This is a genomic window from Polaromonas sp. P4_H1 (genome assembly GCF_056400945.1).
The window spans coordinates 1-56,183 of record NZ_JBFUKG010000015.1 but is presented as its reverse complement, the minus strand read 5'-3'; the positions used below and the strand labels follow the sequence as shown (position 1 = coordinate 56,183).

The 56,183-nt window shown below is 64.3% G+C and carries 53 protein-coding genes and 2 pseudogenes; 37 read left to right on the top strand and 18 right to left on the bottom strand.

Annotation, left to right across the window (positions count from 1 at the left end; translation table 11 throughout):
- Positions 1-144 precede the first annotated feature (144 nt).
- From fdhA to AC1DS5_RS18600, 6 genes are all read left to right on the top strand, one after another.
- Entirely contained in the window at positions 145-1,347 is a 1,203-nt protein-coding gene (fdhA, locus tag AC1DS5_RS18625) for a formaldehyde dehydrogenase, glutathione-independent (RefSeq protein WP_477719740.1), read from the top strand.
- Between the two features lie 91 nt (positions 1,348-1,438).
- Positions 1,439-2,299 carry a formyltetrahydrofolate deformylase gene (purU, locus tag AC1DS5_RS18620; RefSeq protein ID WP_477719739.1) on the top strand — a complete coding sequence of 287 codons (861 nt, stop codon included), beginning with the start codon at positions 1,439-1,441 and terminating at the stop codon, positions 2,297-2,299.
- Between the two features lie 23 nt (positions 2,300-2,322).
- Positions 2,323-3,783 carry a betaine-aldehyde dehydrogenase gene (gene betB, locus AC1DS5_RS18615; RefSeq protein ID WP_477719738.1) on the top strand — a complete coding sequence of 487 codons (1,461 nt, stop codon included), beginning with the start codon at positions 2,323-2,325 and terminating at the stop codon, positions 3,781-3,783.
- A gap of 9 nt (positions 3,784-3,792) precedes the next feature.
- Positions 3,793-5,463: a choline dehydrogenase gene (betA, locus tag AC1DS5_RS18610; protein ID WP_477719737.1), complete on the top strand. Its 1,671-nt coding sequence runs from the start codon at positions 3,793-3,795 to the stop codon at positions 5,461-5,463.
- Positions 5,464-5,477: 14 nt separating this feature from the next.
- Positions 5,478-6,869 (top strand): L-serine ammonia-lyase, encoded by a 1,392-nt coding sequence (locus tag AC1DS5_RS18605; protein WP_477719736.1) that lies wholly within the window; start codon positions 5,478-5,480, stop codon positions 6,867-6,869.
- Positions 6,870-6,936: 67 nt separating this feature from the next.
- Positions 6,937-7,386: a dihydroneopterin aldolase gene (locus AC1DS5_RS18600; RefSeq protein WP_477719735.1), complete on the top strand. Its 450-nt coding sequence runs from the start codon at positions 6,937-6,939 to the stop codon at positions 7,384-7,386.
- Between the two features lie 136 nt (positions 7,387-7,522).
- Here the strand turns inward: AC1DS5_RS18600 and AC1DS5_RS18595 are convergent, their stop codons facing one another.
- A complete protein-coding gene (locus AC1DS5_RS18595) occupies positions 7,523-8,857 on the bottom strand; it encodes an aminotransferase-like domain-containing protein (RefSeq protein ID WP_477719734.1) in 1,335 nt (444 codons plus the stop codon).
- 93 nt (positions 8,858-8,950) lie between these two features.
- Here AC1DS5_RS18595 and AC1DS5_RS18590 point away from each other — a divergent pair, with 93 nt between their 5' ends.
- Both AC1DS5_RS18590 and AC1DS5_RS18585 read left to right on the top strand, forming a co-directional pair.
- Positions 8,951-9,568, top strand: coding sequence for a DJ-1/PfpI family protein (locus AC1DS5_RS18590; RefSeq protein ID WP_477719733.1), 618 nt, complete (start codon positions 8,951-8,953; stop codon positions 9,566-9,568).
- 27 nt (positions 9,569-9,595) lie between these two features.
- Positions 9,596-10,231: an FMN-binding negative transcriptional regulator gene (locus AC1DS5_RS18585; protein ID WP_477719732.1), complete on the top strand. Its 636-nt coding sequence runs from the start codon at positions 9,596-9,598 to the stop codon at positions 10,229-10,231.
- Between the two features lie 219 nt (positions 10,232-10,450).
- Here the strand turns inward: AC1DS5_RS18585 and AC1DS5_RS18580 are convergent, their stop codons facing one another.
- A complete protein-coding gene (locus tag AC1DS5_RS18580; protein WP_477719731.1) occupies positions 10,451-11,308 on the bottom strand; it encodes a LysR family transcriptional regulator in 858 nt (285 codons plus the stop codon).
- Between the two features lie 83 nt (positions 11,309-11,391).
- Between AC1DS5_RS18580 and AC1DS5_RS18575 the strand changes: the two genes are divergently transcribed.
- Positions 11,392-11,772, top strand: coding sequence for a tautomerase family protein (locus AC1DS5_RS18575; RefSeq protein ID WP_477719730.1), 381 nt, complete (start codon positions 11,392-11,394; stop codon positions 11,770-11,772).
- 56 nt (positions 11,773-11,828) lie between these two features.
- Here the strand turns inward: AC1DS5_RS18575 and AC1DS5_RS18570 are convergent, their stop codons facing one another.
- Positions 11,829-12,293, bottom strand: coding sequence for a ferritin-like domain-containing protein (locus tag AC1DS5_RS18570; RefSeq protein ID WP_477717994.1), 465 nt, complete (start codon positions 12,291-12,293; stop codon positions 11,829-11,831).
- Positions 12,294-12,425: 132 nt separating this feature from the next.
- On the bottom strand, positions 12,426-12,827 hold the full coding sequence (locus AC1DS5_RS18565; protein ID WP_477719729.1) for a cupin domain-containing protein: 402 nt from the start codon (positions 12,825-12,827) through the stop codon (positions 12,426-12,428).
- 353 nt (positions 12,828-13,180) lie between these two features.
- Here AC1DS5_RS18565 and AC1DS5_RS18560 point away from each other — a divergent pair, with 353 nt between their 5' ends.
- Positions 13,181-13,627 (top strand): SRPBCC family protein, encoded by a 447-nt coding sequence (locus AC1DS5_RS18560; RefSeq protein ID WP_477719728.1) that lies wholly within the window; start codon positions 13,181-13,183, stop codon positions 13,625-13,627.
- A gap of 380 nt (positions 13,628-14,007) precedes the next feature.
- Here AC1DS5_RS18560 and AC1DS5_RS18555 read toward each other — a convergent pair whose 3' ends face one another.
- Positions 14,008-14,820 carry a class I SAM-dependent methyltransferase gene (locus AC1DS5_RS18555; RefSeq protein ID WP_477719727.1) on the bottom strand — a complete coding sequence of 271 codons (813 nt, stop codon included), beginning with the start codon at positions 14,818-14,820 and terminating at the stop codon, positions 14,008-14,010.
- A 380-nt stretch (positions 14,821-15,200) separates the two neighbouring features.
- Entirely contained in the window at positions 15,201-16,235 is a 1,035-nt protein-coding gene (locus AC1DS5_RS18550) for a saccharopine dehydrogenase family protein (protein ID WP_477719726.1), read from the bottom strand.
- Positions 16,236-16,348: 113 nt separating this feature from the next.
- On the opposite strand from AC1DS5_RS18550, the gene AC1DS5_RS18545 reads away from it, so the two are divergent.
- Positions 16,349-16,960, top strand: a complete 612-nt coding sequence (locus AC1DS5_RS18545) for a TetR/AcrR family transcriptional regulator (RefSeq protein ID WP_477719725.1) — start codon at positions 16,349-16,351, stop codon at positions 16,958-16,960.
- Between the two features lie 88 nt (positions 16,961-17,048).
- Here the strand turns inward: AC1DS5_RS18545 and AC1DS5_RS18540 are convergent, their stop codons facing one another.
- On the bottom strand, positions 17,049-17,234 hold the full coding sequence (locus AC1DS5_RS18540) for a hypothetical protein (RefSeq protein ID WP_477719724.1): 186 nt from the start codon (positions 17,232-17,234) through the stop codon (positions 17,049-17,051).
- Positions 17,235-17,450: 216 nt separating this feature from the next.
- Here AC1DS5_RS18540 and AC1DS5_RS18535 point away from each other — a divergent pair, with 216 nt between their 5' ends.
- The 7 genes from AC1DS5_RS18535 to AC1DS5_RS18505 all read left to right on the top strand — a co-directional run bounded on the left by AC1DS5_RS18535 (position 17,451) and on the right by AC1DS5_RS18505 (position 24,538).
- On the top strand, positions 17,451-18,650 hold the full coding sequence (locus AC1DS5_RS18535; RefSeq protein WP_477719723.1) for a chromate transporter: 1,200 nt from the start codon (positions 17,451-17,453) through the stop codon (positions 18,648-18,650).
- 8 nt (positions 18,651-18,658) lie between these two features.
- The gene (locus AC1DS5_RS18530) at positions 18,659-19,579 is read left to right on the top strand and encodes a Fe-Mn family superoxide dismutase (RefSeq protein WP_477719722.1); all 921 of its coding nucleotides are present in this window, start codon (positions 18,659-18,661) and stop codon (positions 19,577-19,579) included.
- Between the two features lie 47 nt (positions 19,580-19,626).
- Entirely contained in the window at positions 19,627-20,862 is a 1,236-nt protein-coding gene (locus AC1DS5_RS18525) for an MFS transporter (RefSeq protein WP_477719721.1), read from the top strand.
- A gap of 123 nt (positions 20,863-20,985) precedes the next feature.
- Positions 20,986-22,206 carry a helix-turn-helix domain-containing protein gene (locus AC1DS5_RS18520; RefSeq protein WP_477719720.1) on the top strand — a complete coding sequence of 407 codons (1,221 nt, stop codon included), beginning with the start codon at positions 20,986-20,988 and terminating at the stop codon, positions 22,204-22,206.
- A 96-nt stretch (positions 22,207-22,302) separates the two neighbouring features.
- Positions 22,303-22,974 (top strand): Vgb family protein, encoded by a 672-nt coding sequence (locus AC1DS5_RS18515; RefSeq protein ID WP_477719719.1) that lies wholly within the window; start codon positions 22,303-22,305, stop codon positions 22,972-22,974.
- A gap of 151 nt (positions 22,975-23,125) precedes the next feature.
- Positions 23,126-23,923 (top strand): DUF899 domain-containing protein, encoded by a 798-nt coding sequence (locus tag AC1DS5_RS18510; protein ID WP_477719718.1) that lies wholly within the window; start codon positions 23,126-23,128, stop codon positions 23,921-23,923.
- 24 nt (positions 23,924-23,947) lie between these two features.
- Positions 23,948-24,538 carry a hypothetical protein gene (locus AC1DS5_RS18505; RefSeq protein ID WP_477719717.1) on the top strand — a complete coding sequence of 197 codons (591 nt, stop codon included), beginning with the start codon at positions 23,948-23,950 and terminating at the stop codon, positions 24,536-24,538.
- Positions 24,539-24,663: 125 nt separating this feature from the next.
- On the opposite strand, the gene AC1DS5_RS18500 is transcribed toward AC1DS5_RS18505, so the two are convergent.
- From AC1DS5_RS18500 to AC1DS5_RS18490, 3 genes are all read right to left on the bottom strand, one after another.
- The gene (locus AC1DS5_RS18500) at positions 24,664-25,188 is read right to left on the bottom strand and encodes a GlcG/HbpS family heme-binding protein (RefSeq protein ID WP_477719716.1); all 525 of its coding nucleotides are present in this window, start codon (positions 25,186-25,188) and stop codon (positions 24,664-24,666) included.
- 635 nt (positions 25,189-25,823) lie between these two features.
- Positions 25,824-27,068 (bottom strand): PrpF domain-containing protein, encoded by a 1,245-nt coding sequence (locus AC1DS5_RS18495; RefSeq protein ID WP_477719715.1) that lies wholly within the window; start codon positions 27,066-27,068, stop codon positions 25,824-25,826.
- A 39-nt stretch (positions 27,069-27,107) separates the two neighbouring features.
- Positions 27,108-27,857, bottom strand: coding sequence for a GntR family transcriptional regulator (locus tag AC1DS5_RS18490; protein ID WP_477719714.1), 750 nt, complete (start codon positions 27,855-27,857; stop codon positions 27,108-27,110).
- A 220-nt stretch (positions 27,858-28,077) separates the two neighbouring features.
- On the opposite strand from AC1DS5_RS18490, the gene AC1DS5_RS18485 reads away from it, so the two are divergent.
- The 6 genes and pseudogenes from AC1DS5_RS18485 to AC1DS5_RS18460 all read left to right on the top strand — a co-directional run bounded on the left by AC1DS5_RS18485 (position 28,078) and on the right by AC1DS5_RS18460 (position 33,812).
- On the top strand, positions 28,078-29,031 hold the full coding sequence (locus AC1DS5_RS18485) for a Bug family tripartite tricarboxylate transporter substrate binding protein (RefSeq protein WP_477719713.1): 954 nt from the start codon (positions 28,078-28,080) through the stop codon (positions 29,029-29,031).
- A complete protein-coding gene (locus AC1DS5_RS18480) occupies positions 29,028-29,912 on the top strand; it encodes an alpha/beta fold hydrolase (RefSeq protein WP_477719712.1) in 885 nt (294 codons plus the stop codon). Before AC1DS5_RS18485 ends, AC1DS5_RS18480 begins: the two co-directional genes overlap by 4 nt.
- Entirely contained in the window at positions 29,909-30,796 is an 888-nt protein-coding gene (locus AC1DS5_RS18475; protein ID WP_477719711.1) for an amidohydrolase family protein, read from the top strand. The genes AC1DS5_RS18480 and AC1DS5_RS18475 overlap by 4 nt, the downstream gene beginning before the upstream one ends.
- Before the next feature lie 85 nt (positions 30,797-30,881).
- A complete protein-coding gene (locus tag AC1DS5_RS18470) occupies positions 30,882-31,616 on the top strand; it encodes an ABC transporter substrate-binding protein (protein ID WP_477719710.1) in 735 nt (244 codons plus the stop codon).
- A 65-nt stretch (positions 31,617-31,681) separates the two neighbouring features.
- Positions 31,682-32,047: pseudogene (locus AC1DS5_RS18465) on the top strand (AAA family ATPase); the annotation flags it as partial.
- A 403-nt stretch (positions 32,048-32,450) separates the two neighbouring features.
- The gene (locus tag AC1DS5_RS18460) at positions 32,451-33,812 is read left to right on the top strand and encodes an MBL fold metallo-hydrolase RNA specificity domain-containing protein (RefSeq protein ID WP_477719709.1); all 1,362 of its coding nucleotides are present in this window, start codon (positions 32,451-32,453) and stop codon (positions 33,810-33,812) included.
- A gap of 232 nt (positions 33,813-34,044) precedes the next feature.
- Here AC1DS5_RS18460 and AC1DS5_RS18455 read toward each other — a convergent pair whose 3' ends face one another.
- The 4 genes from AC1DS5_RS18455 to AC1DS5_RS18440 all read right to left on the bottom strand — a co-directional run bounded on the left by AC1DS5_RS18455 (position 34,045) and on the right by AC1DS5_RS18440 (position 39,593).
- Positions 34,045-34,755 (bottom strand): sulfite exporter TauE/SafE family protein, encoded by a 711-nt coding sequence (locus tag AC1DS5_RS18455; RefSeq protein ID WP_477719708.1) that lies wholly within the window; start codon positions 34,753-34,755, stop codon positions 34,045-34,047.
- Between the two features lie 15 nt (positions 34,756-34,770).
- Positions 34,771-36,159, bottom strand: coding sequence for an oxygen-independent coproporphyrinogen III oxidase (gene hemN, locus AC1DS5_RS18450; protein WP_477719707.1), 1,389 nt, complete (start codon positions 36,157-36,159; stop codon positions 34,771-34,773).
- A 257-nt stretch (positions 36,160-36,416) separates the two neighbouring features.
- Complete coding sequence (locus AC1DS5_RS18445; protein ID WP_477719706.1) at positions 36,417-36,881, bottom strand: universal stress protein; 465 nt, start codon at positions 36,879-36,881, stop codon at positions 36,417-36,419.
- Between the two features lie 24 nt (positions 36,882-36,905).
- Complete coding sequence (locus AC1DS5_RS18440) at positions 36,906-39,593, bottom strand: bifunctional acetate--CoA ligase family protein/GNAT family N-acetyltransferase (protein WP_477719705.1); 2,688 nt, start codon at positions 39,591-39,593, stop codon at positions 36,906-36,908.
- A gap of 371 nt (positions 39,594-39,964) precedes the next feature.
- Between AC1DS5_RS18440 and AC1DS5_RS18435 the strand changes: the two genes are divergently transcribed.
- Together AC1DS5_RS18435 and AC1DS5_RS18430 are read left to right on the top strand one after the other, a co-directional pair.
- Positions 39,965-40,369 (top strand): TraR/DksA family transcriptional regulator, encoded by a 405-nt coding sequence (locus AC1DS5_RS18435; RefSeq protein WP_477719704.1) that lies wholly within the window; start codon positions 39,965-39,967, stop codon positions 40,367-40,369.
- Between the two features lie 40 nt (positions 40,370-40,409).
- Positions 40,410-40,877, top strand: a complete 468-nt coding sequence (locus AC1DS5_RS18430) for a phasin family protein (RefSeq protein WP_477719703.1) — start codon at positions 40,410-40,412, stop codon at positions 40,875-40,877.
- Positions 40,878-40,924: 47 nt separating this feature from the next.
- Here AC1DS5_RS18430 and AC1DS5_RS18425 read toward each other — a convergent pair whose 3' ends face one another.
- Positions 40,925-42,631 (bottom strand): PHA/PHB synthase family protein, encoded by a 1,707-nt coding sequence (locus AC1DS5_RS18425; protein ID WP_477719702.1) that lies wholly within the window; start codon positions 42,629-42,631, stop codon positions 40,925-40,927.
- 211 nt (positions 42,632-42,842) lie between these two features.
- On the opposite strand from AC1DS5_RS18425, the gene AC1DS5_RS18420 reads away from it, so the two are divergent.
- From AC1DS5_RS18420 to AC1DS5_RS18370, 11 genes are all read left to right on the top strand, one after another.
- Positions 42,843-43,832 carry a zinc-dependent alcohol dehydrogenase family protein gene (locus AC1DS5_RS18420; RefSeq protein WP_477719701.1) on the top strand — a complete coding sequence of 330 codons (990 nt, stop codon included), beginning with the start codon at positions 42,843-42,845 and terminating at the stop codon, positions 43,830-43,832.
- Positions 43,833-44,120: 288 nt separating this feature from the next.
- Positions 44,121-44,774 carry a BON domain-containing protein gene (locus AC1DS5_RS18415; RefSeq protein WP_477719700.1) on the top strand — a complete coding sequence of 218 codons (654 nt, stop codon included), beginning with the start codon at positions 44,121-44,123 and terminating at the stop codon, positions 44,772-44,774.
- 40 nt (positions 44,775-44,814) lie between these two features.
- A complete protein-coding gene (locus AC1DS5_RS18410) occupies positions 44,815-45,246 on the top strand; it encodes an Hsp20/alpha crystallin family protein (protein WP_477719699.1) in 432 nt (143 codons plus the stop codon).
- 206 nt (positions 45,247-45,452) lie between these two features.
- On the top strand, positions 45,453-45,632 hold the full coding sequence (locus AC1DS5_RS18405) for a hypothetical protein (RefSeq protein ID WP_477719698.1): 180 nt from the start codon (positions 45,453-45,455) through the stop codon (positions 45,630-45,632).
- Entirely contained in the window at positions 45,633-46,286 is a 654-nt protein-coding gene (locus AC1DS5_RS18400) for a DUF6629 family protein (RefSeq protein ID WP_477719697.1), read from the top strand.
- 110 nt (positions 46,287-46,396) lie between these two features.
- The gene (locus AC1DS5_RS18395) at positions 46,397-47,788 is read left to right on the top strand and encodes a bifunctional aminoglycoside phosphotransferase/ATP-binding protein (RefSeq protein ID WP_477719696.1); all 1,392 of its coding nucleotides are present in this window, start codon (positions 46,397-46,399) and stop codon (positions 47,786-47,788) included.
- Between the two features lie 71 nt (positions 47,789-47,859).
- Positions 47,860-49,386, top strand: a complete 1,527-nt coding sequence (locus tag AC1DS5_RS18390; protein ID WP_477719695.1) for a thymidine phosphorylase family protein — start codon at positions 47,860-47,862, stop codon at positions 49,384-49,386.
- A complete protein-coding gene (locus AC1DS5_RS18385) occupies positions 49,386-50,288 on the top strand; it encodes a ribose-phosphate pyrophosphokinase (protein ID WP_477719694.1) in 903 nt (300 codons plus the stop codon). The genes AC1DS5_RS18390 and AC1DS5_RS18385 overlap by 1 nt, the downstream gene beginning before the upstream one ends.
- Positions 50,285-50,878 carry an NAD(P)H-dependent oxidoreductase gene (locus AC1DS5_RS18380; RefSeq protein WP_477719693.1) on the top strand — a complete coding sequence of 198 codons (594 nt, stop codon included), beginning with the start codon at positions 50,285-50,287 and terminating at the stop codon, positions 50,876-50,878. Before AC1DS5_RS18385 ends, AC1DS5_RS18380 begins: the two co-directional genes overlap by 4 nt.
- A gap of 73 nt (positions 50,879-50,951) precedes the next feature.
- A complete protein-coding gene (locus AC1DS5_RS18375; protein WP_477719692.1) occupies positions 50,952-53,804 on the top strand; it encodes a cation-translocating P-type ATPase in 2,853 nt (950 codons plus the stop codon).
- Positions 53,805-53,923: 119 nt separating this feature from the next.
- Positions 53,924-55,180 carry an MgtC/SapB family protein gene (locus AC1DS5_RS18370; protein WP_477719810.1) on the top strand — a complete coding sequence of 419 codons (1,257 nt, stop codon included), beginning with the start codon at positions 53,924-53,926 and terminating at the stop codon, positions 55,178-55,180.
- Positions 55,181-55,192: 12 nt separating this feature from the next.
- On the opposite strand, the gene AC1DS5_RS18365 is transcribed toward AC1DS5_RS18370, so the two are convergent.
- The 3 genes and pseudogenes from AC1DS5_RS18365 to AC1DS5_RS18355 form a co-directional block, all read right to left on the bottom strand.
- Positions 55,193-55,636, bottom strand: a complete 444-nt coding sequence (locus tag AC1DS5_RS18365) for a hypothetical protein (protein WP_477719691.1) — start codon at positions 55,634-55,636, stop codon at positions 55,193-55,195.
- A 14-nt stretch (positions 55,637-55,650) separates the two neighbouring features.
- Positions 55,651-55,944 carry a hypothetical protein gene (locus AC1DS5_RS18360; protein WP_477719690.1) on the bottom strand — a complete coding sequence of 98 codons (294 nt, stop codon included), beginning with the start codon at positions 55,942-55,944 and terminating at the stop codon, positions 55,651-55,653.
- Positions 55,945-56,183, bottom strand: a pseudogene (locus AC1DS5_RS18355) (IS4 family transposase); the annotation flags it as partial.

The window sequence follows — 56,183 nt, the reverse complement described above, 5'->3', positions numbered from 1 at the left end:
CCTGCCTCTGTGTACCTTTACCGCTCACCGTCCTTACCGTTCATGTATCCGCTGTAACACCACTCATGACAAAAGTGTCGTGCAAATTTCAATCTAAAACCACAGCCATACAAGCCATTTCACGCCAAACCAAGGAGATTCAAAATGTCAGCTAATCGCGGTGTCGTTTACCTGCGCCAGGGCCAGGTCGAAGTTCAGTCCATCCCGTTTCCCACACTGGTCAATCCAACGGGTAAAACAGCCGAACATGGCGTGATCCTGAAGGTGCTCACCACCAACATTTGCGGCTCCGACCAGCATATGGTGCGCGGCCGCACGACAGCGTCGGCCGGGCTGGTGCTGGGCCATGAAATCACCGGCGAGGTACTCGAAGTGGGCCGCGACGTCGAAACGCTCAAACGGGGCGACGTCGTTTCAGTTCCGTTCAATGTGGCATGCGGGCGCTGCCGCACCTGCAAAGAGCAGCACACCGGTGTCTGCCTGAGCGTCAACCCGTCGCGTGCGGGCGGGGCCTATGGATACGTCGATATGGGCGGCTGGATCGGCGGGCAAGCCGAGTATGTGATGGTGCCGTACGCTGACTTCAATTTGTTGAAATTTCCGGATCGCGCGCAGGCGATTGAAAAAATCCGCGACCTGACCTGCCTGTCCGACATCCTGCCCACCGGCTACCACGGTGCCGTGACGGCCGGGGTTGGCCCAGGCAGCACGGTGTATGTGGCGGGTGCCGGTCCGGTTGGCCTGGCCGCCGCCGCATCAGCAAGACTACTGGGGGCTGCTGTTGTCATCGTCGGTGACATCAATCCGGTGCGCCTCGAACATGCACGCAAGGTTGGTTTCGAGACGGTCGATTTGTCGAAGGATGCAACGCTGGCCGAACAGATTGCGCACATTCTGGGTACGCCGGAAGTCGACTGTGCCGTTGACGCGGTGGGCTTCGAGGCGCGTGGCCATGGCCACGCAGGCTCGCAGGTGGAAGCCCCGGCCACGGTGCTCAATTCATTGATGGAGGTCACGCGGGCAGCGGGCAAGATAGGCATTCCGGGCCTGTACGTCACGGAGGACCCTGGTGGCGTCGACAAGGCGGCAAAACACGGCTCACTCAGCATTCGCCTGGGTCTGGGCTGGGCCAAATCGCACAGTTTCTTTACCGGCCAGACGCCCGTCATGAAATACAACCGCGCGCTGATGCAAGCCATTCTGTGGGACCGTATCAAGATCGCCGATGTGGTGGGCGTGCAGGTGATATCGCTCGACGACGCGCCCTCTGGCTATGCCGAGTTCGACGCTGGCGCGCCGAAGAAATTCGTCATTGACCCGCATGGGCAACTGAAGAAGGCCGCCTAGCTTTCATGAATCAGAGGCGATGCCCCCGCATTGTGAAAACGTTATGCAGAATTCAAGCAAAAACCACAGCCCTTCAAACTCTTTCGCGCTCATGACGTCGGACCAAAACAACCATTACTGTTTGAATCTGGCCTGCGGCAGCGCCCGAGGGCAGGTCGCCGCCGTATCTGCATTGCTCGACCAGCATGGGGCATACATCGAACAGTTTTCGGTGTTTGACGACCATACGACCGAGCGATTTTTTGTACGTGGCGTTTTCAGCTTGCACAGCCCGGTGGAAGTCTTACGCAGCGCTTTTGCCGAATTGGCGCAAGGCTTCCCACAGGCGCAATGGCAGGTGCATGACCTGGCGCAGCCCACCCGCGTGCTGGTCATGGTGTCCAAGTTTGACCATTGCCTGCGCGAACTGATTGCACAGTGGCGACGTGGTGAATTGAAGATGGACATTGTTGCCATCGTCTCCAACCATGCCGATCTGGCGCCCTTGGCCGAGGCCGAGGGCCTGCCTTTTTACCACCTGCCCATCAGCGCCGAAACCAAGCCCGCGCAAGAAGAAAAACTACACCAGTTGATCGTGGATACCGGGGCCGAGTTCGTGGTGCTGGCCCGCTACATGCAGGTTTTGTCAGAGGCGCTGTGCCTGCAACTGCATGGCCGGGTTATCAATATCCACCATTCGTTTTTACCCGGCTTCAAAGGCGGCAAACCGTACCAGCAGGCCCACGACCGTGGCGTCAAGCTGATTGGTGCCACCGCCCACTTTGCCACCACCGACCTGGACGAAGGCCCGATCATCGAGCAGTCGCTCGAACGCGTAGACCACGCCGATACGCCGCAAAATCTGTCGCAGGCGGGCCGCCTGGTGGAAAGCCTGGTGTTATCGCGGGCCCTGCGCTTCGTACTGGAGCGGCGGGTATTTATCAACGGCATGAAAACCGTGGTGCTGCGTTGACCACCACCAAAAAATGAATCCCTATGCATGACACGCTGATCCCCGGCTTTGTCGATGGCCTGCCTGTGCAGGGCAGCGGCGAACGCTTCGACACCTTCAATCCCGCCACCGGCGCCGTGATCGCCGGGGTGCACGACTTCGCCGAGGCCGATGTGAACGCGGCCGTCGAGGCAGCGCAAACTGGTTTCAAAATCTGGTCCGCCATGACCGGTACCGAGCGTGGCCGCATCCTGCACCGTGCCGCGCAATTGCTGCGCGAGCGCAACGACGCGCTCGCCGCCATCGAAGTCCAAGACACCGGAAAACCCTGGCAAGAAGCCCAGGTGGTCGACGTCGCCAGCGGGGCCGATTGCATCGAATACTTTGCCGGCGCCGCTGCCACGCTGACGGGCACGCAGTACCCGCTGAAAAATGCCTTCGCCTATACCCGGCGCGAACCGCTGGGCGTGTGCGTGGGCATCGGTGCCTGGAACTATCCGATCCAGATCGCCTGCTGGAAATCAGCCCCGGCACTCGCCGCAGGCAACGCGATGATTTTCAAACCGTCGGAGCTCACGCCCATGACGGCGGTGAAGCTGGCCGAGATTTACCTGGAGGCAGGCGTGCCCCCCGGCGTGTTCAACGTGCTGCAAGGCCGCGGCACCACCGGCGCCCTGCTGGCAGCCCATCCGGGCGTCGCCAAGGTGTCGGTTACCGGCTCCATCCCCACCGGCAAACGCGTCATGGCCAGCGCCGCCAGCACGCTGAAACGGGTGACCATGGAACTGGGCGGCAAGTCGCCCTTGATCGTATTCGACGACGCCGACTTCGAGCAAGCCGTGACGGCGGCCATGATGGCCAACTTCTACACCCAGGGCGAGATCTGCACCAACGGCACGCGCGTGTTCGTGCAGCGCGGCATCGCCGACAAGTTTCTCGCCCGGCTCACAGAGCGCACCCTGCTGCTGCGGGTCGGCGACCCGACCGACCCGGCTACCGAAGTCGGGGCCCTGATTTCCGCCGCCCACCGCGACAAGGTGCTGGACTATGTGGCCAGCGGCATTGCAGACGGTGCCACGCTGGTCTGCGGCGGTACGGCGGTCGCGGTGGCAGGATGCGAAGGCGGTAACTTCGTGGCCCCCACCATCTTTGCCGACTGCAGCGACGGCATGCGCATCGTGCAAGAAGAGATTTTTGGCCCGGTGATGGCGCTGCTGGTATTTGACGAGGAGGCTGAGGTGATCCAACGCGCCAATGACACCCGCTTCGGCCTGGCTGCAGGCGTGTTCACCCGCGACGGTGCGCGCGGGCACCGCGTGGCGGCCAGCCTCAAGGCCGGTATATGCTGGATTAACAACTACAACATCACGCCCATTGAGATCCCGTTTGGCGGCGCAGGCGAATCCGGCATCGGCCATGAAAACAGCATGGTCGCGCTCGAACATTACACCCAACTCAAGACCGTTTACGTCGAGCTAGGCCAGGTGGCCTGCGGCTACCGGTAAGCCCGCACCATGACCACTGACTCTTTCGACTACATCATTGTGGGCGCCGGCTCCGCAGGTTGCGTGCTGGCCAACCGCCTGACCGAAGACCCCGAGGTCAAAGTGCTGCTGCTCGAAGCCGGCCCCGGCGACCGCAGTATCTTCATCCACATGCCCTCGGCGTTTGCCTATCCGCTGGCCAACGACAAATACAACTGGTACTACCACTCCGAGCCTGAGCCCTTCATGGACAACCGCTCCATGTACTGCCCGCGCGGCCGGGTGCTGGGCGGCTCGTCGTCCATCAACGGCATGGTCTACATCCGCGGCCACGCGCTCGACTACGACGGCTGGGCCTCGTACCAAGGCCTGGAAAACTGGTCGTACGCCGACTGCCTGCCCTACTTTCGCAAGGCCGAAACCCGGGCCAAGGGCGGCGACGCCTACCGGGGCGACAACGGCCCGCTGAAGGTATCCACCGGGGCTTGCCGCAACCCGCTCTACACTGCCTTCATCGAAGCCGGGCGACAGGCCGGCTACGCCTACACCGACGACATGAACGGCTACCGCCAGGAAGGCCTGGGGCCCATGGACATGACGGTGCACAAGGGCCGGCGCTGGAGCACCGCCATGGCCTACCTGCGCCCCGCCCTGAAACGGCCCAACCTGAGCGTGCGCACCCGCGCACTGGTGGCCCGGGTGGCGTTCGCGCCCGAAAGCAGCCCGCCGCGCGCCATCGGTGTGGAGGTCGTGAATGGCCACTGCACCGACCTGATCCGGGCCAACCATGAAGTCATTCTGTGCGGCGGCGCCATCAACTCGCCGCAATTGCTGCAGCTCTCCGGCGTGGGCAACCCCGATGAGCTGCGCCGCCTGGGCATTCGGGTGGTGGCGCCGCTGCGCGGCGTGGGTGAAAACCTGCAGGACCACCTGGAGACGTATGTGCAGTACGCCTGCAAGGAGCCCATCACCCTGTATGCGGCCATGAACCCGCTGGCCAAGGCCAGGATCGGATTGGAGTGGATGCTGTTGGGAACCGGCCTGGGTGCCACCAACCACTTTGAGTCCGGCGGCTTCATCCGCAGCGAAGCGGGCGTCAAACACCCCGATTTGCAATACCACTTCCTGCCGATGGCGATCAGCTACGACGGCAGCGCGCCGTCCAGCTTCCACGGCTTCCAGGCCCATGTGGGCCCGATGCGCCCGACCAGCCGGGGCTCTGTCAAGCTACGCACGGTCAGCCCCAAAGAGGCACCCCGCATCCTGTTCAACTACATGGCCACCGAGCAGGACCGCAAGGAAATGCGTGCCGGCATCCGCCTGACCCGCGAGATCTTTGAGCAACAAGCCTTTGACCGCTTCCGTGGCGACGCCGTCTCGCCCACCCAAGCAGTGCAGACCGATGCCGAGATCGACGCCCATATCCGCGAGCATGGGGAAAGTGCTTTGCATCCGTCGTGCACCTGCCGCATGGGCAACGACGAAATGGCGGTGACCGATGGCAACGGCCACGTGCATGGCGTAAGCGGCCTGCGCGTGGTGGACGCATCCATCATGCCCAACGTGGTCAGTGGCAACCTGAATGCGCCCACCATCATGTTGGCCGAAAAACTGGCCGACGCCATCCGCGGCAAGGCACCCTTGCCACACTCGGACGCCCCTTTCTTCGTGCACCCCCAGTACCAAAGCGCACAGCGCTAAACGAGACCCCCACCATGGCAGTCAGTGTTTTTGATATTTTCAAGATTGGTATCGGCCCGAGCAGCTCGCATACCGTGGGTCCCATGCGGGCGGCGCGCCTGTTCACCGACCGCCTGGTCCACCAGGGGCTGCTGGCGTCCTGCGCACGTATCGAAGTCAAGTTGTACGGCTCCCTGGGCTCGACGGGCAAAGGCCATGGCACCGACAAAGCCGTGCTGCTGGGGCTGGAAGGACATGACCCCGAAAACGTCGATGTAGAAGCCATTCCAGCACTGCTGGAGGCGATTCGCGCCACCGGCCAGCTACGGGTAGCAGGCCAGCACGCGGTGCAATTCAAGGAAAAAGACCACCTGGCGTTTTACCGTCGCGAGACTCTGCCCTTTCACCCCAACGGCATGCGCTGCATCGCGTATGACGCAGCGGGCGCAGAGCTGCTGAACCGCTGCTACTACTCGGTGGGTGGTGGCTTTGTGGTCAGCGACGAAGTGGCGGCCGATGGGAGCAAGCAAAAAGTACTGGCGCCAGACGTCACCGTGCTGCCTTACCCCTTCCACAGCGGCGATGAGCTGATGCAGCAATGCAAAACCGCGGGCATCTCGATTGCCGAACTCATGCGCCGCAATGAACGGCATTGGCGCAGCGATGCCGACATCGACGCGGGCCTGCACAAAATCTGGGCCGTGATGCAAGCCTGCGTGGAGCGCGGCTGCCGCACCCAGGGCGTATTGCCCGGTGGTTTCAAAATCAAGCGTCGCGCGGCCGACCTGCACCACAAACTCCGCTCCAATCCGGAGGCCGCCCTGCGTGATCCGCTGCAGGTTTTGGACTGGGTCAACCTCTACGCCTTGGCGGTGAACGAAGAAAATGCCGCAGGGGGACGTGTCGTCACGGCGCCAACCAATGGTGCAGCGGGTATCGTGCCGGCCGTGCTGCACTATTACGTACGCTTTGTCGCCACGTCCACGCCCAGCGGCGTGATCGACTTCCTGCTGACCGCCGCCGCCATTGGCATGCTGTACAAGGAAAATGCCTCGATCTCGGGGGCCGAAGTCGGCTGCCAGGGCGAGGTCGGCGTGGCTTGCTCCATGGCGGCAGCGGCATTGTGTGCCGTCATGGGGGGTACCCCGGAGCAAGTGGAAAACGCGGCCGAAATTGGCATGGAGCACCACCTGGGGCTGACCTGCGACCCGGTCGGCGGGCTGGTTCAGATACCTTGCATTGAACGCAACGCGATTGCCTCGGTCAAGGCCATCAATGCCGCCCGTATGGCCTTGCATGGCGACGGCACGCATCATGTGAGCCTGGACAAAGTCATCAAGACCATGCGCGAAACCGGTGCCGACATGATGACCAAGTACAAGGAGACCGCGCGCGGTGGCCTGGCGGTCAACATCGTTGAATGTTAGTGTTTAAACGACATCGGTCGCAACGTTTTGCGCACCGCCTCGATCAAATGCGTGAGTTGAACGGCTGATGACGCTTCACTCCAAATGGACGATCCGCGTCCAGTCGCTCCGGACACGGTTGCGCGTCGGCATTTACGAGCATGAACGTGAATCGCAGCCGGTTCTGGTGAGCTTGTGCATCAGCGGACTGGCCGAGACATTCCCCTCTACGTTGGCTCAATGTTTCGACTACGAGCCGATCTGCCGATGGGTACTCGACGAGTGGCCGCTGAGCGCACATACGCCTTTGCTGGAAACGCGCCTGAACGAATTGGTGAATCACGTGTTTTCCGACAAACGGATCACGGATGTATGGGTCGGTTTGTACAAAACGCAACCCGTCCCTCAGGCCCAGTTTGTGGGACTGGAACGTGATATCACGCGCCTTCAATTCGAGGAACAGCAGCGCATGTATCGAGCTGCTGGCTCTTTCGACCCGGCCGTAACTTTGCAAACCGACCTGCAGCACGGGCACTAATCCAAGGCAAGCTCAGTAAACATAGGACTTCCAAGCTGCTCGCTCCATGCCCGACGTTGCCATCGGCAGGTTGGGTATCGGCCATGTGGTGCCGATTTTTCGAGGATTGCTGCACCCGCAACCAGATGCCTGGGCCTCAATAGGTTTGGTCATCGATCACGCGCCTGACCTTCTCCAGCGCCTCTCGGAGCGTGTCCAGCTCGACGGATCCCAATGCCAATCGGATTGCATGCGGCACTTGGGCGGACGTTGCGAAAGGTTCAGCCGTTGACACCGAGATCCGTTCGCGCATGAGCGCCATCACCACCTGGTCGGCACGGACCTCTTCCGCCAGGGGGAGCCAGACGAAATAGGACGCGGGATGGCTAACGCGAGGCATTCTGACGAGGATGTCGTTGGCGATCGCTTGCCGGATCGTTGCATCCCGGCGCTTCTCCGATTCGAGGCGGGTGACGGTGCCGTCGTCGAGCCAAGCGCATGCGATCGCCGTCATCACGCCGGGCGTATTCCAAATGGTGGCCCTGATCGCTCGCTCGATCCTGGGCACCCATTCAGCCGGTGCGGCGATGAATCCAACGCGCAGCCCTGTTGCTACGCTCTTGGAAAATCCCGAGACGTAGACAGTCGTCTCGGGGGCAAGCGCAGCCAAAGGGGCGGGGGGATCTTCAGCAAGAAAGGCATAAGCCGCATCTTCGATGATGAGCAGGCCGTGCCGACGGGCGATCGAAACCAATTGCCGCCGCCGGCTTGCACTCATCACCCACCCCAGCGGGTTATTCAGCGTCGGCATCACATAGATGGCCCGCACCCGTCGCCTCGTGCACAACCGCTCCAGCGCGTCCAGATCAGGGCCGTGTCCGGCCGCCGGGATGGGCGCCAGCTCCAGGCGATGCGCTTCAGCCAGCAGCTTGAACCCCGGATAGGTCAGTGCGTCGGTCGCAACCACGTCACCTGGCTGCAGCAGCGCCATGACGGTCGTTGCCAAGCCATGCTGGGCCCCATTGACGATCATCACCTGGTCCGCAGTCACCGTTAGACCCCGGCATGCGAGATGGCGAGCCACTGTCGCCCGCTCGTGCTGGCGCCCTCCATGGGGTTGGTAACGCAACAGGGCTTCCAGGTCCCCAGAAGCGGCGAGCTGGCGCAAGGCCACTCGCAGCAACTCGGCCTGGCCCGGCAGCGACGGATAGTTGAAGTTCAGATCCACCATGTCCGCTGCAACGACATGCTGGTCAATGCCCAGGCCGCGAGGAAGCAAGGCCTCTCTGACAAAGGTGCCGCGGCCAGTCTCACCGCTGACCAGTCCCATGGCCTCGAGTTCCGCATAGACGCGGGTCGCGGTAACCAGGGCAAGGCCCTCTTGGGCAGCGAGCTGCCGGTGGGTTGGCAAGCGCGTACCCGGCGGCAGGCGACCTGCGCGAATTTCAGCGGCGAGCGCGTCGACCAACTGCTTGTAGCGGGCGTGGGCCATGCATCAATGTATCCATGACAATAATTTGATTGTATTGCGAGTTGGTCCTACGATGCCATATCGCAACCCACCTTGCCAGGAGCAGACGACACCATGCACATCGCCATCCTCACCTTTGAAGGCTTCAACGAACTCGACTCACTCATCGCACTCGGCATCCTCAACCGTGTAAAGAAGCCGAGCTGGCGCGTCTCGATCGCCAGCCCTGCTGTGAGGGTCCGTTCGATGAACGGCGTGGTGCTCGAAGCGCAGGCATCCCTTCGAGACGCCGCTGAGGCCGATGCAGTGATCGTCGGAAGTGGCATGCAGACAAGGGAGGTCGTCGCCGACGCGGCGTTGATGGCGCAATTGAAGCTCGACCCATCACGACAGCTGCTGGGCGCGCAGTGCTCCGGCACACTCGTGTTGGCCAAACTGGGGCTGCTTGACGGCGTCCCGGCGTGTACGGATCTGACGACAAAACCCTGGGTCGAAGAAGCCGGCATCGCCGTGCTGAACCAGCCTTTCGTTGCCAGGGGTAACGTCGCCACTGCAGGTGGGTGCCTGGCGTCGCAGTATCTGGCCATTTGGGTCATTGCCCGTTTGGTGGGCCTCGAAGCGGCCCAGAGCGCGATGCACTACGTCGCACCCGTGGGAGAAAAGGAAGACTACGTCTCGCGCGCGATGCAGCATATCAGGCCGTACTTGCAAGGAGCGGTTGTGGCCGCGTGAGATTGGTTACAAGCTTTCGGAGCCAGCATGTACGTCCCAAGCCACTTTGAGGAATCGCAACCAGAAGCCTTGCACGGCTTTATCGTCGAACACCCGTTGGGGGTACTCGTCACCCACGACAGGGATGGGTTGGACGCCAACCACCTACCGTTCGAGCTGGACGCCAATGGTGGGAAACACGGGATTTTGCGAGCGCATGTGGCACGCAACAACCCGGTCTGGCAGTCGATTGGCAACGGGGCTGAAGTGCTCGTGGTGTTTCGCGCGGAAGAGGCTTACATCTCACCAAACTGGTACCCCAGCAAGCAGGAGACACACCAGCAAGTGCCGACGTGGAACTACAGGGTCGTGCACGCTCATGGACGGATCACCATACACGACGAAGAAAAGTACGTTCGTGGTGTCGTCGCCCGACTGACACGCAGGCACGAGGCTGGTCAACCGACACCCTGGAAGATGGGCGATGCGCCGCAGGACTACATCGACACGATGTTGCAGGCCATCGTGGGCATTGATATCGAGATCACCCGTCTGGTCGGCAAATTCAAATTGAGTCAGAACCGGGCAGCATGTGACCGAGTCAGTGCCGGCGAGGCCTTGATCAGGCAGGGAGACATCGCGGTGGGACGAGCGATGCTGGACGCCAAGCCATCACCAGCATGACCGCCCCGGAGTGCGGCGGCCTTGCCTCTGTGACATTGGGCGTCCGCTTGGGGTCGACTGCCGACATAGGGCTACCAAAAATACTCGCTCCATACCCGACGTTGACATCGGCGGGTTGGGTGTCGGCAATGTGGCGTCGATTTCGATGGTTTCTGCACCCGCATCCGGCCACCTCATCTTCTTTCACCAGCTGTGTGGCTTATCCTGTGTGGCTCATCGTTAGCCTCGCACCGCGCTCCTGAAGGCAGCCGAAAGCGCGGCAAGCGCATCGCGCGACCGGCCGTCCTTGACCCTTGAGTGAAGCAGAACTGGCAAGCGCGGCAAATCGGGAAGCCCGAGCTTGGGGCCCACGTCAACTGCGCCAAATGGCAGCATGCGCGGAGCCAATGCAGCAACGCCCAGCCCGGCCATGACGGCCGCAGCGACCGCCGCAACGCCGCCGCCGACGAAAATTTCTGTCCAGGGCACGCCTGCCGCATCGAGAAACTGCCCGGCCATCACACGCACGCCGCAGGGCTCGGCAAGCGTGGCAAGCGGCAGGGGCTCGCCCGCGCGATGCTGCCAGCCTGGCGCTGCGAACCAGCCGAATTTTTCTTCGGTAAGAATTTCCCCGTCGCTGCGCCCGACATGCAGGCGGACGATCACCGTGTCGAGTTCCCGCCGGTCGAAGCTTTGAAGCAGGTCGCCCGATGATCCGATCCGGATTTCGATCAACAGCTGCGGGTCTTGCGCGTTCATGCGCGCGATCAACGCGGGGAGCTCCGGCCCCGCAACATGGTCGCTGATGCCGATGGTGAGGCGCTGCCGCGCTCCGGCAAATACGGCGAGCGCGCGCTCATGTACTTCCAGGAGCTCGCGGGCGTGTTCGAGGAAGGCTGCGCCCTGCGCCGAAAGCTCCACGTACCGGGGCGTCCGCTCGACGAGCCGGCAGCCGAGCCTGTCTTCGAGCCGCTTGAGCTTCAAGCTGACCGCGGCCTGCGTCGTCCGCATGGCTTCAGCCGCGCGCGTGAAGCTGCCAAGCTCGGCGATGCGGATGAAAGCCGCGACGGCATCCAGGTCGAGGGGGCGTTCTATCATATTCAAACGTTATTATTGATATAAATATCAATAGCATATCGAAATATATAACATGCAGCCAGCACAACATGGAAAGGCCCCCAATGCCGCTGCTTCACATCTCACTACACGCCGGAAAGCCGGAAGCCTACCGCCAGGCGATCTTCGACAGCCTTTACCGCGCGATGCGCGAAACGTTCAACGTGCCCGAAGACGACCAGTTCATGACCATCACGGAGCATGACGCTGCGAACTTCCGCTACGGCACGTCTTATCTTGGCGTCGCCCGGAGCGACGATCTCGTGTTTATCCAGATCACCGCCAACAACACCCGCACCGTGGATCAGAAGAAGGCGCTGTTCCGGCGGATCGCGGAGCTGCTCGGCGACAGCCCCGGTATCCGGTCGGAAGACGTGTTCGTGAGCCTTATCGAGGTCGCGAAAGAGAATTGGTCCCTCGGCCACGGCCTCGCGCAATACGCTTGAGGCGATCGCGTTGAACGCGGCCGCAGTTTGCGGGCTGCTGGTCGCTTTCGTTCCCGTCAACCTTGGGGTTGGGCGAACGCCGCGGCATGTCCCGGCTTGCGCAGCATCTTGTCCACGTCCCCGGCATGCAGCTCTTCCAGTTGGATCATCTGGCGAGCGTATTCTTCCAGCGCGACGGAGCGATGCTCCACCAGTGTCAATAGCTCGCGGTACAGCTTCAAGGCACCCATCTCGGCTTCCAGTGACTCGCGCAGGATCGCGGCGATATCAAAGGTGTGGCTGTCCAGCAGCTTGCCGATCGCAAGCGACGGATAGGCGCCGAGCGTGGTGATCCATTCCCCGGCCTGCTGGGCATGCAACAGCGATTCAGTGGCCTGTTCGCGCAACCAGGCAACAACCGGAATACGGCCGAACCCGAACACCAGAAATGAGTAGTGGGTGTAGCGGACGACGCCGGCGAGCTCGGCCTCAAGTATCCGGTTCAGCACGCCAACGACCTGGTCTTTTTCAATCTCCGACATGACTCGTCCCTCCTAAAGCTCTTTCAACACGGATGGGAAATTCAACCATCTCAGGCGAAGTATCGACACGATCCAGACGCTCGCGGCCCAGGATCGGTCTGCGCGAAGCGAGCCAAATTCAGAGCTGAAGCTTCATGGATCATTGATGGTTTCGTGTTCAGCGGGAATGAGGATCTCGAGGAGCTCGCAGTCGTCCGACCAGCCGACGACCGTGTGGCGGATGCCGGGTGGCTGGACCCAGCACGACCCGGCGACCAGCCGCTGTGGTCCGATGCCCTCGAAGTCTGTCTGGAACCAGCCCTTCAGACAGTAGACCAGCTGGAAGTGCACATTGTGGTGATGTCGCACGCTGAGTTCGGTGCGGAACGGCGCGATCATGCGGATCACATGTGCCTTAGCCAATCCATTGGTCGCAGCCGCGACGCCCAGATCGCGATAAGCCGAGTAGTCCCGCAGGCCACCGGTCTTGAAGTCGGCCTCGTTGTGGTGGCTGATGACAAAGCGCTGCGGCGCCTCGGGAGAAGGACGTTCCATCTGATTCTCCGAAAAGATCGTCAGACCGCAATTTAACCTCCGAATTCAGAGTGACGCAAGCGCACGGTGGCGCCTGCGTCGTCAGGCTGTCAGCCGACACTGGTACGGGGGGCTGACAGCAGCGGAGATCCGAGGTTGTCGCCCTTCGACGAGCGGCGCAACCATCTCGCGATGATCGCTGCACCCGTACCCGGCCAGGAGCCGACATTCGAGCAGGTGGCAGAATACGGCCAATACCGGTCCTTCCTTCTGGCCTCAGAATCAGGAGCCGGCATCGCTCGGTGTCGATTTTCCGCAAGCTCATTCGTCGTGTCAGTTGAGGGTCATCCTCTGCACTTCAGGAGAACACAACCATGGCTACCAACACCGTCCGTCTGCACCGCGTGCTGCGCACCTCACCGGACCGGCTCTACCGTTCCTTCGTCGAACCAAGCGCTTTCGAGCGCTGGCTGCCACCATTCGGATTTACCGGCCAAGTCCACAGCATGGAGCCCGTGGTCGGGGGCGCTTGGCGCATGTCCTTCACTAACTTTGGTACCGGCCACAGCCACTCGTTCGGCGGGAAGTACCTGGAACTTGTCCCCGGCCAGCGCATTGCATACGATGCGAAGTTCGACGACCCCAACCTGCCGGGCACTATGAAGACCACCGTGACGCTGACCCCAGTTTCCTGTGGCACCGAAATGTCCGTCGTGCAGGAAGGCATCCCCGATGTGATTCCTACCGAAATGTGCTACTTGGGCTGGCAGGAGTCGCTTCTTGCGCTGGCCCAGTTGGTCGAGCCGAATATTCCGGGTTGAAGAGTCCGCTTTTGGTCGACGTAAAAAACTGACCTTCGATAGCCGGGTCCGCTAAACCTCATCCCCATGTTGAATTCAACAGGATTCACCTCCGAAATCATTCCAACGCGACTGTTCGAAAGGTTTTGAAGATGGGCGACCGGCTACACAGTCGGCCAGTTCCAGTCGCTGGCCACAGGCGGCCTTCTGGCATCTCACCAGGCCATAGTTGCCGCGATGAAGCACGTGCGTCGGCTGCATGCTCGAGAACACCAGCTCGGGGGAATCTCGTCTTGGCGGGCTGCTTTCTGGTGCGCGCGGGCAAAGGCGCACCGCGCCTCAGATGCCCGCGCTTATCGCCAATGCTTGTCGGTCTTGCAACAGCCTTGCACCGGACTCCGCTATCGCGCCGCTACGATCACATGCGCCTGAATTTTGCCGACCACCGGGCCTTCGCCATGGCGGCTGGCGATCGCCTCCGTCGCGCGGTCCGTAGCGAGCTGAAGCAAGCTGGCGTCGCGCGCCTCGATTTCGTTGCGCAGCGGCGTTCCCTGGCAATAGGCGGTGGCGGCGTCGCGTGCCGAGGGCGCGCGACTCACCTTCTCACGCGTCTCGATCTCGATGTCGGCGAACCCTGCGCGTCTCAATTCCTCGCGGATCAGTGCGATATCGTGATAGCCGTGCGGCGTGCGGGCGAGGAATCGCGGCGGGTCGTGCGGAAACACCGTAGCGACGGCGTTGGTGACGTCGTCGGCAAAGGCGTTCTCTTCGATGCGGTCCCAGACACTGAAGACAAAGCGCCCGCCTGGCCTCAGCACGCGACGCGCCTCGGCGTAGCCGGCGACCCGATCAGGGAAAAACATCGCGCCGAACTGGCAGCACACGACGTCGAACGAGGCATCTTCGAACGGCAGGTCGAGCGCGTCGGCCTGCCGCCATTCGATGCGGCTATCGCCCCCCTGCCGGGTGGCGGCATAGTCGAGCATGGGCTGGTTGAGGTCGGTCACCACGTAGCGCGCGTCGGGCTTAAGTTTTGGCGCAAGCGCCCGCGTGACCACGCCGCTGCCGGCCGCCGTCTCAAGCACCGAGCCGGGCAAGGAGGCAGCGACAAGCTCCGCCATGTCGGCGGCATAGGCCCCGAAGATCAGGGGGACCATCAGCGTGTCGTAGAACTTCGGGATCGAGCCCGCAAACACTTTGTCGCTCTCAGCCATAAGACCCCCTTGAAAGCTCGAAATGGCGCCTGTGCCCACCCATTCCAGAGCGGGCCAGGCCTCTCCAACGAGTCCGCCGCCTGGTTGGGCATTGGCTACGATGCGCTATTGTGGCCACGCATGCCAGCCTCGTCAACGGCGTCCTGCGGTCTTCTCCATCATGCTTGTCGACTCCTTTGCCGGACATTCCCGCCTGCGTAAGGCGCCTCGGGCGCATTCAGCCCATGGATTCCGAGCGAATGGCTGCTTGACGGGCGTCGAACGAATGCTTTCGTCTCGATTCACCACGCTTCGCCGTCATCAACGCTCATCGGCTTGCAAGCTCAGCCTCAGCCCTCTCCTGCATCACTCCTCAGGATTTCAGAGGGCTCGAAGAAAACTCATCGTATTTCCAATGAGAGATGCTCAGGACAGAGCGACGCCAGGAAGTCCCGCGCGTCAAATGCCTCTCCAGCGGTAAAGACGCCGGCTGTTTTGACCTGGCCGCTGACGACTCGCGCCATCGCCTCCACGACGAGGGGAGCGCTGAACGCATAAATGTCTCGCCCGCTGGCAACTGCCCGGCGCTCCTCGCCTCCCCGGCGCACAAGCACTTCAACCAGAAAAGTTTGTGATGATCGGCCGCTTTCGTCGCTTGCCGTCGGCGCCAGCTGATTCGGATCGGTCAGGTCCTTGACTGCTGCGACCGTCATGTACGAGCGAATCTCGGGCGTCTTCAGGTGACGCGAGATCGTCACGGTGTCCGCCATGGTGAATTCTGCGATGACCGGCTGCTTTCCCACCGGCGCGGGAAACGTCCAGTCAACGACTGGCGCCGCCCCCGTGACATACGTTAATTTTCCGTTCGCGAAAACAACCCGGCGGCCGTCCCGACGCTGCTTCGAAACTTGCCCCGCGACCAATGTCCCGGGCGTCGGCCTCCAGCTGTCAAGTCCATAGGCGATGGAAATTTCATCCGCCGACGTCCAGTCGCCCATCGCCGCGGTCGCCAACAGATCACCCAGCCCCCCGTAGAACGCCATGGCGTGCACAACCACAATGCCTCCTTCGCGTGCGCGATCAGCGAACAGCTCGAAGGTGTCAATGTTGGCTTCTATTTCCGCCGCGACGTCCAGGTAGGAAATCCGGGCACGCAATGCGGCTTCGATCAGGGGTGCGGAGGTGCTGGCAAAGGGGCCGGCACAGTTGATGACCGCCACGGCCCCTATCAGCGCACGATCGAGCGAGGCAGGCTCATCGACCGATGCGGGCCGCACCTCGAGCCCGGGGTGTTCCGCCCCGACGGCGCTCAGCTTCCCGGGATCGCGTCCGGAGAGGATGGGCGTCCAGCCACGCCTGCGCAACTCCGAGACTACGAACCGCCCGGTGTGCCCATAGGCGCCATACACGGTCACAGCTTGTTTTTTTGATGTCATCACGGAATCCCTTTCTATGGAGAGCCATCCGCCGCAAGACGCTACAGATCTGTACTCTTTTAATGAGTGTAGAGTACAGATCTGTAGCGTGTCAAGGGTATAGAGGAAATGCAATGAAAAAGCGTACGGCGCAGACCACCAAAGTGAGTGATGAGCAGGGTGTCCTGAGCGTGCGGGAACGCCTCCTTGAGACCGCGGCGACGCTGTTTTACCAGGAAGGCGTCAGAGCCGTCGGCGTCGATCTTGTGGTCGAACGATCCGGCGTCGCCAAGACCAGCCTCTACCGGCACTTCGCCACCAAGGACGATCTCGTGGTTGCATTTCTCGAGCGCGAGGACGCCGAGTATTGGAGTGACTGGGAAAGTGCTGCGGCGCAAGGCAAGGATGATGCCGAAGCGGAACTTCAGGCGCTTCTGCGCTGGATCGCCGAGCATATCGCCGGGCCGAAGTACCGCGGCTGCCCGTTTCTCAATGTGGCGACCGAGTTCCCGGCCCCAGCCCATCCCGCCCGCGCAGTCGCCAGAAGGAACAAGGTGGAACTGCATCGCCGTCTCGGCGTGCTGGCCAGGAAAATGGGGGCTCGCAAGCCTGACGAGCTGGCCGACCAGCTTGTGCTTCTCATCGATGGTGCATACATGAACGGTGATCTTCTCGGCAAGAAGGGGCCGGCGCACTCGTTCGTGGCGGCGGGAATGGCTTTGATCCTCGCTGCTCCACGTCGCTGATGTTCGAGGCAACAACCGAACGCACCGAACAGCCGCAATGGGCCCGTTGTTGACCACCATGAACGACTGCTGACTGGCAAGTCAACCATTAAAACTCAACATCCAGAAAGCCGCCATCGGCTTTTCTCGGGTGACCGAACCGTCCACGGGCGCGCAGGGTCGCCATGTACAAGGTTTCTTTGGCTTTGTCCTTGGCTGCCGGATCCTTGAACGTCACCTTCCATTCCTTGCCCTTCTTGCGCTTCGGATTCGACAGGGGGGTTTCAATTGACATAGAATTTGACTTAGCGGGGACTTGAGCGGTCTCCCCGTCTGCCAAGGGTGCCTTCCGGTGCCCCAAGTACTGCTCCTGATGATGGGTTACCACGCCCAATTAGGAGCTTCACTTGGTCTTTTGCTTTTTCCTTCTTTTTTGCACTGCGCACCTGGCGCACAAGCGTATCTCGGCGCTTGCGGGTTCGCACGCCCGCTCTCTGCGGAGGGCCCGGCCATGACCCAGGCTCTCGAAACCCCAGCCGCAGCGGCGGCTGCCTCGCCGAGCTATACCCTGTGGCAAATGGTGACTTACATGCTGCGTCTTGGGACCATCGGCTTCGGCGGTCCCGTTGCTCTGGTCGGCTACATGTACCGCGACCTGGTCGAGCAGCGCCACTGGATCTCGGAGGCTGAGTACAAGGAAGGCATTGCGCTGGCCCAGCTGATGCCCGGTCCTTTGGCCGCGCAGCTGGCCATTTACCTCGGCTACGTCCACTACAGCCTTGTCGGTGCCACGCTGGTGGGCCTGGCTTTTGTCCTGCCGTCCTTCATCATGGTCGTGGCGCTGGGCGCGGCCTACACGGCTTACGGCGGTATCGGCTGGATGCAGGCGGTGTTCTATGGGGTCGGTGCCTCGGTGATCGGCATCATCGCGCTGAGTTCGTACAAGCTCACCACCAAAAGCGTTGGCAAGGACAAGCTGCTCTGGGTTATCTACCTGGTCAGCGCAGCCGTCACCATCATCACGCACTCCGAAGTCATTTGGGTGTTCCTGGGCGCCGGCTTGCTGGTCTGGGCGGCGCGCGGTCCACTCAAGCGTGCTGGAGGTCGCTTGAATGGAATTGCCTTCGCGGCCGTTCCTTTGGCTGGCTCCCTGGCAAGCGATAGCGTCGACTGGCACAAGCTCGGGCAGATCGCTAAATTCTTCGCGTATGCGGGGTCGTTTGTCTTCGGCAGCGGCCTGGCGATCGTGCCCTTCCTCTACGGCGGAGTGGTCCAGGAATACGGCTGGCTGACGGACCGCCAGTTTGTCGATGCCGTGGCGGTGGCCATGATCACCCCAGGGCCGGTCGTTATCACCACGGGCTTTATTGGCTACCTGACCAGCGGATTCTGGGGCGCTGTGGTAGCGGCCCTTGCGACCTTTGTCCCTTGCTACCTGCTGACCGTGATCCCCGCGCCTTATTTCAAAAAACACGGCAAGCACCCCGGCATCGTCGCCTTCGTTGACGGCGTCACAGCCGCAGCCATCGGGGCCATTGCCGGCGCTGTGATCGTGCTGGGCCAGCGGTCGATCACCGACGTGGTGACGGCGGCGCTCGCCCTGGGCACGGCCGCCATTCTCTGGCGCTTCAAGAAACTGCCCGAACCCGTCGTTGTGCTGGTGGCCGCATTCGCCGGCCTGGCGCTCTATCCCCTCATGATGAACCAATAGGAAATACCATGGACATTCAACTCAAAACCCTTTCTCTGGACCCTGCAAAACTCGACGGTCTGTCTGAAAATCTGCTGCGCAGCCACTATGACAACAACTACACCGGTGCGGCCAAGCGCCTCAACGCCATCCGGGGCCAGCTCGCGCAACTGGCCTGGGATACAACGCCGGTTTTCACGATCAACGGTCTCAAACGGGAGGAGTTGATCGCTGCGAACTCGGTCTACCTGCATGAGCTGTATTTCGAGAACCTGGGCGGCGATGGTGTGTTGCCGTCGAATGGCCTCTCGATTGCGTTCACCCGCGATTTCGGCTCGGTCGAACGCTGGCGCAGCGAATTCACCGCGCTGGCCAAGGCCATGGGCGGTGGCTCGGGCTGGGCCATCCTCACCTGGTCATCGCGTGAAGGCCGGCTGGTCAACCAGTGGGCGGCGGACCACACGCACTTGTTGGCCGGCGCCACGCCGATCCTGGCGCTCGATATGTATGAGCACGCTTACCACCTGGACTTCGGCGCCAAAGCCGCAGCTTATGTCGATGCGTTCATGCGCAATATCAACTGGGACACCGTTTATCCGCGCTATGGTGCCGCCGTGAAAGCCAGTGCCTTCGGGTTTGGACTTGAGCCTGCTGCCGTCGACCAGGCGACCGCGCAATTGATTGATGTTCGCCGCGCCGAAACCTTCGCGGACGCCAACGACATGATCAAGGGCGCACGCTATGCCGATCCTGCAGAAGTACCCGCCTGGGTTGGCACGCTTGATCCTGAGCGCCCTGTCGTGGTGTATTGCTTCCACGGCCTGGACATTGGCCGCTCTACGGCCTTGTCGCTGAGGGCACACGGCGTGAACGCGCAATTTATGGAAGGCGGCATCGAGGCCTGGAGAGCCGCGCAGCTGCCCTTAATCCCCAAGACCGCTGCGACGTGAGATCCGGCGGTTAGATCAGATGCCGCCGGGCCTAGGAGCAAATAACTGTGCTTACGTTTCACTTAACCAGTCTTAACCGGCTGATCGCTGCCAAGGCGATCAGGGGATTTGGCGACGGCTTCGTCAGCTTGTTGCTGCCGGTCTATCTGCTCAATCTTGGGTTGACGCCGTTTCAGGTCGGGCTCATCGCAACCACAACGTTGCTGGGGTCCGGCGTCTTGACCCTGCTCATTGGTACGCATGCGTCGCGCTACGACCACCGGCCCTTGCTGCTTGCCGCCTCGGCATTGATGGCTTTCACAGGCCTGGGAATCGCCTCACTGAACAGCTTTTGGCCGCTGATGCTGGTGGCGTTCGTTGGCACGCTGAATCCGTCGGGTGGCGACGTGAGCGTTTTCATGCCCGTCGAGCATGCGATGCTGGCGAGTAATGTCGAAGGCCCATCTCGCACGGCCGTCTTCGCGCGCTACAGCTTGACGGGGACCTTGTTTTCGGCTTTTGGATCACTGGCAGCCGCCTTGCCTGGGTTGGCAGCGCCGATGGCGGGTATCGCTACGCAGACCGCCATCCAGGGGATGTTCGTCCTGTATGCCTTGCTGGCTCTTGTGATGGCCGCACTGTACCGCGGTCTGCCGTTGCGACCTGCTGCAGAAGCCGCCGAACCGAAGTCGGCACTGGGTCCTTCGAAACGGCGGGTCTACCTCCTGGCAACGCTGTTCAGCCTGGATGCGTTCGGCGGTGGGTTTGTTGTTCAATCGTTGATCGCCCTGTGGCTGTATCAGCGCTTTGGCCTCTCGATCGAAGTAGCCGGATCCATCTTTTTCTGGGCCGGCCTGCTGACAGCGTTTTCATACCTTGTGGCGGCTCATATAGCCAGCCGCATTGGTTTGGTGAAGACCATGGTCTATACCCATCTACCGTCCAGCCTGTGCTTGATTGCGATTCCGTTTTGTACCGACCTGTCTTACGCTGTGACTCTGTTGTTGGTCAGAAGCGCGCTGTCGCAGATGGACGTGCCTACGCGAAGCTCTTATGTGATGGCCATCGTGACACCGCAGGAGCGCGCCGCTGCGGCAAGCGTGACGTCTGTGCCGCGCAGCCTGGCTGCTGCCGCCAGTCCCGCGCTGGCCGGCTACCTTCTTGGCGTGTCTACATTCGGATGGCCCCTGATCGTTGGTGGGGCATTGAAAATCATCTATGACATCCTGCTCCTGTCCATGTTCAGCCGTGTGCGCCCCCCGGAGGAGGTACCCAGTGCGGAACTCCCGACCAAGGCTGGCTGACCTTGGTCGCAGGCGGAGCCAGGGCTGCATGTTCAACGCCGACACTATCCTTGGTCGCGCGCGCCAGGGCCCGGAAAGTTGCAAGCGCGGCGCTGCATCAGCAAGGCGGTGTAGCCTATGGGCATGGATTCCCTGATTACCGCCTCCGCGCGCGCGCTTGCCGCCGGCGACGCGCTCGGCGCCCTCAAGCGGGTCGCCCTGCGCGACGACCCGCCGGCGCTGGCCCTGCGCGGCATCGCCATGGCCCAGCTCGGTGAGCACGCGCGCGCCCGCGAACTCCTTCGCCGCGCTGCCCGTGGCTTTGGCGCCCACGAGGAGCTGGCGCGGGCCCGCTGCGTCGTTGCGGAGGCCGAGGTGGCGCTGGCCATGCGCGACTTCGCCGGCTCGCCGCGCTCGCTGGCAGCGGCTGCAGCCACGCTCGAGGCGCATGCCGACAGTGCCAATGCGCTGCAGGCGTGGCTCATCACGGCGCGCCGGCTTTTGCTGCTGGGCCGCTTGGGCGAGGCCACGGCCGCGCTGGCACAGCTGGATGCCCGCGGCCTCCCGCCTTCGCTGAGAGCGGTGGCCGAACTGACCGCAGCCGAACTTGCGCTGCGCTCACTGCGCGTCGGCGAGGCGCGGATGGCGCTGGCGCGTGCGCACGCGGCGGCTGAACGCGCACAGGTGCCTGCGCTCATGGCCGAGGTCACAGAAGCGCGCGCTGCACTGGACCGTCCCGCTGCCCGGCGCCTCACCGCCGATGGCGGGCAGGCGCTGCGCCTCGACGAGGTCTCGGCGCTCCTGGCCTCAGACGCGCTGGTGGTCGATGCCTGCCGCCGTGGGCTGGGTGCCGGCGACCAGTGGCGGCCGCTGGCGCGCCGGCCAGTCCTGTTCACACTGGCACGTTCGCTCGCTGAAGCATGGCCGGGCGACGTGAGCCGCGAAGCCTTGATCGAATCCGCCTTTCGCACCAGGCGCCCTGACGAGACACATCGGGCGCGCCTGAGGGTCGAGATCGGCCGTCTGCGCGCGCTGGTCAAAACACTCGCGGCCATCGAAGCGACCGAACGGGGCTTTATCTTGAAGCCGCTGGCCGAGCGCGACGTGGCCGTGCTGGCGCCGCCCATTGACGGCGAGCAGGCCTCGCTGGTGGCGCTGCTGTCGGACGGCGCGGCCTGGTCCACCTCAGCCTTGGCGCTGGCCCTGGGGGCAAGCCAGCGCACCGTCCAGCGGGCACTCGCCGATCTCGAGGCCGCCGGGCGGGCGCGCTCCATCGGGCGGGCGCGGGCGCAGCGCTGGCTGGCGCCGCCGCTGGCGGGATTCACGACGATCTTGTTACTCCCCGCTTCGCTGCCGATTGGATAGAGTTGACTCCAAGAACCTGTTCACTGCCTAAACGGGGCCGTTTAGGCAGTGAACAGGTTCTAAGCGCCGACGGACGGTGCAACACAAGGAGCAACGATGACCCGCAAGACCCCTAACGACAAACCCGAAGCCAAGGCGCGCCCTGCCGAGATCGTGCGCGAATACGGTCCCTTCCCCGGCGTCAATGACATTGCAGGCGTCACCCACGACGGCCAGCGTGTTTGGGCCGCCACGGGGGCCAGGCTGATCGCCTTCGACCCCGCCAGCGGCGAGCAGACGCGCACGCTGGAGTGTGCCGGCGACGCCGGCACCGCCTTTGACGGCAAACACCTCTACCAAATCGCCGAGACGCGCATCGACAAGATCGACCCGGCCACCGGCAAGGTGGTGGCGTCCATCCCGGCGCCCGGTAGCGGAAGCGACTCGGGCCTGACCTGGGCGGAGGGCAGCCTGTGGGTGGGCCAGTACCGCGACCGCAGGATTCACCAGGTTGACCCGAAGACAGGCGCCATCCAGCGCACGATTGAGTCCAACCGCTTCGTCACCGGCGTGACGTGGGTGGACGGCGAGCTGTGGCACGGCACCTGGGAGGGCGACGACAGCGAGATCCGCCGTATCGACCCGAAGAGCGGCGCCGTGCTCGAGCGGCTGCAGATGCCACAGGGTGTCGGCGTCAGCGGCCTGGAGTCCGACGGTGCGGACCTCTTTTATTGCGGCGGCGGAAAGAGCGGAAAAGTCCGCGCCGTGCGGCGGCCCAAGGCCGTATAGACCGCATCAACGCAGCGCGCAAGGCATGGCGCCCTTGCGCTGACAACCCATTCGGCCCACTCACCGGCCGATAACGAGCGCACCTGTTACCAGCACGGGTCGGGCAGCGCATTGACCAACGCAAACGGCTCATCGAGCCAAGGAGAAAACCATGAGTACAGCAACTGCCGAAGCGAACAAAGTGAACACCGTGAACCATCCCGTCGTGTCCAGGGAGCGATGGCTTGCCGAGCGCAAGACGCTGCTGGCGCAAGAGAAGGAACTGACGCGCCTGCGCGACCAGATCGCCAGCGAACGCCGCGCCCTGCCCTGGGTTCGCATCGAGAAAAACTACGTCTTCGACGCCCCCGAAGGCCAGCGCAAGCTCGCAGACCTGTTCGAAGGGCGCCGCCAGCTGCTGGTGCAACACTTCATGTTCGGGCCGGGGTGGGAACAGGGCTGCCCCAGCTGCTCCTTCATGGCCGACCACACCGCCGGCATGAAGATCCACCTGGAGCACCGCGATGTGAGCTTCGTGGCCGTCTCGCGCGCGACGCTGCCCGAGATCGAGCGCTTCCGCCAGCGCATGGGCTGGCAGTTCAAGTGGGTTTCATCGAACGGCAACGACTTCAACTACGACTTCCACGTGAGCTTCAAGCCAGAAGAGCAGGCCACCGGCGCCGTCAACTACAACTACACCATGCAGCCCTTCCCGGCCGAAGAGGCCCCTGGCATCAGCCTGTTCTACAAGGACAGCGAGGGCCAGGTCTTCCACACCTATTCCACCTACGGACGCGGCGTGGAAGTGATGATAGGCACGTACAGCATGCTCGATCTCGCACCCAAGGGCCGCGACGAGCATGACGGGTTTTACAAGATGGACTGGGTGCGCCACCACGACCGCTACGAAACCGCGTCCGCATTTACGCCCGCGCCTGAAGCCGGCTCGTGCTGCAGCGAGAAAGCCTGACCGGCCCAGACTGGCGCGACCATCATGTCAAGCCTTTGGCCGTGGCTCGTGGTGGCGGGGGTCGGTGCCCTTCATGGGCTGAACCCTGCCACCGGCTGGATGCTGGCCGCTGCCTGGGGCCTGCGTTCGCGCGACCGGGCGCAGGCACTGCGGGCGCTGGTGCCGATCGCAGCCGGGCACGCCGCATCGGTCGCGCTGGTGGCCGGCGCGGTGGTATTCGGCATGGCCATGGATCGCTTCGCGCTGCAAGTTCTGGCGGGCGGCCTGCTTGCCATCGCAGCAGTGCTTCACCTGTCAGGCCACACACCCAAGGCGGCGCGCGCACCGGCAGGGCACGCCGGGCTGGCGCTCTGGTCCTTCATGATGTCCACCGCGCACGGCGCCGGCTTGATGCTGGTGCCGGCACTGATTCCGCTTTGCGCAGGGGACGCATCGGTTCTGGAGATGACCCGATCGGGACTGCTGACACTGGCGCTCGCGGCGCTAGGCGTTCACACGGCGGCGATGCTCGCCGTCACCGGCATGGTCGCCACGGGGGTTTGCCGTGGCTTTGATGCCGGTGCCCGTTTGCTTGGCGGCCGCAAGCGGGAGCCGCCTCCAGCACCGCACGGCTAGGCGGTTCTGCGTGCATGGGTTCTTCCGGAATATTCGTTGGCACCGAGGGCATGGGCCGAGATTGACGGCGGGCTGATTGACGCATCAAAGGACGTTCGCGAGGCCGCCAACGTCTACATACAGACTCACTTCAACCCCTCAAGTCCGGCCTTTGCCACTTGCCCATCCTGCGCACCGCTCCCCCCAGAGACACCGATCGCCCCCACGATCTTCCCATCAACAATCACGGGCAAGCCGCCCTCGAGCGGCACAGCGCCCGCTAGTCCCAACACTCGGTTGCCGCTACCGCCCCCGCCGATGACATCCTCGAAAGCTTTTGTGGGCCTCTTGAACGCCGCCGCTGATTTGGCCTTTTCCTGTGCAACCGTCACACCGGCCAAGATGGCATCGTCATGCCTTTCGAGGTAGAGCAGCACACCGGCCTGATCCGTAATGGCAACGACCATGGGCACCCCAACGCGTTTCGCCTCGCTCATGGCTGCATCTGTGACTTTTTTGGCCGCAGCCAGGGACATGGGTGCGCCGTAGCCGACCGGATGCATCGAAGGCGCCGCTGTGGCCTGTGAAGTGGTCTGGGCCTGAACTGGGAAGGCTGTGAAGGCCGTGTAGGCGGCGACGGCCAAAACCGGCCAGAGGAGGTTTGTTCGCATAGCTTGTATTTGTCCTTTTGGTTGCACCCACTATCGCTGAGAGAAGCGGACAAAGTCCAACGAGTATTTTTTATGAACCAATGAGCCACACTCATGAAGTACGGAAAAATGCGCAGAATTACATCTCGCGCGCGATGCGGAACATCACATCATTCCTCGAAGGGATGTTCGCGCAGGCGTGAGGTCGGCCGGATGAGCGCTCCGGTCTCTCATTGCGGACACCCAACGAGGGGCGTCACTGTCGGCTCAGGACCCCGAAGTTCGGCCAGTAGAAACAGCTACAGTCGGCCATCTGCTGTCGTTCACTGCGGCAGGCTGAACGACAGCAGAAGACTGACAGCGGCTGTAGAGATTTCCGAAATACTCGCTCCATACCCGGCGTTGACATCGGCAGGTTGGGTGTCGGCAATGTGGCGTCGATTTCGCTGATCGCTGCACCCGCACCCGGCCAGAAGCGGGTATTGGCGAACGGCGGCTTCCGGGAAACACAATTACAAGGCTATGGCTGCCAACGGATGCCCATTCACGGTGGAATCCTGTCAATTCCTAGATATGCCTGAAGTTTCGCCTTGCGAAATTCCTTACGCCGTCCGAGAGCCGATCACAATGTGCTTTTCATGAACGTCCAAGCTAGGCTACAAATCGCGCCCAAGCAAAGCTGCTTTGAGGTCCTTCGAAGCCCTATAAAGGGGTACATATCCACGCAGCAATATTTGGGTGCTGCGCAAATACGCCGCACTGCTGATCTCGATGGAAACGGCACGGGCACGCGCCACAACCGTGGCCATCAAAAGCCCGGCGGGGTTTTCAATACTGACTTCGATGTCGGAAAATTCCCCCATCGGTACCGCGATGCCTTGCGCAATGCGATGGGCCACCGAACCTGGAATCAACGCCGCCGCTGCCAGGCAGCACGCGCCCGACACCGCCATCGACACATGGGCGGTCTGCGGCGTGAAGTAGCGCACCGCCAAATGGCCCCCGTTCAACGGCGCGCCGATGATGCACACCTTCGGCACGGTCTCGCTGCGCTGCATGTCGTCTTCCGTCATCAACTGGCCATCGCGGCGCTTCAACCCCATCCGCAGACCCGCCGCAATCCACACCCGCCGCAACGCGGCCATGAACTCCAGGTCGGCTTCCAACGCTTGCGCAGGTTCGTGCGCGGTCTTGCCAAATTCGGCCGCGTCCGCAATCACCATGGGCACCGCTACATCCACACAGGAAACCGTGTGTCCGTCGATGACGTTGCTCGGCGCTCCTGTCGGCAGTAGCAGCCCCGTCTTGGCTCCGACCGGGTCTTTCAAAAACAAATCTACGCCCGGAAATGCACCGTCGACGCCGGGTATCTCCACCATGACGAAACTGCCGTTCAATTCACGCGTCATCCGCGCGGTCGAGATGACGCCGGTGTTGACGTTTCGAATTTCAATGCTGACCGGCCCGGTTGCTGGCAGATCACTTCCCATCAGCCCGGTATCCAGCGCCCAAAGGGGCAACGCGGCGGACATGTTGCCGCAGTTCACACTCCAATCGATACCGCTGTGGTTGCCCGCCAATTGCGCCAGAGTGCTGACCAGCCGCGGCCCCGCTGGTGTTGACTCCACATCGGCGAAGAAAACCTTGTTGCTGGTCGCCGGACCGCGCCCGAGACCCGTCACCTGCCGATGGCCCGGGATGCGCCCTTCGAGCGGAACGCCCATCAGGTGGCGTAGCAATTCCTCGCGTAGCGTCAGGTCGGCCGGTGCTGCCCGGTCCCACAACACCAGACCGGTTGAAGTGCCGCCACGCATGTGATGCACTGGGAACTCCACCGTGCCCGACTTGAGTCGGGGTTTCAAATTGAACACGTTTTCTGGTAACGCTTCTGGTGACAGCATAAGGAAATATTCAAAATGGAAATATGCTGCGGCGCGGTCTCACCGGATTTCGACGGTGTAGTGAAAACGGTCTGCGGGCACGTACGAGATGCGCCACTCGACCACTGCGCCGCCATGGTCGTGCATGGTGCGCTCGATGCGCATGCACGGCGTCGCCGGGTCTACGCCAAAGATGGCCGCGTCGTCCTTGGAAAGCACACCCATGGACAACTCGTCCACCGCCCGCGAAACGACAACGCCGCACAAGCTGTCATACAGCGGATACAGGAGCGGCGGGGATTCCCGGCGTAGGAAGGCTTCCAGCTTGGCGAACCGCTTCAGCGGCAGCCAGATGTGCTCGACGAGCACCACCTCTTCGCCGTAGGAGCGTGAACGGTGCAGGTAAAGGGTCTTTTCAGAAGCCGCGCGGAGTTGCAGCTTCTCGCGGGCGACTTCATCGCCGGTTTCCGAGCGCAGCGCGATGATGCGTCCCGTTGGCAGTTCTGATTGTTCGGCCCCGCGGAAGCGCACGAACCGCAACATCGAGGCCCGCTCGAAGGCGCGCGTCACGTAAGTCCCCTTGCCGTGAATGCGCTCCACCACGCCTTCCTGTTCTAGCGCCTGGATGGCCTTGCGCATGGTGCCCAGCGAAATTGAAAACTCAATTGCCAGCTTTTCTTCGCTGGGGAGTGCTTCTCCCGCCTTCCACACCCGGTCAGCGATCCGTCGCATCAACTCGTCGCGCACTTGAACATGTCTGGGAAGGCGCTGGTCGATAGCGACCGGAATGGAATTTGGATGAATTGTCATGGTGTCATTCTTCGTTTCTTCTAATTTTACGGGAAAACCCTCGTTTGCTCTTCTAATCATGTTGTCCTATACTCCTACATAGGACATAAAACAAACCAGCGGATTCAGATACAAACCAGGCTGCGTGCACCAGTGTCGAAAGCCGAGGTATTTTTGTAGTCCTCTTCCTTGCCGCCCATGCGGCGTTCCCATTTTCCCCTCGAAGACAAAAGGATTTGAAGTGAAGAAATTAATGATGGCTGCTATAGCTAGTGTGATGACGTTGTGCGTCAGTGGGGTGGCAGCCCAAGCCCAGTTTCCCGACAAGCCGGTCAAAATCATCGTCCCCTTCGCGCCGGGAGGCAGTTTCGATCTGATTGCACGCGACCTATCGACCAAACTCGCTGCCCTATGGGGTCAGCCAGTCGTCATCGACAACCGGGCCGGCGCCGGTGGCAACATTGGAGCGCAGGCAGTCATCGCCGCGCCGGCTGATGGCTATACGCTGCTGTTCTGGGGCGATGGTGTGTTGGCCAATCCGCTGCTGTACCCGAAGCCACCCTTCGATGCCATCAGAGATTTGTCGGGCATTGCTTTGGTGGCGACGGCACCACAGGTGCTGGTCAGCAATCCCAAGAGTGGCCCCAACACCATGAAGGAAGTACTGGCAGCCAAAGAGCCGCTGAACTATGGCACCGCCGGCAACGGTTCGCCCGGCCACCTCGCGGCCGAGCTGATGAAACGCGAAGGGGCAAAACAACTTAGTCATGTCCCATACAAAGGCGGCGGCCAAGCCTTGACTGATTTGATGGGTGGGCAAATCCAGTTGGTATCTACCGGCCTTCCCGCCTGCATCACCTTCATCAAGAGCGGTCGCATTCAAGCCGTGGCGGTGTCGTCGAAGGCGCGCATCAAGAACTTGCCCAACGTCCCGACGGTGTCAGAGACGATTCCCGGCTACGAAGTGGACACCTGGTTCGGTTTCATGGCACCGAAGGCAACACCGGACGCCGTACGCAACAAGGTGGCTTCCGACCTCCGCAAAGTCATGGCGGACCCCGCACTGCAAACGAAGCTCATCGCGGGTGGCTTCGTCCCGACCATCAGCACACCAGTGGAACTCGACGCCAAGATGGTGAAGGACCTGGCGTTCTGGCGTGCCCAGGTCGCCAAATCAGGAGCACGCGCGGAATGAGCGGCAGGCTTTTGCGGCAGTATGGCCCGAGCGTGACCGCCAGACAAATTCGGGTGACGGCAGACGATGGATGCGTGCTGAACCTCCGCGTGCTGCGCGAGGCGCAGTTGAAGACCGCCACACCGGTGGTGTTCGTCCACGCGCTGGCGATGGACGGCGACATGTGGCAAGGCGTGGTCGACGCGCTGGACGAGGACAACAGCCTTTTGAGTGGCGGCATGTACGCGTTGGACTGCCGCGGACACGGCGCGTCTGGAGCCTCGGAAGGCAGCTTCACCACGAAACGGTTCTCCAAGGACCTGGCGGACACCCTGGATGCACTGAGCGCCTCCCGCGCCCACATCGTGGGGTGCTCGATGGGGGGCACCGTAGCGCTCGGGTTTGCCGGTGGTTTTGCGGCCAGGGTGGCGAGCTTGACCGTTATCGATGCCACGGCCTGGTACGGCCCGGAGGCGCCGGCCAACTGGGAAAAGCGCGCTGTGGCCGCTTTGAACGGAGGCATGGTTTCCCTGGTCGACTTCCAGTTGGCGCGCTGGTTCAGTCCTACATTTTTGCAAGAGCAACCTGATCTGGTGCGTGCATCCGTCGGCGTGTTCACCGCGAACCGCGTGCAAGCTTACGTCGGCAGTTGCCGGATGCTGGGTCAAGCCGACGAGCGGGCGGCCCTGGCGAACTACAACGGCCCGGCCGCGGTCGTCGTCGGCGAGGAGGACTACGCTACACCGCTGGCCATGGCAGAGGACCTCGCGTCGCGGCTGGTGGGCGCCCGGTTGACGGTCATTCCCGGCACGCGCCACTACACGCCGCTGGAGGCGCCGGCTCTGGTGGCGGCATGCATCGACAAGGCCATCGGCCGCGCTGGCACCGGCCCGGCTCAATGAGAACCGCAGACGACATCAATCACCAATCCAACGGAGACAACATGAGTTCAAACCTTCACCGCCGCCGGTTCCTGCTGGGTGCAAGTGCATTCACCGGCCTCGCACTGGCTGGCTGCGCCACACGCCCGCCGCGCACCGACGTCTTCGATGCGCATTGCCACATCATCGACACGCGTTATCCCATCATCGCCAACCAGGGCTATACGCCGCCGTCGTTCCCATTGGAGGCATACCAGCAGCAGACGCGGCCGCTTGGTGTCACGGCAGGGGCCATCGTGTCGGGCTCATTCCATGGCAACGACCAGACCTACCTGCGTGCGCTGCTCCCTCGGCTCGGGCCGCGCTGGGTGGGCGTGACCCAGGTGGCGCCGGACGTGCCGGACGAGGAAATTACCAGTCTTGCTGCAATTGGCGTTCGCGCACTCCGGTTCAATATTTTCCGCGGCCGCATCGATGCCGTGGACGACATCGTGTCGCTGGCCAACCGGGCCCACGCTGCCGGCCACTGGCATGCCGAAATTTACGCCGATGCTGCGGCGCTGCGACCCCATGTTGGGAAGCTGTCCAAGCTCCCACAGATTGTCATCGACCACATGGGCATGACGGAAGAAGGTCTGTCGGTGGTGCTTGACCTGGTGGACGCCGGCGCGCGAATCAAGGCAACGGGGTTTGGCCGTGTCACGATGAATGTATCCAGAGCCATCGAACGTATCGCCGCCCGCAATCCGAATGCCTTGATGTTCGGTACGGATCTGCCCTCAACCAGGGCGAAGCGGCCGTTTGAAGTTGCAGACATCGCATTAGTCAAAGACGTGCTAGGACCAGCGCTATCCAAAAGGGCGCTTTGGGACAATGCAGTGAGCCTGTACCGACCATCCGTGTGATATTGCCCGCAGTGCCGCGCTGAAATGCTGAGGCCTATTGCGACAACCTTTCATCCCAACGTTACCAGCAGCGGCAATCAACATCATGTCAATTTCTACTGAAATCATCAATACCTTCGCGCCGACTGGAAAACTGCGGGCGTCCATCAACCTGGGCAATCCCATCCTGGCGAACATGGGGAAGGACGGCAAGCCGTTCGGCGTGTCGATTGATTTGGCCCATGAATTCGCGCGTCAACTCGGAGTCGTGGTCGAGCTGGTGGTGTTCGACACCGCCGGAAAATCAGTGGAGGCGGTGACGAATCAAGATTCCGATTTCGGCTTCTTTGCGATTGACCCGGTGCGGGGCGCAGACATCGCGTTCACAGCCCCGTACTTGCTCATTGAAGGCGCTTACCTGGTTAAGGATGCGTCGCCGATACGCGACAACACCGAAGTCGACCGCCCCGGCAACCGGATCGTGGTGGGTAAAGGCAGCGCGTACGACCTTTACCTCACACGCGAGATCAAGCAGGCCCAGCTGGTTCGGGCACCTACCTCACCAACTGTCGTTGACACTTTCATTAAGCAGGGAGCCGAAGTGGCAGCTGGCGTGAAGCAGCAACTCGAATCAGACACGCATCGAATTCCCGGACTGCGTCTGCTGCCTGGCTGCTTCATGGTGATCCAGCAAGCGATGGGCATCTCAAAAGGACGTGGCGAAGCGGCCGCGTTGCTATTGCACCATTACGTGGAAGACAAGAAGGCCAACGGCTTCGTGGCAGAAGCACTGGCTCGACACGGTATTCAAGGCGCATCGATCGCATCGGAAAAAACATAACGAAACTCGTCAAGGTGGAGAAGCGTAGCAACCCGGCACACCGGAACCATTCTTGTCGATGACAACTGGAGTTGGCGTACCTTGCACTGGACGATGCTGATGATCGTCCGTTGATCATCGACCAACCCGAAGAGAACCTCGATCCGAAGTCGGTCTTCGATGAACTGGTCTCGTTGTTCGTTGCAGCTAAGTCGAAACGGCAGGTGATCATGGTTACCCACAATGCCAATTTGGTCATCAACAGTGACGCGGACCAAGTCATCGTAGCTGACGCGAGCTCATCTTCTGACGGCGGTCTTCCATCGTTCAACTATGTTGCCGGTGGACTAGAGGACGCCGGGATACGCAAGGCCGTGTGCGACATACTCGAAGATGGCGAAAAAGCATTCAGGGAGCCCGCGCGTCGTCTTCGAGTACGGCTCGAACGGTAACGGCTCTCAATTGAGCCTGGTCAGATCCCGTGGCAGGTCAATTAAAGCGCTGACTTCAGCCATCGCTGCATTGTTGACTTGAGCGCGCCGGGTCTGGAATGTCAGCTTTGTTGCGGTCAGTTACGCCATGTGTATTTCCGGTTTGGGCACCTTGCTGGCGGCGACGAATGACGGCTGACTGGCATGCCAAAATTCAAAACTGAGCTTCCAGAAAGCAGCCGTTGGTCAGTACCCGCTTTCGCTGCAGTCCCGTCGTTCGAAGCCCAATTTTCAGTGACCGCAACGGGTCGAATGTTGCACATTTCAAACTCTATTTCTTCGCTCCAAGGGCCGCACTTGATCGAAATCAATCCGCCCGTGGCGTAACGGCCGGAAACTGGCCACTCACACGGCGAGGATTTCCATGCGACTCCAGTTTCTCGGCGCTACCGACACGGTGACCGGCTCCAAGTACCTCGTGCAGCACGACAAGGCCAGGGTACTGGTCGACTGCGGTCTGTTTCAGGGGTACAAGCAGCTGCGCCTGCGCAACTGGTCGCCCTTGCCGGTGAAGCCATCCGCGATTGAGGCCGTGATACTGACCCACGCCCACATCGACCACAGCGGCTACCTGCCGCTGCTGGCACGCCAGGGCTTTCGCGGCAAGGTCTACTGCACGCCCGCCACCGCCGACCTGTGCCGCATCCTGCTGCCCGACTCCGGCCACCTGCAGGAAGAGGAAGCCGAATACGCCAACCGGCGCAGCCTGTCGAAGCATTCGCCCGCGCTGCCGCTGTACACGCGCGAAGACGCCGAACGCTGCCTAAAGCTACTCCACCCGGTGGACTATGGGGAACACTGGCAGCCGGCGCCGGGCTTGAACGCGAGCCTGACGCCGTCGGGCCACATGCCGGGATCGTCGTTTGTGCGGCTGGACAATGGCTCACGCTCGCTGCTGTTTTCCGGAGACATCGGCCGCCCGAACGACATGGTGCTCAAGGCGCCCTCACAGATGGACGGTGCAGACTACCTGGTCGTCGAGTCGACCTACGGCGACCGCCTGCACAAGAATTCCGATCCCCTGACGGCGCTTGGCGAGGTGATCAACCGAACCGCTGCGCGCGGCGGCGTGGTGGTGATCCCGGCTTTCGCGGTCGGCCGGGCCCAGAACCTGATGTACTGCATCCATCTGCTCAAGGCCCAGGGCGTGATTCGCGACAACCTGCCCGTCTACCTCAACAGCCCCATGGCAGCCAGCGCCACCCAGGTGTTCCTCAAGCACAGGAACGAGTTGCGCCTGACGGCCGCGCAATGCGAGGCCATGACGCATACGGCGCACATCGTGGGCACGCCGGAGGAATCGCGCCTGCTCAATACGCGCAAGGGCGCTATGGTCATCATTGCCGCCAGCGGCATGGCGACGGGCGGGCGCGTGGTGCATCACCTCAAGGCCTTCGCGCCCGACCCGCGCAACACCATCCTGTTCGCCGGCTTCCAGGCCGGCGGCACGCGCGGCGCGATCATTGCCGGCGGTGCGCCCAGCGTACGCATCCATGGGGAAGACATCCCCGTGCATGCCGAGGTGGCCATGCTCGACGACCTGTCGGCCCATGCCGACGCGGCTGAGATCATCGGCTGGCTGAAGGGCTTCAAGGCGGCACCCAAAAAGACCTTCATCACCCACGGCGAACCGGCGGCCGCCGATGCCATGCGCCAGCGCATCGAGCGCGAGCTGCACTGGACCTGCCACATGCCTTGCTATCTGGAATCTGTCCCTCTCCATTGACCGGCGGCGGGCCAGCTCGGGTCGACATACAGCGGCTAAGCCCAATACGGTTCAGTTAGCACACCGCGTGCAGTGCCGATCCTCTCCTTCCCCCGCTGGGGGAAGGCCGGGATGGGGGCTTACGGCGTGGGCATCGGGCCGCCGTGCTGACTTGGTAGTCGCTGGCCCCCACCCCACCCCTCCCCCGGAAGGGGAGGGAGCTTCACGGGTTCTTAACTGAACCGTATTGCGGCTAAGCCAGCCCGCACCAGGCGGCCACGCGGGCGGCAAGGTCCGCCCACAGGGCCCACGCAGCGGTCAGCGCCAGCAGGGCGCCGGCCGCGCGCGTGCCCCAGTCCTGCCGCAGCCGGTCACCCGCGTCCCGCAGGCGCGCCAGCAGCGGGGGTGCCAGCGCCAGTGAGGCGCCGCTGCCAGCGGCGAACAGCGCCATCGACAGCGCCCCTTGCGACGCGCCGCCGCTCAGTGAGGCAACCAGCAGCGCCGAATACAGGAGGCCGCAGGGCATGAAGGTCCACAGCGCGCCCATGGCAAACACACCACCGCGCGCCGCCGCGAGCGGGCGGATGCGCGCCCAGGCCGAGCGGCCGGCCGCATTCACCCACGCCGGCTGACGCGCCTGGGCTAGCAACACCAGTCCCCACGCCAGCACCGCCAGATGGAACAGCGTCCAGACCGGCCGCAGCACCACGGCATGGGCCGTGAGCCAGGCAAAGCTTTCCACCGCCAGCGCGGCCGCGGCCCCAGCCACGGAATAACCGGCGAGCCGCCCTGCCAGGAAGATCCAGAGCGAGCGCGAATTCGAGCGCGATGGCGTGGATGCGGGCGCAGGCGAACCATGGCCGGCACGGGGCATGGCGGCGCAGGCCGCACCGCACATGGCCACACAATGCGGGCCACCCGCCAGCCCCATCAGCAGCGCCGTGACAGCGAGGGTAGTGGACATGACCGCTGGAGCTCTTCAGATAATGCGCGAGAACTTCGCGCGGTTGCGGTCGGCCTGCAGGTAGCGGTCGAACACCATGGCCACGGCCCGCACGAAAAACCAGCCCCTGGCCGTGACCTGGATGCCGGCGTCATCCAGCACCACGAGGCCTTCGTCGGCCAGTTCGCTCAACTGCTCGAGTTCGGCCGCAAAGTAGGTCTCAAAGTCCAGCAGCCAAGCCTGCTCGATCGATTCAAACAGCACCTGCCCCTGGCACATCAGCGCCATGATCACGGCCCGGCGGGCCAGGTCGTCCCGGCTGAGTGCCAGACCGCGCGCCACGGGCAGCCGTCCCTGGTCGAGGTGGTCGCAATACTCTTCCATCGTCTTGGCGTTCTGGCTGTAGGTCGCGCCAATGTGGCCAATCGCCGAGACGCCCAGGCCGATCAGGTCGCAGTCGGGTTGGGTGCTGTAGCCCTGAAAGTTGCGGTGCAGGCGGCCCTGCCGCTTGGCAATGGCCAGCGCATCGCCGGGCAGTGCGAAATGGTCCATGCCAATGTAGACATAGCCCGCCGCCTCGAAGCCCGAAAGCGCTTGCGACAGCATGGCCAGCTTGGCCGCAGCGCCGGGCAGCTCGGCGGACACGATGCGCCGCTGCGGCTTGAAGCGCTCGGGCAGGTGGGCGTAGGCATACAGCGCGATGCGGTCGGGCCGCAGCTGCTGCACCTGGGCCAGCGTGCGCGCGAACGATTCCGGCGTCTGCCGCGGCAGGCCATAAATCAGGTCGATGTTGACCGAGTCGAAGCCTGTCGCCCGCGCCTGCTCCATCAGCGCGAACACCTGCGCGGCAGGCTGGATGCGGTGCACCGCTTTCTGCACGTCGGGGTCGAAGTCCTGCACGCCGAAGCTGATCCGGTTAAAGCCCAGCTCGGCCAGCGTGGCCAGGCGGGCGCCGTCCACGGTGCGCGGGTCGATCTCTATGGAGTATTCGCCTCCGGGCACCAGTGCAAAACTTCGCCGCAGCATGGCCATCAGTTCCCTGAGTTCGGCGTCGGACAGGAAGGTGGGGGTGCCACCGCCCAGGTGCAGCTGCGTGACGGGCTGCTCCAGACCCAGCTGGGCCGTGTGCAGGTCCACTTCGCGGCCGAGATAGCGCAGGTAGGTGGCCGCACGGTCGTGGTGCCTGGTGATGATTTTGTTGCACGCGCAGAAGTAACACAGCGATTCGCAGAACGGGATGTGCAGGTACAGCGACAGCGGCTGCGGTTGCGCCAGCGCGGCCGGTCCGCTTTGGCGCTGGACCAGCGCCTGGCCATAGTCGGCCGCGGTAAATGCCTCGACGAAACGGTCGGCCGTTGGATAGGAGGTGTACCGGGGCCCGGCAATGTCGAATCGGCGCAAAAGGTCGGGCGAAACAGTGGTCATGGCGCAAAGTTTGCCGCGCGCTGCAGGTCGTCCGCTTGATCTAAATCAGTCGTTCGATATGCGGAGATAGGCGGAGATATGCGGAGTGGGACCCGTTTGATCCAGATCAGAAGGGTCCAGATCAGAAGGACAAAAGGTGCGCCACGATGAAGCAGATTTCCGCACGGGGACAGGCGACAAAGCCGTCCCTGCGCAGGGCTGCGGGAAGCCGGCCGCTTCTTCTCACCGGGGCACATCAACGCGGGCATCAGCGGGCATCAACCGGCAGACGGGTCGCCCCGCACCACCAGCACCGGTACCGGCGCATGCCGCACGATCTGCTCGGCATCACTGCCCAGCAACACCCGGCCGATGCCGCGGCGCCCGTGCGAGCCCACCACGATCAGGTCTGCCTTGATGCGCCGCGCCTGCTCCGCCACATGGTCGCAAATGCGGCCCGGGCCTTCCACAACCAGCACGGAGTCGGCCTCCACGCCCTTGTCCACGGCCTTTTGCCGCTCATGCGCCAGCAATTTTTCGCCCGCCTCCCGCATCAGCGGAATGATTTCATTGAGGTAGTTCATCGCCGGCTCGAAGCCGTTGACATAGCTGAGCTCGTCCACGACATGGACCAGCCGCAGCCTGGCGCCGGTCAGCTGGGCCAGCCTGATGGCTTCGTCGAGTGCTTTTTCCGAGGTGGGGCTGCCGTCGACCGGCACGAGGATTTGATGGTAGGTGGACATGGTGGCTCCGGAGTTGAAAGGATTTCAGCGCAGCGGCAGGCGCATCATCATGGTGTCTTGGGACGGCTCGGCCGAGACCTCGAAGCCAGCCTGCCGCGCCAGCGCGGCCATGCCGGTGTTCTCCTGCAGGCACTGCCCCACGACTTCGGCCGTGCCGCGCTCGCGCAGGTAGGCGGTCAGCTTGTCCAGCAGCAGGCGGCCCAGGCCCTTGCCCTGCCAGCCGGACGTCACCTGGATGGCGAATTCCGCGCGCAAGTTGTCCGGGTCGCACACGGCCCGCGCCTCCGCCACCATCGCGTGACCGCCAGACGCCTGGGGCGCCAGCGCAATGAAGGCCATCTCGCGGTCGTAGTCGATCTGGCTGTAGCGCGCCAACTCGGAATGCGGCACCTCGCGCCGTGCCATGAAAAATCGCAGGCGCATGTCGGCAGGCGACGCGCCGGCATAGAAGGCCATCAGGCGCTGGCCATCCTCGGGCCGGATCGGGCGCAGCAGCAACTCGCACCCCGCCAGCTGGACGCGCTCTTCCAGCGCCGACGGATACGGGCGGATGGCGAGCCGGCTGCCCTCGCCCGCCGGCACCGGCCGCAGCCTGACCCGCGCATCCAGCGCCAGCACGCCGTGCTCATCGACCAGCAGCGGGTTGATGTCGAGTTCCGCCAGCCAGGGCAGGTCGCAGGCCATCTGCGACACCCGCAGCAGGGTGGTCAACAGCGCCTGCTCGTGCGCCGCCGGGCGGCCGCGATAACCGGCCAGCAGGGGCCCCAGCCGGCTCCGGGCGACCAGGTCGCGTGCCAGGCTGGTGTTGAGCGGCGGCAGGGCTACCGCATGGTCCTTGCGCAGCTCGACGGCGGTACCGCCCTCGCCCAACAACAGGACCGGGCCGAACACGGCGTCGGTGGCGATGCCAACGATCAGTTCATGGGCGCCAGGGCGTTGCACCATGGCCTGCACAGTGAAGCCCAGCACCACCGCCTGCGGCAGCAGGCGCGTCACCTGCCCAGACATCTTCACGGCCGCAGCCCTGACGGCTTCGGCGGATGCCAGACCCAGCACGACACCGCCGACGTCGGATTTGTGGATGACCTGCGGCGACACAATCTTCAGGGCCACCGGGTAGCCGATCCGGCTGGCGGCGGCGACGGCCTCCTGCACGTCGCGGACCTGCACGGTTTCAACGCCAGGGATGCCGTAGGCCTGGAGCAGCGCCTGGGCCGACGCCCCGTCGAGCCACTCGCGGCCGTCATGCAGCACCTGTTGAAGCAGTAACCCGGCCTGCGCCCTGTCCGGCGTGAAGTCGTCCAGTGTGGCGGCCGGGAGCTGTTGCAGGGCTTGCTGGTTTCGCGCATGGCCAAGCAGCTGCAGCCACGCCGCCGCCGCGCGCTCAGGCGTGCTGTAGGAGGCGATGCCCGCCCCCGCGCTGGACTGGCGCGCAGCCGCCACGGCGGCACCACCCAGCCAGCACGTCAATACCGGCTTGGCCGATGCCTGCATCATCGGCAGGCAGGCCAGCGCGATCTCGCTGGACGCAACAATGGCCGTCGGTGCATGCATGAACAGCACGGCATCGACATCGGGCGCAGCCAGCAGCACGCGCAAGGCGTCCTGGTAGCGACTGACCGGGGCATCGCCAATGATGTCGACCGGGTTGCCGTGCGACCAGGTCGCCGGCAGGCATTCATCGAGGGCGGCCAGCGTCTGCTCACTCAGTTGCGCCAGGCTGCCGCCCCCCAACTGCAGAGCATCGGCCGCCAGCACCCCGGCGCCGCCGCCGTTGGTGACAATGGCCAGCCGCTCACCACGCCACGGGCGCGCATGGGCCAGCGTTTCCGCGGCATCGAAGAGTGACTCCAGCGTGTCGACCCGCAGCATGCCGGCCCGCCTGACCGCGGCGTCGAACACGGCGTCCGAACCGGCGAGGGCTCCGGTGTGCGAGGCGGCCGCCCGGGCGCCATCGGGCGCGCGCCCGGCCTTGACCACGATCACCGGCTTGTTGCGCGAGGCCGCACGCGCGGCCGACATGAACTTTCGTGCCGCCTTGATCGATTCCGCGTACATCAGGATGGCCCGGGTTCCCGGGTCGCTGGCCAGGTAGTCGATCACGTCGCCGAAATCCACATCGGCGCTGTCGCCCAGCGAAATGAAATGCGAAAAGCCGACGCCGCGGCTGTTGGCCCAGTCCAGCATGGCGGTGGCCAGCGCGCCGGACTGGGTCACAAACGCGAGCCGGCCCGGCTGGGCATTGCCGGGCGCAAAGCTGGCATTCAGGCTGGCACCCGGCACCAGCGCGCCAATGCAGTTGGGCCCCAGGATGCGCAGCAGGTGTGGCCGCGCAGCATCCAGCATGGCCTGCTCCAGCGAGACCCCGCCTGCGGAGCCACCCTCTACGGCCGGCTGCTTCAGCCCTGCCGTGAGCACGATGGCGGCGCGCGTACCCTTGCGGCCCAGGGCGGCGACCAGTCCCGGCACGGTGTGTGCCGGGGTGCAGATCAGGGCCAGGTCCGGCGCCTGCGGCAGCGACTCGACATCGGGCCAGGCCGGCCCGCCATCCACGCTCGCATGCCGGCGGTTGACCGGCCAGACCGGCCCCTTGAAGCCGCCGAGCTTGAGGTTGCGCAGCACCACCGACCCCAGGCTACCCTCGCGGTCGGAAGCGCCAATCACCGCCACCGACGCGGGCTGGAACAGGGCTTCAAGATTACGTACGCTCATGGAATTCCTTGTGCGCAGGCGGGCCACCCCGTCTGACAAAACCAGATTAGCGCCAATACCGTTCAGTGAAGGACCCTTGAAGCTCCCTCCCCTTCCGGGGGAGGGTTGGGGTGGGGGCCAGCGACGACCAGGTCAGCACGGTCGCTCGACGCCCACGCCGTGAGCCCCCATCCCGGACTTCCCCCAGCGGGGGAAGGAGACGATCGGCACTGCACGCGGTGTGCTAACTGAACCGTATTGAGATTAGCGCCCGGACAGCGCCAGCCTTTGCTTTAGATCAACGATGGCAGCACTTGCGCCCCACAAAATGGAATTTGAAACACGGAATACACCGTCAACGACACCTCAACGACGATCAACGAAAGCTCGCCATGGAAATCTACGACAGCAGCCAGGCACCGCGCTTTCGCCTGCTCCTCACCCAGCGCGGGGGCGAACTGCGCGCAGTCTTGCGCGCCGCCGGCCGCTTGCCCGACGAAGCAGCCGAAGCCGAGTCGCACGATGTGACGGATTTCAAGGACGTGGCAACGGAACAGTCGCTGGCGACGGTCGCCGACGCCAAGGTGGACCATGCCGCCCACGAACTCGAGCAGGTGCTGACCGCGCTGCGCCGGCTGGACGACGCCAGGCCCGACCATCCTTCGGACTATGGCTATTGCCTGGACTGCGGCGAAGCCATCGATCTGCGGCGGCTTGCGGCCCTGCCGGCTACCCCCTACTGCACCGCCTGCCAGGCCATTCATGAGCATGAACGACAGCCGGCGCTGCGGCGCTAATCCCTCCACCCACCCCACCCTGAAAACGAAAGGAAACCCCATGAGTACCAAAACCACTCAGCGTGCGCCGCCCCACGAGGCGAGCGCCGCCGATTTCGCCCCCTGGAACCTGCTGGCCAACCTCGGTCGCCTGCAGTTCGCGCTGGTAGCCGACAGTGCGAGCGCCATGTTCCGCGGCTCCGAAGCCATCCGCAAAGTCCAGCAACAGGCCGCGCACCAGGCCGCGGTCCACCACGAGGCGGCTGCACAAAGGCTGCGCGACCCGCACGGGCCTGCCGAGCTGCTCACCATTGAGTCGGACCTGCTGCGTTTCGATATGCAGGAGGCGGCCCACTACTGGCAGCAGATTGCGACGGCCATGATGAAGGCCCAGCTGGAAATGATGGGCTGCGCCAGCCACCTGCTGGGCTCCAGCGCCGGCGACAGCTTCAAGCCGGCACTGCAAGCCTGGCAAGCCAGTCTTTCCGCCTCCCTGGATGGCGCGGGGAACCGGCCGACGACGCATTAAGCTGCCGCCCCGTGGCCTGCGACCGCTCTCCCGGCCGGTCGCGCCTGTCAGTCGAGGTGCACGTAGCGGCCGGGTGCTGCCAGCGGAGCCCCCTCGAACATCACCGCGTTGACACGCGGCGGCTTGACCATGCTAGACGAGTGCTGCCTCAGCCAGTCATGCCAGCCCGGCCACCATGAACCCTCACGCCGCGCCGCCGTGTCGAGCCAGTCGTGGGGATGGGCAGGCGCCTTGCCCGGCGCATGGGAGGCGATGCGGTAGCTTGCCTGCGGATGCGCGGCAGGACCAGCCGGTGGATTGACGATGCCCACGTTGTGGCCGCCGGAGCTCAAGACAAAGCTGACCGGGCTGGAGGTCAGGCGGTGAATCTTGTACACCGAGTGCCAGGGCGACACATGGTCGGCCTCGGTCGCGACCACAAAGAGCGGCAGCTCGATATGGGACAGCCTCACCACGTGGCCGGCAGCGCGGTAGCGGCCCGCGGCCAGGTCGTTGTGCAGGTAAAGCCAGCGCAGGTATTCGCTGTGCATGCGGGCGGGCAGGCGCGTTGCATCGGCATTCCAGGCCCGCAGGGCCGTCATGGGCGTGTGCGCCCCCATCAGGTACTCATGGACCAGCTTGGACCAGACCAGGTCCTTGGAATTGATCAGCGCGAAGGCACCCGCCATCTGCCGCTCATCCAGGTAGCCCCACTCGGCCATCAGGTCTTCGACGAACGCGATCTGGCTCTCATCGATGAACAGCCCCAGTTCGCCCGGCTCGTGGAAATCGGCCTGCGCCGCCAGCAGGGTCACCGTCTTCAGCGGGTTGGGGCTGCTGCCGGCCAGGGCCGCCGCCGCGATGGCCAGCAGTGTTCCGCCCAGGCAGTAGCCCATCGCGTGGATGCGCGCGCGCGGCCGGATGGCCCGAACCGCCTGCAGGGCCGCCATGACGCCCATTTCCAGGTAGTTGTCCATGCCCAGGTCGCGATCGGCACTGTCAGGGTTCCGCCATGAAATCATGAAGACGGTGTGCCCCCGCTCCACCAGGTATTTGACCAGCGAGTCGTCGGGCGTCAGGTCAAGGATGTAGTACTTCATGATCCATGACGGGACAATGAGCACGGGCTCTGTATCCACCTCGGCCGTGACGGGCTCATACTGGATCAGCTCGATCAGGTGATTCCTGAACACCACCTTGCCCGGCGTCAGCGCCACGCCCTGTCCGGGCGTGAACTCCTCGACGCCGCGCGGCTTGCCTTCAGTGAGGACGGCGAGCGCATCGCGCGACCAGTTGGCCAGCCCGGTGGCCAGGTTGATGCCGCCATTGCCCAGCGTCTCCTTCAGGACCTGGGGATTGGTGGCGACAAAATTTGAAGGCGACAGCATGTCCAGCCACTGCCGCGTGGTGAAGGCGGCCACCTCCTCATGGTGCCGCGATACCCCTCGAACGCCAGTCATGGCCTCGGCCCACCACTGCTGCTGCTGCAAAAAGGCCTGAGCCAGGACGCTGAACGGCGGCACCTGCCACTCGGGCCGCGAAAAGCGCTTGTCCTGCGACAGCGGCTCCACGCTCACGGGGGGCTCCTGTTGCCAGGGCTGCGGCGCGTACTGCAGCCACAGCAGCCACTTGCGCAAGGCGCTGGCGCCCAGGTCAGCCTGCTTCGATGGAGAAACCACCAGGTGGCTGAGCCAGTCGGTGTAGGCCAGGATGAGCGACGCCGGCGAGATGCCGTGTGCCTGCCGGGCCAGCCAGAGCTTGAGGGGAACGTCCATGGGAGGCAGTGTGTGCTGCCCCTCGGGACGTGGGTCGTAAAGCGCCATGAAAACCCCCGTTCTGTGGCGATGGCCGCCACATGCCACATGCCACATGCCACATGATCCCACCTGCACCGTATTTTCGGCTTGCGCCAGATCAAGGACAAGCCCGCCAACCCCACCCATGCCGGGGTGGATTGCGTACCATGGTGGCATGTTGCCGACCTCGATGTTTGCAATGACCGCCGACCCCGCCGGACGGCGATTGCTGGCGGCCCACAAACCGCTGCCGCCCACCGGCGACCACGACCTGCTGGTGCGCGTGCTCGCCTGCGGGGTCTGCCGCACCGACCTGCACATCCTCGACGGCGACCTGCCGCCGCGGCGGCCCCAGGTGGTGCCGGGGCATGAGGTGGTCGGGCAGGTCATCGCCCTCGGCGTCGGGGCCACGCGGTTCACCGTCGGGCAGCGTGTCGGCATCCCATGGCTGGGCGGCGCCTGCGGTCGCTGCGCCTTCTGCGCCATGGGCCGCGAAAACCTCTGCGACTTTCCGGTGTTCACCGGCTACGACCGCGACGGCGGCTTCGCCGAGTACGCTGCCGCCAACGAGCGTTTCTGCTTTGCCCTGCCGGCACGCTACGACAACGCCCATGCCGCACCCTTGCTGTGCGCCGGCCTGATCGGCTTTCGCGCCTGGCGCCTGGCCGGCGCCGCCCTGCCGCGCCGCCTGGGCCTGTACGGCTTCGGTGCCGCGGCGCACATCATCTGCCAGGTCGCCGTGGCCCAGGGGCAGGATGTGTTTGCCTTCACCCGTGCCGGTGACCAGCCTGGGCAGGACTTCGCCCGCAGCCTGGGGGCCGTGTGGGCCGGCAGTTCCCCGGACGCCGCCCCGGCCCCGCTGGACGCGGCGCTCATCTTTGCGCCCGCGGGCGAACTGGTGCCGGCGGCGCTGGCCGCCACGCGCAAGGGCGGCACCGTGGTCTGCGCGGGTATCCACATGAGCGCCATTCCCTCCTTCGACTACCGGCTGCTCTGGGGCGAACGGGTGCTCAGGTCGGTGGCCAACCTCACGCGCGCCGACGGCGAGGACTTCTTCACCTTGCTGGAGAATCTGGCGCTGCAAACCCATGTGCAGACCTTCGCGCTGCACGACGCCAATGCCGCCGTGCAGGCGCTGCGCAGCGGGGCGGTGAACGGGGCTGCGGTGCTCATTCCCTGAGCTTTTACCTATCGCGCAGGGTCCGCCCGTAGTCCGTATCAAACACGCCACCGGACACATCACTATTTATTTTTTGCGGTCCTGGTCATCGCTGCTGGCGTCACCCCGCCGCCGGGCACTCATGCCGTTGCGCGAGATCAAATACTTATCTCGATGGGCCACGCGCAGCGTGTCGCGATTTGCGAAATATCAAGCAGGGAAAAAGCCAACGGCATAGAGTGAATTGAGCCCGCAATTCGCAGCGGCCGGCGGTCGCTTCCTGCGGCTCACGATTCAAGGAGCAAGAACATGAAAACAGATGCACAACTCAAAGCCGACGTCACGGCGGAACTCGCCTGGGACGCGGCCATCAACCCGATCGGCATCGGGGTCATTGCCAGGGATGGCGTGGTGACACTGACGGGCCATCTCGACACCTTCGCTGAAAAACGTGCCGTGGAACGCGCGGTGCGCCGCGTCGCCGGGGTCCGCGGCATTGCCCTCGAACTGGACGTCAAACTGGCTGCCGAGCACCAGCGAAGCGACTCCGAGATCGCGCAGGCCGCGTCGTCCGCATTGCGCTGGAGTTCGCTGGTTCCCGACGAGCGGGTGAAGGTCGAGGTCGAAGACGGCTGGGTGACCCTGACCGGTGAGGTGGACTGGGGCTACCAGCTCGCCAGCGCCGAGCAGTGCATCCGTCCGCTCGTCGGTGTCCGCGGCCTGACCAGCCACATCCATATCAAGCCCCGTGCAAGCTCCAGGGATATCGGCGCCGGGATCACCGCGGCGCTCACACGGCAGGCAACACGCGAAGCCCAGCATCTCGACATCGAGGTCGAGGGCGGCGTCGTCACGATCAGCGGCAAGGTGCATTCGCTGGCGGAGCATGACGCCGCCATAGGTGCCGCCTTCGCCGCCCGCGGCGTTTCGCGCGTGGTCGACAAGCTGGAGGTCGGTGCCTAGCCGTCTCCGGCATTTTTTCAACCCACCCAGGAGGATCATCATGACAACCCATCTGCGTGTATTCGAACCCGGCATCAGCGACACCTTTGAATCGGCCTTGCGCCGCTTCTTCTCACCGGTCCCGCTGGATATCAACGCCCAGGCCATCCAGATGCGCGTGGACGTCTCTGAAAAGAAAGACGCCTACGTGGTCAAGGCCGACCTGCCCGGCGTCAAGAAAGACGATATCAATGTGCGCATCGACGGCAACATCGTGCAGATCGACGCCGAGGTCAAGCAGGAAAAGGAAACCAGGGGCAGCGATGACAAGGTGCTGCGCAGCGAGCGCTACTATGGCAGCGTGTCGCGCACCTTCAGCCTGTCCCAGGACGTGGACGATGCCAAAGCCCTGGCAAAGTACGCCGACGGCGTGCTGACGCTGGAGCTGCCCAAAAAGGCCACCGCCGCTTCCAAGAAACTGACGGTGCAATAGCCGCTTTCCTCCGGCCGACCCGGCCGACCCGGCCGATCCTGCCGACAGCAGCAGCCCATCCGTGATGGGTGATGGGCTATTGCACCTTTGAAGAGCGGTTGATCTGCATCAATGGAAGGGGCCGGCAGACTCCTATGCTGTACGTATGTTGTATGGATTCCGTATGGGACGAACATTGAGTCGCAACCCCGTGGGAAAACACCAAAATGCGGAACGCCCTTCCCACCGATCTGCACCGCGCCGGCCATGCCATGACGCGGCACGACCGGGCCCGGACACTGGAAGCCAACCTGGAAGCCAGGCGCAAGGCTGCGCTGCCTGAGGCCGGCCAACCAGGCTGTCGCATCTGCATCTGCATCTGGCGGCTCCGGAAGGGAGCAGGCTGAATGTGCTTCTCTGCCACAGCCAGCTTCGCCGCAGGCGCCGGCCTTCTCGGAATCGGAATGCTGACCCTGAAACAGCCTCGCCGTCCGCGCGAACTGGCCTTCGCGGCCATCCCGCTGCTGTTCGCCGTGCAGCAGTTGAGCGAGGGCGTCCTGTGGCTGACGTTCGAGCCAGAGCCCGCCATGCCATGGCTCAATGAGGCCATGACCCAGATGTATTCCTTCATGTCCCATGTGTTGTGGCCGATCTACGTCCCGGTCGCGGTGCTGTTGATCGAACCACCAGGGCCGCGCCGGCGGGCGCTGCTCGCGCTGGTGGGCACCGGGGTCGCGGTGGGCGCCTTTTTGCTGTACCACCTGGTCGACTACCCGGTTGTTTCGCAGCTGACGGGGCAACACATCGAGTACGTCTCGCCGCCGCATTTTCTGGCCATGGCGTCGACGCTGTACCTGGTGTCCACCACGCTCAGCCTCATGCTGTCCACGCACCCGAAAGCGAAGGCCTTCGGCGTCCTGACACTGCTGTCCTTTGCCATCGCCTACGGCTTTTACACCACCTGGTTCATTTCGGTCTGGTGCTTCTTTGCCGCCTTGTTGAGCACCGTGGTGTATTTCCATTTTCTTCCCCGCCGCGTGCTCAGAGGGAGCTTCCCGTGAACGCTGCGCCCAATCCGGAAGTTGGGGGTGCCCCACCTGAGGGCAGCCAGCAAATGAGAGGGGCTGCCGCCCTGGTCAACGTCCTTTCAACGGCATTGCATGCGGAACTGATGGAAACCCACATTTCGTGGGTGCTGCTGGCTGGCGACACCGCCTACAAGATCAAGAAACCGGTGCGGCTGGCGTTCGTGGATTACGGCGACCTGGCAGCCCGGCGTCATTTCTGTGAAGAGGAAGTGCGGCTGAACCAGCGGCTGGCACCGTCGCTGTACCTGGGTGTCACGCGCATCACCGGCAGGCCGGAGGCGCCCGTCCTCGACGGTGCCGGTCCGGTGCTGGAGTACGCCGTGCGCATGCGACGCTTTGCGCCGGGTGCGCTGTTCAGCGAGCAGCTGGCTGCAGACACGCTGCGCGCCGATGATGTCGATCGGCTGGCCGCGCTGCTCGCCGACGTTCATGCGAGAGCATCCCGCGCGGATGCGACGAGCGATTTCGCGAGCCCCGAACGGCGGCGCGCCAGCGCGCTGGCGGCACTCGAAGGCGTGCGGCCGCTGGCGAGCGAGGCCGGGCTTGCCGCGCTCCGGGCCTGGCTCGAAGCCGGGGCCGGCACGCTGGCGCCGTTGTGGACCTCCCGCAAGGCGGATGGCCATGTGCGCGAATGCCATGGCGACCTGCACCTGGCCAATCTGCTGGCGCACGATGGCGGCGTGGTGGCCTTCGACTGCATCGAGTTTGACCCGGCGCTGCGCTGGATTGATGTGCTCGACGATGTGGCCTTCGCGGTGATGGACTTCGACGCCTGCGGTCGCCGCGACCTCGCCTTTCGCCTGCTCAACGGCTGGCTTGACCGCACGGGCGATCATGGCGGACTGCCAGCGCTGCGGTTTTCGCTCGTCTACCGCGCGCTGGTGCGGGCACAGGTGGAACACCTGCGCAGGGCCAACAGCGCCGCGGCGCAACGCTACCTGCAGGCGGCTCTGGGCTGGATCGGGCCCCGCGACGTGCGGCTGTCCATCACCCACGGCCTGCCCGGTTCGGGCAAAACCCTCGCATCACAGCGCCTGCTGGAACAGCAGGGGGCGATCCGGCTGCGCTCGGACGTCGAGCGCAAGCGCCTGTTTGGCCTCGGCCTGCTGGAGGATTCGCGCGCCCGGGGGCTGAACCTGTACGACGCCGAAGCCACCGCGCGCACCTACCGGCACCTGTTCGACACGGCGCGCATCGCGCTGCAGGCAGGTTACCCGGTGATCCTCGACGCGGCATTCCTGCGCCGCGCGGAACGCGCCGAGGCCCTGGCGCTGGCGCGCACGCTGGGCGTGCCGTTCTCCATCGTCGCCTGCGAGGCGCCACTGCCGGTGCTGCACGCGCGCCTGCTGGGCCGCCGGGGGGACCCGTCCGAAGCTGACGCCGCCGTGCTGGAACGCCTGCACGCCGTCGCCGAACCGCTCGCCGAAGACGAGCTTGCCTTTGTTCAGGCCCCGCCCGGGGACGGGGTTCCGTGACGGTTTTGATACCCCGCCCCAATGAGATCAACGCCCCACCTTGCCTACAGTGACTGAAACACGCCCCCGCCATGCAAACCCCGCCGATTCCTCTCACGCCCCACAAGCTGCGCCTGCGGCGGCTGGGCATAGACACCTACCAGGAGCCGGTGCTCTTCATGCACCGCGACTGCCACGTCTGCCACTCGGAAGGCTTCGAGGCGCAATCGCGGGTGGAGCTGGCGCTGGGCGATCGCACCATTGTCGCCACGCTGAACGTGGTGTCTGGCGACTTTCTCGCACCCGACGAGGCCGGCCTGTCCGAAGCAGCGTGGCGCCTGCTCCGGGCGCAGGAGGGCGACATGGTCTCGCTGCGCCACCCCGCGCCGCTCGAGTCGCTGGGTCATGTGCGCGCCAAGGTCTATGGACGGCCCCTCACCCAGGCGGCCATCACGGCCGTGATTGAAGACGTGGCCGCGGGTCGCTACTCGGACCTGCAACTGGCGGCCTTCGTCACCGCCTGTGCCGGCGACCGGCTGGACCTGGAGGAGACCGTCTCGCTCACCCGCGCGATGGTTGCCGTTGGCGACCGGATTGACTGGGGCGAAGGCCTGGTGATGGACAAGCACTGCGTGGGTGGGCTGCCGGGCAACCGCACGACCATGGTGATCGTGCCCATCGTGGCGGCCTGCGGGCTGCGCATGCCCAAGACCTCGTCGCGCGCCATCACCTCCCCAGCCGGTACGGCCGACACCATGGAGACACTGGCACCGGTGGACCTGGATGTGGCGCAGATCCGCCGGGTGGTCGAAAGCACCGGCGGCTGCGTGGTATGGGGCGGCGCGGTACGCCTGAGCCCGGCGGACGACATCCTGATCCGGGTGGAACGTCCGCTGGACCTTGACAGCCAGGGCCAGCTGGTGGCCTCTATTCTGTCCAAGAAGGTGGCTGCGGGCTCCACCCATGTGCTGATCGACATGCCCGTGGGGCCCACCGCCAAGGTTCGCAGCGCCGAGGCGGCGGATTTGCTGGGCCGGCTGCTCAGCCAGGTGGGACACGCCCTGGGACTGCAGGTGCGTGTGCTGCAAACTGACGGCCTGGCCCCGGTAGGCCGGGGCATCGGCCCCGCACTGGAGGCACGCGACGTACTGGCCGTGCTGCGCAACCAGGCCAACGCGCCGGCGGACTTGACCCAGCGCTCGCTGCTGTTGGCCGGCGAGGTTCTCGAGTTCGGCGGCGCCGCTGCGGCCGCTGGCGGACTGGCGCTGGCCAGCGCCGTGCTGGCCGATGGACGGGCCTGGCGCAAGTTCCAGGACATTTGTGCGGCTCAGGGCGGCCTGCGCGAGCCGCCCGTAGCCGCACACCGGCAAGCGGTGCATGCCTTGCGCAGCGGCAGCGTTCTCGCCGTCGACAACCGGCGCCTGGCCCGCATTGCCAAACTGGCCGGTGCGCCGGAGGCGGCTTGCGCGGGCATCGACCTGCATGTTCGGCCGGGTGAGTTCGTCGAGCGCGGCCAGCCGCTTTTCACGCTGCACGCAGCCACGCCGGGTGAACTGGCCTATGCGCTGGAATACGCGGCCTCGCAGGCCGAGACGGTGCATGTGCTGGAGGATGCCTGATGCTGATCGTCGCCCTGCCGGATGAAACCCGACTGGCGCGCACCCTGGCTCGCCTGCTGCGCTGCGACTGGAGCGTGCTGTGGCAGCACCGCTTTCCCGATGGGGAAACCCTGGTGCGCATTGACGCGCCGGTGCAGGGCCGCTGCATCGTGCTGGCCGGCAGCCTGCACCACCCTGACGGCAAGACCCTGCCCCTGCTGTTTGCCGCCGATGCGGCACGCGACCTGGGTGCCGCGCAAGTCGGCCTGGTGGCGCCCTACCTGGCCTACATGCGACAGGACCACCGCTTTCACCCGGGCGAGGCGATCACTTCGCGCAGCTATGCGCGGCTGCTGTCGGCATCGCTCGACTTCCTGGTCACGGTCGATCCGCACCTGCACCGATGGCGCAGCCTGGGTGAGATCTACCCGATCCGCACGCAGGTGGTCGCGGCAGCGCCGGTGATCGCGCGCTGGCTGCGCAGCCATGTCGACCGTCCGCTAGTGATCGGGCCCGACCAGGAAAGCGGGCAATGGGTTGCCGAGGTGGCCAGGCTGACGGATGCCCCCTGGACGGTACTGAGCAAGACCCGCCTGGGCGACCGCGATGTGCAGGTCACGCTGGCCGACAGCGGCCCCTGGCCCGGCAGGACGCCTGTGCTGCTGGACGACATCATCTCCACCGGCCAGACGCTAGTCGCCGCCACCGCAACCCTGAAGCAGGCCGGCATGCCCGCACCCCTGTGCATTGGCGTGCATGCCCTTTTTGACAGCGGCGCATTACAACGGCTGCAGGCCGCAGGCGTGACACGCGTGGTGACCTGCGATACGATCCCTCACGCCAGCAACGCCATCCGCCTTACGCCGCTGCTGGCCAGGGCCGTGCTCGCCGTTTCAAGCCATACACAGCGCAACCTGCCATGACGTCAAAAAATGTCCTGTTGATCCAGGGCCACCCCGACACGACCACCCCTCACCTGTGCCATGCTCTGGCCGCGGCCTACGCCAGCGGCGCGCTGGAGAGCGGCCACAGCGTGCGCTCGCTCAACGTGGCGGAACTCGAATTTCCGCTGCTGCGCAGCCAGAAGGCCTGGGAGGAGGGCGAGTTGCCCGCCAGCCTGCAACAGGCGCAGGACACCATCCGCTGGGCCCAGCATATCGTGCTGTTCTTTCCCCTGTGGCTGGGTGACATGCCCGCGCTCCTGAAAGGTTTTCTTGAACAGGTGGCCCGGCCCGGTTTTGCCTTTGAACGCGAAACCGGCAGCATCGCCTTCACCAAAAAGGGCCTGACAGGCCGTTCGGCCCGTATTGTGGTCACCATGGGCATGCCCGCCCTGCTCTACCGCTGGTACTTCCGCGCGCACAGCGTCAGGTCACTGGAGCGCAATATTCTGGGTTTTTCCGGCATCGCGCCGGTGCATGAGACGCTGATCGGGATGGTGGGCAATTTCAAGCCAGGCGACGCGGAGCGCTGGCTGGTGAAGCTGCGGCGGCTGGGACAAAGAGCGCTGTGACGGGCGTCACCGGGCTCGCCGAAGGACAAAGCCGGGCCATGCCCGTAACACGCACTGGGAGCTCACATCGGTGATGGCGCAGACCGGAAAATCTGAGGACCCGTCCGTCCAGGACGCTGACGAAGTAGCCAAGGCTTTCGGGGCAGACCTCGACAGCGGGCTGACGTCGCAGGAAGCCGCGCGCCGGCTCGCGGAAAAAGGCCCCAACGAACTGCGCGCAGCGCCGCGAGTACCCACCTGGCGCCGCATCCTCGCGCATTTCCAGGATCCGCTGATCTACCTGCTGCTGGCCGCCATTGCCATCTCGCTCGTCGCCTGGGCCATCGACGGCAGGGTCGGCTGGCCGGTCGATGCGATGGTGATCGCGGTCATCGTCATCCTCAATGGCGTTCTGGGTTATGTGCAGGAAGCGAAAGCCGAGCATGCCGTGGCTGCGCTGGCCCGGATGACCGCGGTGACCTCGGCGGTCGTGCGTGACGGGCAGGTGCTGCGGGTGCCGAGTGCCGAACTGGTACCCGGGGACTTGCTGGTGCTCGGCGAGGGTGACGCCGTCGGGGCGGATGGGCGCCTGGTGCTGGCCACCTCACTGCGTGTACAGGAAGCCTCGCTGACGGGCGAGAGCGAGGCGGTGCTCAAGGATGCGGCCACCCTGCGCGAACCGGCCACCCTCGGCGACCGGCTCGACATGGTCTTCAAGGGCACCGCCATTGTGCAGGGTAGCGGCCGGGCCGTGGTGACGGCGACCGGCATGGACACGCAGGTGGGCGCCATCGCCGAAATGCTCAAGGCCACCGCCCAGGAAGGCACGCCGCTGCAAAAGGAAGTCGCCCGCATCGGGCGCATGCTGGGTATCGCCGTGATCATCATTGCCCTGGTGGTGGTCGCAACCGTTTTGCTGCTGTCGGAGATCCACAGCGCGGCCGATGTCATCGATGTGCTGCTGCTGGGTGTCGCCCTGGCCGTGGCGGCCGTGCCCGAAGGGCTGCCGGCGATCCTGTCGGTGGTGCTCGCCCTGGGGGTTCAGCGGATGGCCAGGCACAACGCGATCATCAGGAACCTTTCGTCGGTGGAGACGCTGGGCTCCGCCTCGGTCATCTGCTCGGACAAGACCGGCACGCTGACCCGCTCGGAGATGACCATTGAACGGGTCATGACCGCTTCCGGCGGAACCCGTATCACCGGGGTGGGATACGCTCCCCACGGTCAGGTGGAACACGAGGGCGCCAGGCTCGGTGCCGGAGCGCTGCATGCCGAGCACGTGGTGGTGCTCAGCGGGGGCAGTCTGGCCGGCAACGCAGACCTGCGCCAAAGCGAGGACGGTGCCTGGGAGATCCACGGCGACCCCACCGAAGCGGCCTTCCTGGTGGCCGAACGCAAGCTGGGCCATGCCGAAATGCGCGAGCGGCGCGAGCAGCGTTTCGAGCGCATTGGCGACATCCCGTTCACCTCCGAGCGCAAGATGATGTCGACGATAGCGCTCGACCACGAACACGGCGATGCGGTTGTCGTGGTCACCAAGGGCGCGCCGGATGTCCTGCTGCAGAGGTGCAACCGGGCGCGGGTGGGGATGGAGTCGGTTGAACTCGACGATGAACTGCGGGCGAAGATTCTGGCTGACGTCTACACGCTGTCCGATGCCGCGCTGCGCACCCTGGCTGTAGCCTACCGCCCCCTCCGCCCGGACGAGAACCCGCAGGCCACGGACACCCTGGAACACGACCTCATCTTCGTCGGCACCGTGGGCATGATCGACCCGCCGCGCGAGGAGGCGGCGCAGGCCATTGCAGAAGCACGGCGCGCCGGCATCCGGATCATCATGATCACCGGCGACCACCCGCGCACCGCCGCCCGCATTGCCGCAGACCTGGGCATCGTCGATGCCGGCGCCACGGCGCTGACAGGCGCCGAGCTCGATGCGCTCGACGATGCGGGGTTCGCGGAGGCGGTGCGCAAGACGTCGGTCTACGCCCGGGTCGCGCCCGCGCACAAGCTGCGCATCGTCGACGCGCTGCAGGCCCACGGAGACATCGTCGCGATGACGGGCGACGGCGTCAACGACGCGCCGGCGCTGAAATCGGCGGACATCGGCATCGCGATGGGCATGACCGGAACCGAGGTGACGAAGGAGGCGGCCAAGATGATCCTTGCCGACGACAACTTCGCAACCATCATTGAGGCGGTGCGCGAAGGTCGCGGCATCTTTGACAACATCCGCAAGTTCCTGCGTTACCTGTTGTCCTCGAACATGGGCGAGGTGCTGACGGTGTTCCTCGGTGTGGTCGGGGCAGGCGTGATCGGCCTGACGGGCACGCAGACCGCCGCCGGCGGCGCGGTGGTGCTGCCGCTGCTGGCCACGCAGATCCTGTGGCTCAACCTGATCACCGACTCCTGGCCCGCGCTGGCGATGGGCGTGGACCCGCCAACCGACGACGTCATGGCCCGCAAGCCGCGCCACCTGAGTGAGCGGGTCATCGACGCCCGCATGTGGGCCGGGGTGCTCCAGATTGGCGTGGTCGTGGCCATGGTGACCCTGCTGACCATGGACCTGTACCTGCCGGGCGGGCTGATCGAAGGCACGCAAGACCTCGCCACCGCACGCACCGCGGGCTTCACGGTGCTGGTCTTCGCCCACCTGTTCAACTGCTTCAACGCCCGTTCCGAAACCACCAGCGCGTTCACACGCCTGTTCGTCAACCCCTGGCTGTGGGGCGCGGTTGCCCTGTCGGCACTGCTGCAGGTGGCGGTCGTCAACCTCGGCTTTCTCAATCTCGCCTTCGGCACCGTGCCGCTGACACTCCATCAGTGGCTGGTCTGCGCTGCGATGGGCAGCGTCGTGCTGTGGTTCAGCGAACTGCGCAAACTGGTGGGCCGCGCGCTGGACCGGCGAGCTGGCGCCCGGTGCGCGCCCCTCCAGTCACAGCCCTGAATATTGGAATATTGGCCTGATCTGCTTGACAATGAATGCGTAACTATGGTCTCCCTACGGCATCCCACCGCTCACACTACACACCGGAACCTCCCGTGGAACTCCTGCCTCCCTCCGTGATGTCCATCGTGTCATCCCTGGCTGCGGCACTCGCCGCCGGCGCTGTGGTCGGCCTCGAACGCGGCTGGCAGGAGCGCGAGCGTGCTGAAGGCGGCCGCGTTGCGGGATTGCGGACCTTCTCGCTGTTTGGCTTGCTGGGCGGCGTGCTCGGCGTCCTGAGCGAGACCCTGGGCCCCTGGCCAGTGGCCATGGGGCTCGCCGGCCTGTCCATCCTCGGGGCGGTGTCCTATCACGAGAACGTTCGCATCCATGGCAGCCTGGGCGCGACCACCGCCGTTGCCGCGCTGCTGACCTACGCGCTCGGCGTGCTGGCCGGCACAGGCCATCCCGCCATCGCGGTGGGCACGGCAGTCGTCATCGCGGTGCTGCTCGATCTCAAGCCCACGCTGCACCGCTGGCTGCAACTCGTGGAGCACAGCGAACTCAGCGCCGCGCTGCAGCTGCTCGTGCTGTCGGTCGTCATTCTGCCGCTGCTGCCGGACGCCGGCTTCGGCCCCTATGCCGCGCTGAACCCATATCGTCTGTGGTGGGCGGTGATCCTGATTGCCGGCATGTCCCTGTGCGGCCATATCGCGATGCGGTTCACCGGCCCCCAGCGCGGCATCTTCTGGACCGGCTTGCTCGGCGGCCTGGCCTCCTCGACCGCAGCCACGCTCATGCTCGCCAGGCGTGCCCGGGCGGAACCGGCGCTCACCGATGCCGCGGCGGCCGGCACATTGGCCGCGTGCGGCATGATGTTCCTGCGCATAACGGTGATCGTGTTCACGCTTCAGCCTGCGCTCGGGCGGCCGCTCGGGGTTCCCATGGTGGCTGCAGGCGCCGCCCTTCTCGGCCTGGCCGCGTGGCAGCGAAAGCGCGGCACGTCTGGCGCTGTCGCGTCGGAGGGCGATCCTATCGCGCCCTTCGGCCTGAGCACAGCGCTCGGCTTCGGCGCGTTTCTCGGCCTGATGGCCGTGCTGACCCAGGCCAGCAAGGCGTGGTTGGGCGACCCCGGCCTGTATGCGCTGGCCACACTGTCGGGGCTGGCCGATGTCGACGCCATCATCATCAGCGTGATGAAAATGCAGGCGGCGGGCGGCCTGGCAGTGACCACCACCGTGGCCGCCGTGGGCCTCGCAACCGCGGCCAACATGGTGGCGAAGGCTTGCATTGCTGCCGTGATCGGCGGGATGCCGCTCGGTCGCCCTGTCGCAGCCGGTTATGGCCTGTCGATTGCTGCCGGCTCGGCCGCCGCCGCTCTCATGATGCTGGGGTGAGCGAGCCGGAGTTCAAAACTGCCAGCGGAAGACCCGTGGCGCAGCTTCGCCCTGGCGCGCCAGCTTCAGCTCAATCGCCGTGGGCCAGGGCGCGGTCATCGCAAATTCGAGCAGCCCCTCGCGATGATGTCCGCCGGGGGCCGCGCCAGTCCAGGCCAGCGGCCTGACCTCCCGGCCATCGGCTGTGACCAGCGTTGCGATGGTCACGAGGTCATCGTTGAGGTCGCTGCTGTGGGTGTCGAGCACGATGGCGAATTGCCAGCGCGCGTTGCCGGCGCCGACCACCCTGGGCGTGACCTTCACCGTCACACCTTGCTGGACCGATGTCTGGGTTTCTGCCGGCGCACCATCTTGCGCAAACGCGCTGAACGTCGCGGCCATCAGGGGCAGCAAAAGCAGCAGGACGAGCAGGTTCTTCGCGGGAATGCGACGCCATGCCAAAGAAATGATCGCCATGTTGTGCTCCTTGTTCATACCGTCTTGAACAACGCAGAGCTCGTCGAATCCTTCACCATGCGCGTCACGCACCAGTCCGCGTAAACGGCGCCCAGCAGTCTGCCGAGCCAGCGTCCCGGCCAACCGGACGGCAGGTTGTAGTCGATCCAGACACGCAACTGGGTCTTCCCTTCCCTGGGCGCCAGGTCAAAACCCATCCGGTACGGGCCGATCAGCAGCAAGCGCGGTTCGCCCCGGGTTTCCCAGGTTTTCAGGACAGGGGGGTTGTACTCGCTCACGACCTCTTCAACACTTAGGGCGAATGGCACTTACTTTGGCTCATAGGCATGACCATGCCTCTGGACGTGTCGGCGAGCCTGGTCGCGGGGCACCTTCAACCAGGGGTAGGGTTTGGGCCTTCGTTTTCGCATTCGCGGCTCGATGCGTCCGGGTCGATGGCCGACCCTGCATTGTGCGATCAACGTGAATAGCCGCCCGCAATCCTTCGTGGCCGAGAGGCCTCGCGAGACCCACTCTGTCCACAGTTGCACCGTGTGCTTGAAGCTCA

Bases quoted from the DNA above. Each gene is read 5' to 3' on its own strand.
- fdhA (WP_477719740.1), top strand. From the start codon at position 145: ATGTCAGCTAATCGCGGTGTCGTTTACCTGCGCCAGGGCCAGGTCGAA.
- purU (WP_477719739.1), top strand. From the start codon at position 1,439: ATGACGTCGGACCAAAACAACCATTACTGTTTGAATCTGGCCTGCGGC.
- betB (WP_477719738.1), top strand. From the start codon at position 2,323: ATGCATGACACGCTGATCCCCGGCTTTGTCGATGGCCTGCCTGTGCAG.
- betA (WP_477719737.1), top strand. From the start codon at position 3,793: ATGACCACTGACTCTTTCGACTACATCATTGTGGGCGCCGGCTCCGCA.
- AC1DS5_RS18605 (WP_477719736.1), top strand. From the start codon at position 5,478: ATGGCAGTCAGTGTTTTTGATATTTTCAAGATTGGTATCGGCCCGAGC.
- AC1DS5_RS18600 (WP_477719735.1), top strand. From the start codon at position 6,937: ATGACGCTTCACTCCAAATGGACGATCCGCGTCCAGTCGCTCCGGACA.
- AC1DS5_RS18595 (WP_477719734.1), bottom strand. From the start codon at position 8,857: ATGGCCCACGCCCGCTACAAGCAGTTGGTCGACGCGCTCGCCGCTGAA.
- AC1DS5_RS18590 (WP_477719733.1), top strand. From the start codon at position 8,951: ATGCACATCGCCATCCTCACCTTTGAAGGCTTCAACGAACTCGACTCA.
- AC1DS5_RS18585 (WP_477719732.1), top strand. From the start codon at position 9,596: ATGTACGTCCCAAGCCACTTTGAGGAATCGCAACCAGAAGCCTTGCAC.
- AC1DS5_RS18580 (WP_477719731.1), bottom strand. From the start codon at position 11,308: ATGATAGAACGCCCCCTCGACCTGGATGCCGTCGCGGCTTTCATCCGC.
- AC1DS5_RS18575 (WP_477719730.1), top strand. From the start codon at position 11,392: ATGCCGCTGCTTCACATCTCACTACACGCCGGAAAGCCGGAAGCCTAC.
- AC1DS5_RS18570 (WP_477717994.1), bottom strand. From the start codon at position 12,293: ATGTCGGAGATTGAAAAAGACCAGGTCGTTGGCGTGCTGAACCGGATA.
- AC1DS5_RS18565 (WP_477719729.1), bottom strand. From the start codon at position 12,827: ATGGAACGTCCTTCTCCCGAGGCGCCGCAGCGCTTTGTCATCAGCCAC.
- AC1DS5_RS18560 (WP_477719728.1), top strand. From the start codon at position 13,181: ATGGCTACCAACACCGTCCGTCTGCACCGCGTGCTGCGCACCTCACCG.
- AC1DS5_RS18555 (WP_477719727.1), bottom strand. From the start codon at position 14,820: ATGGCTGAGAGCGACAAAGTGTTTGCGGGCTCGATCCCGAAGTTCTAC.
- AC1DS5_RS18550 (WP_477719726.1), bottom strand. From the start codon at position 16,235: ATGACATCAAAAAAACAAGCTGTGACCGTGTATGGCGCCTATGGGCAC.
- AC1DS5_RS18545 (WP_477719725.1), top strand. From the start codon at position 16,349: ATGAAAAAGCGTACGGCGCAGACCACCAAAGTGAGTGATGAGCAGGGT.
- AC1DS5_RS18540 (WP_477719724.1), bottom strand. From the start codon at position 17,234: ATGTCAATTGAAACCCCCCTGTCGAATCCGAAGCGCAAGAAGGGCAAG.
- AC1DS5_RS18535 (WP_477719723.1), top strand. From the start codon at position 17,451: ATGACCCAGGCTCTCGAAACCCCAGCCGCAGCGGCGGCTGCCTCGCCG.
- AC1DS5_RS18530 (WP_477719722.1), top strand. From the start codon at position 18,659: ATGGACATTCAACTCAAAACCCTTTCTCTGGACCCTGCAAAACTCGAC.
- AC1DS5_RS18520 (WP_477719720.1), top strand. From the start codon at position 20,986: ATGGATTCCCTGATTACCGCCTCCGCGCGCGCGCTTGCCGCCGGCGAC.
- AC1DS5_RS18515 (WP_477719719.1), top strand. From the start codon at position 22,303: ATGACCCGCAAGACCCCTAACGACAAACCCGAAGCCAAGGCGCGCCCT.
- AC1DS5_RS18510 (WP_477719718.1), top strand. From the start codon at position 23,126: ATGAGTACAGCAACTGCCGAAGCGAACAAAGTGAACACCGTGAACCAT.
- AC1DS5_RS18505 (WP_477719717.1), top strand. From the start codon at position 23,948: ATGTCAAGCCTTTGGCCGTGGCTCGTGGTGGCGGGGGTCGGTGCCCTT.
- AC1DS5_RS18500 (WP_477719716.1), bottom strand. From the start codon at position 25,188: ATGCGAACAAACCTCCTCTGGCCGGTTTTGGCCGTCGCCGCCTACACG.
- AC1DS5_RS18495 (WP_477719715.1), bottom strand. From the start codon at position 27,068: ATGCTGTCACCAGAAGCGTTACCAGAAAACGTGTTCAATTTGAAACCC.
- AC1DS5_RS18490 (WP_477719714.1), bottom strand. From the start codon at position 27,857: ATGACAATTCATCCAAATTCCATTCCGGTCGCTATCGACCAGCGCCTT.
- AC1DS5_RS18480 (WP_477719712.1), top strand. From the start codon at position 29,028: ATGAGCGGCAGGCTTTTGCGGCAGTATGGCCCGAGCGTGACCGCCAGA.
- AC1DS5_RS18475 (WP_477719711.1), top strand. From the start codon at position 29,909: ATGAGAACCGCAGACGACATCAATCACCAATCCAACGGAGACAACATG.
- AC1DS5_RS18470 (WP_477719710.1), top strand. From the start codon at position 30,882: ATGTCAATTTCTACTGAAATCATCAATACCTTCGCGCCGACTGGAAAA.
- AC1DS5_RS18460 (WP_477719709.1), top strand. From the start codon at position 32,451: ATGCGACTCCAGTTTCTCGGCGCTACCGACACGGTGACCGGCTCCAAG.
- AC1DS5_RS18455 (WP_477719708.1), bottom strand. From the start codon at position 34,755: ATGTCCACTACCCTCGCTGTCACGGCGCTGCTGATGGGGCTGGCGGGT.
- hemN (WP_477719707.1), bottom strand. From the start codon at position 36,159: ATGACCACTGTTTCGCCCGACCTTTTGCGCCGATTCGACATTGCCGGG.
- AC1DS5_RS18445 (WP_477719706.1), bottom strand. From the start codon at position 36,881: ATGTCCACCTACCATCAAATCCTCGTGCCGGTCGACGGCAGCCCCACC.
- AC1DS5_RS18440 (WP_477719705.1), bottom strand. From the start codon at position 39,593: ATGAGCGTACGTAATCTTGAAGCCCTGTTCCAGCCCGCGTCGGTGGCG.
- AC1DS5_RS18435 (WP_477719704.1), top strand. From the start codon at position 39,965: ATGGAAATCTACGACAGCAGCCAGGCACCGCGCTTTCGCCTGCTCCTC.
- AC1DS5_RS18430 (WP_477719703.1), top strand. From the start codon at position 40,410: ATGAGTACCAAAACCACTCAGCGTGCGCCGCCCCACGAGGCGAGCGCC.
- AC1DS5_RS18425 (WP_477719702.1), bottom strand. From the start codon at position 42,631: ATGGACGTTCCCCTCAAGCTCTGGCTGGCCCGGCAGGCACACGGCATC.
- AC1DS5_RS18420 (WP_477719701.1), top strand. From the start codon at position 42,843: ATGTTTGCAATGACCGCCGACCCCGCCGGACGGCGATTGCTGGCGGCC.
- AC1DS5_RS18415 (WP_477719700.1), top strand. From the start codon at position 44,121: ATGAAAACAGATGCACAACTCAAAGCCGACGTCACGGCGGAACTCGCC.
- AC1DS5_RS18410 (WP_477719699.1), top strand. From the start codon at position 44,815: ATGACAACCCATCTGCGTGTATTCGAACCCGGCATCAGCGACACCTTT.
- AC1DS5_RS18405 (WP_477719698.1), top strand. From the start codon at position 45,453: ATGCGGAACGCCCTTCCCACCGATCTGCACCGCGCCGGCCATGCCATG.
- AC1DS5_RS18400 (WP_477719697.1), top strand. From the start codon at position 45,633: ATGTGCTTCTCTGCCACAGCCAGCTTCGCCGCAGGCGCCGGCCTTCTC.
- AC1DS5_RS18395 (WP_477719696.1), top strand. From the start codon at position 46,397: ATGGAAACCCACATTTCGTGGGTGCTGCTGGCTGGCGACACCGCCTAC.
- AC1DS5_RS18390 (WP_477719695.1), top strand. From the start codon at position 47,860: ATGCAAACCCCGCCGATTCCTCTCACGCCCCACAAGCTGCGCCTGCGG.
- AC1DS5_RS18385 (WP_477719694.1), top strand. From the start codon at position 49,386: ATGCTGATCGTCGCCCTGCCGGATGAAACCCGACTGGCGCGCACCCTG.
- AC1DS5_RS18380 (WP_477719693.1), top strand. From the start codon at position 50,285: ATGACGTCAAAAAATGTCCTGTTGATCCAGGGCCACCCCGACACGACC.
- AC1DS5_RS18375 (WP_477719692.1), top strand. From the start codon at position 50,952: ATGGCGCAGACCGGAAAATCTGAGGACCCGTCCGTCCAGGACGCTGAC.
- AC1DS5_RS18370 (WP_477719810.1), top strand. From the start codon at position 53,924: ATGTCCATCGTGTCATCCCTGGCTGCGGCACTCGCCGCCGGCGCTGTG.
- AC1DS5_RS18365 (WP_477719691.1), bottom strand. From the start codon at position 55,636: ATGGCGATCATTTCTTTGGCATGGCGTCGCATTCCCGCGAAGAACCTG.